The sequence below is a fragment of the Clostridia bacterium genome (assembly GCA_017410375.1).
In the GTDB taxonomy this organism is placed as follows: domain Bacteria; phylum Bacillota; class Clostridia; order RGIG6154; family RGIG6154; genus RGIG6154.
In genome coordinates this window covers 1-57,671 of the sequence record JAFQQW010000001.1, presented here as the reverse complement: position 1 = coordinate 57,671, position 57,671 = coordinate 1, and the positions used below count along the sequence as shown (strand labels likewise).

Below are 57,671 nucleotides of genomic sequence, written 5' to 3'. Positions count from 1 at the left end.
TGAATAACCGTGGAACAAAAGAATTGCCGGTATTTTGCCTGTTATATTTTTCGGTCTTATATGTTTAGCATAAACTCTTGCACCGTTAACACCGGTAAAATACATATCGTAGCATTCGGCTCCGGGAAATTCAAATTCCTTTTTTATAAATTCAACCTTGGGATTTACCGCTTTCATTTCTTTTATGGCATTATCCCAATATTCATCAAAATCAACAGGTTTCGGATTTGTTCCTTCATATTTTTCCAATTCTTTAATTGGCATATCAATAAGTGGCATTTTTCTTTCCTCCTACAATTCTTCTTTAAATAAATTTCTATTATTATATTCTGCATACCCAATATATTCACGGTCAGCTGTTCTTCCGTTATACCAAAGCATCCATTTTTTATCTTTTTCATTCCATACAACTGTCGGCTTATAACATGCATCCGAATCCCACATACCTTTTTCAGGAACAATTAATGGATTTAATTTCGACCTTTCCCACCCGGTTATTCCATTTTTTGATTTTGCAACACAAATCTGTGCTGTATCAATATCCTTGTAGCCTATGTAGAACATTACATAACCCATGCCCTCTGTTTTAACAACATGGCAACCACCTATTCTGTTTTGCTCATATTCATTTTCAGGGTCACATACAAAAATAGGATTACATTTTGCTTTTTTCCATTCTATTCCGTTAGTGCTTGTTGCATAGGCATTAACATTAGGCTCATACGTCTCACCTGCCGAATACCACATTTTATATAATCCGTCATCATAGATTACACAGGGATTCATAACCGATTCCTTTTCCCAATTATACTCCGCAATCATGACAGGTTCTTCACTTACACGAATAAAATTTATACCATCATTGCTTACAGCATAACCGATATAGCTCTTTCCTCTTGCCTGACCGGTATACCACATCTTATACACATCATCAACCTTTATAACACAATTTCTGTTTATATCGTCCTCCCAGCCTGTTTTTTCGTTTGAACTCAAAGTAATAACCGGCTCACTCCAGTTAATTCCGTCATCACTGAAGGTAACAGCACATGCTTTCTTTGGCCTCCATGAAAAGTCCATTCTGTATCTTCCGTTGTCCACCCACACATATGCATCAAATGTTGTTCCGGTTGATTTGTCCCCAAAAACCGGATTTTTAATATATTTTTTAAAATTTTCCATAATATTCTCCTTTCCGCCTCACAGCATAAATCTAACTCAAAAAGCCCAAATCAGATTGATACTTAACGAATCAGATATACACCAACCAAAAAACGCTAATTTTCACATTAGTATCTTTATATTTAACCAATCATTCTTATCATCAGACCTTTTCCGCAGTTATATTTATCTCCTGTTTTATCATATATCACAGAATATTTTTTACCTCTTATATGAAGATTTTCAAGTTTGAACCATTCCCAATCTTCCGGAATCATTGGCATTAGCATCAATTCATCTTTTTCATATATAACACCTGCAATACCTGAAATAACAACATCACAGAACGTAGAATGATTATAATCCTTACCACGCTCCGGCATGCCACCTATATCCTTCATCCAGTCAAGATTTTTAAGTATCTCACGACTTGACCATTCATCCTTTAAAGGATGTCTTACCTCATCAATCCAATTTACAATTTTTCCATTTTCAGCAACCCGCTTATGGCTTTTTGCATACTGTTTACAAAGTTTAAAAAATGAATCTTTATACTTTTCTCTGTCACTGCAGTTTACAATCATGTTTCTCATAGCCGTAAGAGTCTGCGCTGTTGCAAATGGCCACACATAACCATTCCAAAGGCATTCATGGTCTACCTCATATAAAAATCTTTTGTTGTTTTTTTCTAAAGTTGCAAGACCAAATTCCGTAGAGAAGAAATTCTCGTCTGTCAGATATTCAAACACACTTTCTCTTTTCTCATACGGGATATTGAACATCCACGGGATATAGCCTATAAGTTCTTTCGGGCTTTTATCCCTCCAGTTTTCTATAATACTCTCAACGGTGCTTCCTTCTGCGTTGTCTTCAAAATGAAATGCTCTGTAAAATCCATCCTGCCAGAGATTTTTGTTTATGGCTTCTTTTAAGAGTTCGTATTTTTTCAGGTATTTTTCCTCTATATCTTTTTTCCCCATACGCCTTGCAAAATTGGCAATTGCCCATGCATCGGCACACATATATGAGTTAAGCGTAGGACGGATGCCCTTTAAACACCTCAAATCTTCAGTAGTTCCACTTACCATATATTCCATAGCATCGTAATTATCATAAGACCAGTACATTCCATTTGGAAGGAGATGTGTTTTTTCCCATTCCTCATAGTATCTGCATATCTTTTCAAGGAAGTCTGCACCCATATTCCATTCACCGTTTACCATACACATCTGATGAACAGCATATATGAGCCATGCACTGTACTGATGCCCCCTCTCCGGGTTATTCAAAAAGAAATTTATGTAATCTTTAAGATACTTCCCTGAATTTTTAAGCCAACGTCCCTCATAAAGATGATGCCCTACAGCGGCATTTATTTCATTATGTTTTCCACTCCACGAAACCTTTGGCAGAAATTCGCTTATAATATATCCATCCTCAGTCTTTTTAAGGTGTTTTCTGTATGTCCACCACCTGAAATAATAAGCTTCTTCAATATCCTCATCCGGACATTCAAAAACAGGAATCTCATCCGAAAGCCACTCATAAGCATGTGCATTATCTATAAGATTTACATACAATTCTTCGTCCTCTCCATTAAATTTATCTACATATTTTTTTATAATATCCATATTTCACCTCGCACAAATAACCATTGACAAATCCTCTCTATTTGTTTATAATTATATCAAATATTCAAGCTATATTCAATTACATATTGTTTCAAAAAATATGCAATTTGTTTTATAGTGTAAGAATTATTATTTGAGGAGTGATTAGCTATGTTGCTTAATGAAAATTGTTTTTTTAAAACAACTTTACCCCACATTGCAACAGAAACTGCAATAAAACTTTATTATTATGTGCAATGGACAGGACATTTTATATGTAAAAGTGATTTTTATATAAAAAGAAACAACCTGCCGAGCTACCTGCTTTTATATACCGTAAATGGTGAAGGCATTCTTAAATATAACGGAAAGCAATATTCTATCACTCCAAAAAGCATCTTTTTTATTGACTGTAAAAAAGCCCACGAATACTTTCCTTCAGGTGAAATTTGGGAGTTTAAATATATCCATTTCATGGGCGAACAAAGCAACAAATATTATAAATATATAACCGAGCTTTATAATTCTAATCTGATGACCGATTTGGCTGAAATTGAAGTATATTTTGACAAAATTTACGACTACATAAAAAAGACAATTCCTGAAGAAAAATGTTCTGATGTAATTTACCGCATACTTACAACGCTCATTTCCCACCACAGCATAAAATATGATAAATCCAGAATTAATGATGTACTTAATTATATATCAGAAAATTATTCAAATACGCTTTCAGCAGATACTCTTGCCGACATTTGTCATCTGAGTCGATGCTATTTTTCCACAGTATTCAAACAAAACACCGGTTTTTCCCCATATGAATACATATTAAATCTGAGGCTTCATGTATCTAAAAATCTTCTCAACAGTACTACAGATTCAATTGAAGAAATAAGCACAAAATGTGGTTTTGCTGATACTTCCTCATACATTCGTGCATTTAAGAAACACGAAGGGATTACACCCTTAGTTTATCGGAAACAAAACAAATAGTCTTTTGCTTGTAGGAGCACCTTTTCCAAAGAGATTAATCTGTAAAAAAAGATTATTTCACAGTGAAATAATCTAGGTGCATTTTGCACCGCCCAAAAAATTGTATCAAAATTGCACATTATCTTCAAAACAAAAAAGCACCCATCTCGGGTGCTTTTTTGTTTTGTTACCTCTCCTGCGTGAACGAACCACCGATAGGTCGGTTCGTCGGAGCAGACGCAAATGCGCGACAGCATTTGCGGACTGTGAAGTCTCGAGTAAACAATTTTTTCGTTGCTGACCGGGTCAGCCGAAAAAATGTGAAACGCAGAGTTTCCCGCGGAAAATATCCGCACATGCCCGAGATACTTCGCTAACGCTCAGAATGACAGGATTGATTGCACCCATCCCGGGTGCATTTTTGTTTTTATTCGTTTTTATAAGCTTATTAATGGTTATCCAAAACTCCTTATCAAAGGAATAATTTAAGGTTTGCTTATGATTTTAACTTCGATTGTTTTATCATTAATGATATCCTCTTCCGTAAAAGCGCAAAACTGAATTTTTCCTTTCTGCTTACAAACCATTCTGCCACCGACAAATAAAAATTGTCTGAAATTATGAAGTGAACCCCATTTTTATTTTTTTGAGTAAAAATCTGAATATTATGCAATGTACTAAAAACGTGCCGAGCCAGGAAAGCGGATAAGAAATAAACAAAGTTTCAATGGTAGGCGCCGCCTTAAACACAGTCAAAACCCATAAAATACGGATACCGCAAACGCCACCCAAGGTCACAATCATACTTTTAAACGAATGTCCCATACCGCGGATTGTGCCGCCCATTACGTTCATAAGTCCGCACAAGCCAAAAGTTACACCACTAATTAAAAGCACTGTTGCACCATACCGGATTGCCTCGGCATCTCCCGGTGTATAGAACCCAATAAAGGTATTTCTACCAAAGTAACTTAAAAGTGCAAGTAAGAACCAGAAAATACATACATAGCTCAGGCAAACCCGAACAATTTTTCCGATTCTGTCATATTTTTTAGCGCCCATGTTATGACTGACATATACCATAGGCGTTGTAAACATAGCATTAAAGACGATATCATAAAAATTTGTGATGTTATTTGCCGCAGTACTACCTGCAATCGCCGCCGCGCCAAAGCTGTTTATCCCCGACTGAATGATAACGGTGGAAAAAGAAAAGGTTGCACTCTGAATGCCTGCAGGCAAACCGATTTTCAAAACATCTATCGCCTGTCTTTTATAAATTTTAAGTTTCTTAAAAATAAGACGTGTATCATCCTCGCTCTTACAAAGGATAATCAGAATTGCAACTGCGTTAATAATCTGTGCAATAACGGTCGCAATGGCAACCCCCTCTGCCTGCATATGCAAGCCAACTACAAACAACAGATTTAACCCCACATTCACAATCCCTGATACAGACACAATGTAAAGTGGTTGTTTGGTTTCGCCTTTGGCGCGAAGAATTGCCGCGCCGATATTGTAAATAAGCATAGGAATTTTGTCCATAAATATAATTTTCATATAAATGGTTGCCTGCGGCATAACTTCTTCGGGCACCCCCGTCATACGGAGCAGGGGCTCTGCAAACAAAATACCCACAAGCGAAATAAAAAGACCGCCAATAATACAAAGAGAAATGGATGTATGTACAATTTTGTGAATATTTTTGGTGTCGTTTGCTCCAATGGCATTGCCGAGAAGCACCGTTACACCCGAAGTAAGTCCCAAAAACAGATTCAGCATCATTGCAGTAAGAGCGGCACTGGTGCCAACACCTGCCAGTGCTTCCTGCCCTGCGAAACGGCCTACAATAATGGTATCCGCCGCATTATAAAGGCTCTGTATAAGTCCGGTTAGCATTATGGGAAAGGCAAATTTAAAAATACTGCCCCAAAGAGGGCCTTGACACATATCCGCTTTTGTTTTGCTTGCCATACACACGCCACCTTTGCCATTTTTGTTCATTATACTCCCCTGCATTCACGCTGTCAAGGGAGAAACAACAAAAAATGCAGTATGCTTTACATTACTGCATTTTTTTGCTTTTTCTAATTCGCAAAATATCTAACCCCAAACTGATTTGCACCGAGAATCTTATTTTTAAGTACAGTACAAGGCGAAATTTACAAAAAATGGTTTTCTGTCGAATTATCCTTATGTGAGGATGTCGAGCAAGGTATTTCTTAATGATTCTTTGCCACAACACAATTTTTATTTGACAGGAACCAATTTAATCGCTGTGTTTCTGCAATTATTGCCACCGCAAGTGTAATTTACCGATGCATTTTTGTTTTATTCATTTTTATAAGCTTATTAATGGTTATCCAAAACTCCTTATCAAAGGAATAATTTAAGGTTTGCTTATGATTTTAACTTCGATTGTTTTATCATTCATGATATCATCTTCCGTAAAAGCGCAAAACAGAATTTCTTTTTCTTTTGTTCTGCCGTGGTCAAACACCAAATAAATTTTACCATCGTAAAAATCCACATCCGGATAGGAAGAAGTTCCTTCATAAATACATTTTTTGTATTTAAACGTTCTGCCGTCATCTTCTGAAAGATATACAGACATATTAATCCGTTTTTCTTTGTTGTCATTATTTACAAGTAAAATTCTACCGGATGGTGTTCTTGCAATGAAAAATCTTGTATTCGGACTTTCTATATCTGTAAGTTTGGCTTCAGACCAGGTTTTGCCCCCATCTTCTGACACGGTTTCTGCAAGATACCCGGTCGTATTTCGTGCAAGCATATGTAAAGAGCCGTCTTTCCGCTCATACACCATGGTTTCATCAAAAGGCGTTTCAATTTTCTTCGCCCCATAGTGTCTTTTAAAGGTTTCTCCTTTATCTTCCGAAATACTGTAACCGTAACAATCGGTAATCTGGTCATAATTGCAATTAAACCATCTGCCGTCAGACAGAACGGTTGTTTTGCAACGAAGAAAACCACTGTCAACATACCGAGGCGTGCTGAAAGTCGGCACTTCGGCATCCGGTTCATCACAAACAGTCAACCATTGTGCGTGATGAAAATCCGCAAAAATATATCCGTCTACCCAATGATAGCACTGTTCATCCGACTTAATGGTGTCATTTTGTACCCAATGCACAAAAAGCTTGCCTTCGGGTGATACAACAAGCTGAATATCAAGCGCATGTACGCAGAGCTCTTTATTGCTTGGAATAATCAAAATCGGCTCCGACCAGGTTTTTCCGTTGTCATCGCTGTAAATCAGCAAATTATAGTTTTCCATATGCGGTTCTCTTGTACCTCCGGCGTACCACCCCATAAAGATTCTGCCCTTTTTCGTAATCGCTATGGTAGGACAACCCTGAAATTGGCGGATAGCTTCGCTATATTTTTCATCTTTACAATTATAAAGCATTTCGCAGGGAATTCGCTTTGACATTTCATTTCCTCCCATCAAGTATAATATCTTAATTTGTTATTTTTAATATAACATTTGTATATATCTATAACATTTTCAAGGCACAGTTCCGACTTTTTAGGTATTTTATCAAGTGTAAATATTGTTTTATTCGCTTCATCTCTTTTGCAAGCACTGCAAAAAAACTTTGCTTCATCTCGCTCTATATACGATATTGAACACACCATATATCCTGTTTGGTGGTAGCAATATATTTCTCGGTTATTTTATCAAGATGTACATCGGATTACAATGCTTAAATTCTTCGCCTATTATCAACTCATCCTTTTGTTTTTGAATATTACCCGAAACCCATTTTCCATTTTTGTCAAGTAGTTTAAATTCTGTAGCCTTTTGCCATTTTGGAGGTAAATGCAAAGTTACATTATCAAGTGTGTCATCACCTAAATTAATCAGTGTAAGCATACCGTAAAATCCGCTTTCTTCGGGATTTATCGCTTCATTTACAATTGTATAAATGTTGGGTTGATTTTTAGCGAACACATAAGAATCGCTGCACCATTTCAGCATTTCATGGAATAAGTGCTGACGGCGGTAATTGATTAAGGAGTGAGATTTGTTTTTCTCAAGTGTCATTCCCATAATCACAATTTTTCCGCCCAGTTCGTTTTGGAAGCGTGTCATAGCAACCGATACGAACTCCTTATGCATCGTATACTCTTCACTGATAATTTCAACCTCAGGGTTTATAATTTTCATTTCAAAAAGCTTGCCGTTTTTACCGCGTGAAAACATATGTGCGGAAGGCATATTTTTTCCTTTGCTGTATGTATCAAAGGGCGGCTTTATGATTTCTCTCGCACCCAAATCATATTGAAGTCGGCCTTGTGCCACATCCTCGCCCATTTCAACACCTAAATATTTGCTGTATCCACGTGCACACAGCACCTTTGCGGCAGAACCGTCCAAAATCAGTCCTTTGGAAAAATATTGCATGATTTCATCATGGCTTTTGTATTTTGCCTGACGGGCATCCCAGAATGCTACATCCGACTCTGTGGTCATAAACGGAATACCAAACAACGATACACTTTCTGTCCAATACGGATTGGAAGGTAAGCCTTCTGCAGTATTCCAGAATGGGTCATATGCAATTTCTACACCTTGCAGTTTGCATTGCTTTGCAATCCGATGCACTTCATTAAAACGTTCACACTCATTTTTAAACATCTTGCCGTATGCCAGTTCCTCATTCATATCGTCCAGCATCTGTGCCGTCTGAAAGGTAGAACCGTCAAACCCAAAGGAATATGCAGCAGACATTATTGCACGCATTTTGTTGGCAGACATATAAAAAGTTGTGTGAGGAAAAGTGTCTGATTCGTGATAAAAAACAAAATTGTCGCCTATGTGTTGTTTAGAATAAAGGGCATGATACAATAGGGTTGGAATATCTTTTGAATCCTCACGGTTGCAATATGCCGTGCCGTGAATTCTGCAAAAAGGCGTGTGGTTTTTCCCTGCCAGTGCCCGTGCAACTTTTTCGGTTGAATCGCCGTCTGCATCGCAAGAACCGGGTTGCATGCTACCTATTGGAATTTCAGGTGATTTTTTGTCCACTTCTCTGCGTACTGCTTCAGAAAGGCTTACTAAAGAGTCACACATAAGCTCACGCCATTTTCTGAACAACTCATAAGATTCCGGTGTTTGTTTTTCAAAGATTTCAACTAGTTCTTCACGTGTAAAACGCTGAGCTGTTTTTTTCGCAAATGCCTCTAAATGACGGTTGCAATAGCAACCGTTCCATCTGCCTCTTGCAGCTGCAGAAACAGAGTAATCATCTTCAAAAAACACAAAAGACGGTTTTGCAATTTCAGCAAATCTCGCGGTTGCCTCTGAAAACATTTTTTGAAAAGCCGGGTCTAACGGACAGGACGCAAATGGTGTTTCGGTTCCGTCCGACATAATCATGCGCCTGCATTTTTCAGATGCACCGGATTTTACAGTCAGTTGATTCCACCATCCGCAATCTATACCATCCTTTAAAAGTTCTTTTTTAATTTCAACAAACATCTCTGCCATTTTTTCATAATGTGAAAGAGTCGGAATTTTTGTCATTCTCCAACCCGTACTGGGAAAAGCCAATGCAAAGCGAGTAATTCCGTATTTTTCTTTTTGAAAGCGAATAGCATCTATTACTTCATTTACATCCGGCCAATCCTGTTCAATCATAATCGGGACAATAATGTCAAGTTTATCGAAATCAAAAGTTTTTATCATATTACACCTCCAGAACGGCGCCTTTTTCGGTAAGCTTTTCTCTTAACTTTTTAACATCAATCGTATGTACATTTTTTCCTGTTTCAGCTGCTACTGCTACCGCAATACCTGTCGCTTCACCCATACACGCACAAATGGGCATAATGCGTACTGCAGAATGTGCAGCGTGCTCTGCAGAAAGGCATCTTCCTGCAACCAGCATATTGTCAAATTCCTTCGGCAATAGTGAGCGGTACGGAATTTGATAATATTCATCCTGCTTAAAGCTGTATGTATAGGTGCCGGTACCGTCGGGACTGTGAATATCTATACCGCGGCGTCCTAATGCGATTGTATCCTCAAAGGAAACCTTCTGCATCAAATCGTCCACTGTCAAAATATATTCTCCTTTAAGCTTACGGCTCTCACGCACCCCTATATGGCTTGCAATAGAAATAATACAACTATCTTTAAAAGCCTTAGAATTTTCCTTTAAAAAGCTCACAATTTCCCATATTTGTTTTCGAGACTCTATTTCTGCAAGACTCACCTCAAAAGGTTCAACAGGACTGTGCTTTACTATTCTTGTTGTATTAAAATGTACAATACCTTCCCCAACTCCTAAAAATACAAGAATATTTTCTCTTGGATTTGAAATTCTGCCTTCTTCGCGAGCTTGTTTATATTTTTCCTGCAGCATTTCTTTATCCTGGTTGAACTGTTCGATATCAACATTACTCATTCTGAAACAGGTAGTCATAGGCTGACTCAAGCCGTCTGCTTCTCTTCCAAGCTGAAAATCACAACCTGCCATGGCAATCAATTCTCCGTCACCCGAAGCGTCTATAAAGTAATCAGCCTCAATCTCCATAACACCTGATTTTGTTGCAACAAATACACTTTTAAGCAATCGCCCTTCTTTTTTCACATCAAAAACAGTTGCGTGAAACAGTACATCAACCCCTGCTTCTGTTATCATATCATCAAAAACAAACTTATAACATTCCCAGGAAGTATCGTTATACTTTTCTTTACGTTGTGTCATTTCCTCAAAAATACCGCGCGATAGCTGTACTTTATTTGGGCCGTAATTGTTCGCCATAAAAGGATATACCAAACTGTTTGACATCGCACCGCCTAAAGAACCGAATTTTTCAACCAGGAGAACCTTCATGCCTTCGCGTGCCGCACTTACTGCTGCCGCAATTCCTGATATTCCACCGCCTACTACAATCAAATTATATTTTTTCATGTTACAAATTATCCTTTGCTTCTGTCGAAAATTTCTGTATCGGCTAAAGGACCTGTTGAACTTTTACGTGGTCCTTCATGCCAGATGTTATCGTTCATCATATAGTTTTCCGCCTCTTGAATCAAATTCAGCGAGCCATCATGGAACATACCACCATATTCGGTGTTTAAGAATGTTTTCAATTTTAGAAAATTCTATTATTTGTAATCATTCGTTCCGGATTAAGTTTCAAAATTATTCTTTATCATCTATATCCTGTCCTTCAAGCTTTACGCCACGCATAAAGACAAGCGGAATATCCGAAATTTCAGTCATCACTTTCATTATTTGACAGGAACCAATTTTATAGCTGTGTTTCTGCAGTTTTGGCCGGTACAAGTGTAATTTACCGACGCATTTTTGTCCCCGGTAAGCTCATGCTCACCCAAAAGAATCCAGCCAAATTCTGCCGATTCACCGTCCTTAATCTTTAACGCCATAGAGCCGGCTAAAGCATCCTTGCCATCCTGGGTTAAAATCATGTCCATCTGTCCGATGTTGTTCTTATGAGGCATGCGCCACATATAAATCTTATACTTGCCTTTGGGTACCTCTGCTAAGGGGTATGTAGATTTGAGTCCTGCCACATTTGTCCACAAATGTTCCTTTGTACCGTCATAGTTCTTAAAAGAGGTAGAGGTTTTCCATTCGCCTTCGGTTACGCCCGGGATGATGATTTCACCCTCATAGGTGGTGTTATCTACTGGCTGTTCTGCAACCGTAACTGCGGGAACAACATTTTCTTCTTTCTCTTCGGTTTCATCTTCTACTTCTACGGGTGTACCAAAAACGGTGTAATTGGGGTCATTGACCTTATCGGGACGCTGCCAGATACGTACATAATCTACAACCTGTGCAGTTTTGTCAATGCTGTCCGGAATTGAGCCTGCCCAGTTAAGTACTGCAGAAGAAAGCATTGGGTAGGTCGGCCAAGATGCATTTTCGTTAACTTTTTCCGCAACCACTTTACCATCTAAATAATAAATCAGCTTATCTTCGTTCCACTCAAGGGCATAGGTGTGGAAATCTACGGACAAATCATATACAGAGCTTTCTTTTTCCGAATATGTTTTCTTGGTGCCGTCCTCATAGTATCTGTGATAGTTGGTGTTCATGATATTGGGATAATGTCCCTCGTTTACATCCAGCTCGTATCTGTATCCGGTATTGGGCAATTTTGTGCTGCCGGTTGTCATCCAGAAGGAGTTGTTAATACCGGAGCATTCTGCTATTTTATACCGTGCTTCCCAATAACCGTAGCTTTGCGAGAACACTTCGGGACGTACCCAAACCGAGCCTGCGGTCCATTCTTTGCCGCCTCTTTGTTCTCTTCTGACTTCAAGATTCAAATTGCCGTCTTTTACAACTGCGTTTTCGGGCCATCTGGACGAAAGGAGCGATGCGGGCGACTGTGCCGCAGATTTCCAGATACTCCAATCCATTTCGGTGCCGTTAAATTCATCATTAAATGTAAGCACCCATTCTTCGTCTGTCGGCGGTCCTGCCCAGACAAACATCTGCATAAAACGCTTTAAGATAACCGCGCCCTGTGCTCTTGTTGCATTGTCGAGTGCTGAAACGGTTGTGTCGGAGGTACCTTTGATAATACCTGTCTGAATCAAGTATTTGAGTGCATCGGTTGCCCAATCCGAAACCGAATCGGTATCGGTAAAGTTTTCCCAACCGTTAGGCAAGTCAGAAAGCCATTCGTCATTCTTTCCGATTTGCTTGATTGCATTATAAGTGAAAAGTGCCATTTCCTGACGGGTAATGGGTTGTTCGGGTTTAAAACCGTCCTCTGTCGGAAGACCGTTAAGCAAACCTTTTGCCTTTGCAGTTGCAACATAAGGTGCGTACCAGGCATCCTGCGCAACATCTGCATAGGATTCGCCTGCAACCGCTTCATAACCCATTGCTCTGTCCAAAATGGTGATGTATTCAGCTCTTGTGATTTGTGCTTCGGGGTCAAAAACGCCTCCTGCTACGCCCGAAACCAATCCTTCATTTGCCATATATTCCACATCATAGTTTGCCCAATGCCCTACCATGTCGTCAAATTTATCCAAAGGCACCATTGCAACCAATTTTGTGTAGGCATCTTCCAAAGGTGTTACATAAACGGTCTGCCACAAGCCACCTGTTTCACTGTTTAACACTTCAAACATAATGGTAGATGCTCTTGTGTTGCCTTTAACATCTGCAGTCGGCATGGTTACAAGCTTAACAAATTCTTCTTCAGGCTTACCTGCAAAATCAAAAGAGCCTAAAGTTACCCATTGATTTTCGGTATAGCTTGCAGGATTCAAATGAATTTCGTCCACTTTGCCGTTGTGATGCACTTCATATTTAACATCCGACACCTGATTTACGTGCCAGTAAAGCATATAAACCGAAATACGAACATCACCTACGGTGTTCAACTGCGGTTTGTATGTAACACTTGCTTCAGTTTCGCCTGCCGCAATCCAAAGGGATGCAGGAGCTTTGGTCATAGGACCGGGAACCGCCTGCGAAAACTTCCAACCGCCTTCTATTGTACATTCGCCCGAAGGTGTTACCGTAATCTGTTCGGTAAGCGAAGCACCGTCGGGTGCTGCGGTTTTTGGTTCTTCCTTTACTTCTTCTTTTACTTCTTCCTTTTTGGGCTCTGCAACCGGTTTGCTTTCGGTTACCGGTTTATCGGTGGGCACTAAACGGATTTTAGTTGCACGCACGTTGCCTTTTTGACACATAAGGGTTACATTCTGGTCGCCCTCTACCGCAAAATCGTACACGCCAAGGTTTACCCAACCGCTTTCCATCGGCTCGCCGTTTTGCTTGATGATAACCGACGCACCGTCTGTCTTTCCGTTGTGATTCACCGCAAAGTTTGCTGTTACACCATCGTTTTTATGGGCAATCAGCCAGTAATCCACTTCATAATTACCTGCCTTTATGCCTTCAATCTTAAAGGTTGCGGTGTTACCGGTAGTTGCTGTCCATTGATGCTTTAAGCCTGTGTGAGTAGAGCTTTTCCATTCGCCGGTAAGCTCGTAAGTTTCAATTGCAATTTCACCACTCTTGCTATCGGTGCTTGACACCTGCTCTGCCGCAAAAACGGGCACACAGGACAAAGTAAAAACAAAAGTAAGCAACAGTGCTAACAGTTTTTTCATGATTCATCCTCCTTTATTTGTTTTGAAAACTGTTCTAACAATTTAAGTGTATCACATCCACAAATATTTGTAAATTTCCTGCACTGACCAAAATCTCTCCAAAAATGCTCCACGTTTCATTTTAGTTTTAACTCTGTTGGCGTGCAACCGTACTCACGCCGTATGGCTTTCCAAAGTGCATTCGGATTGCTGTATCCGCATTTTTCTGCCGCTTCTGCTACACTCATACCTTTTTGGAGAACATCCTCTGCCTCGGCAAGTCTTAATCTTCTTATATATTTCATAGGCGAAATACCAATAGTGCGTGTAAACAAATGAATAAAATAACCCTCTGTGACATGTAATTCCTGCGCCAGAGATTTGACAGTTACTTCAAAAAGATTATTTATGATAATTTCCAATGCACGGTTTATAGTAACATTTCTGATAAAGGGTAATTCCGTATTATCTTCAAGAATAGTCAGAATTGTTTTCAGCAGATTACGCTCCGCTTCACGACTTAATCCTCCACTATAAACATGTGCGCAGTTACGATACCCTACATAATGCTGTGCCTGATTGACAAATTCAAAAAAATGATTCAGCCCACAAAAAGTGCCCGGCAGTTCTATAAAGCTGTTGCGCTGTAAAAGGGGTGTACATGAAAAATCAAAGCAGGTAAAATCAAAGTCATTGGCTTCCATCAGATTAAATTTGCTGCTTTGTGGCATGAAATAAAGATTACCTGCTGTTAAGGCGTAGGTTTTGCCTTCAAGCTGAATCACTGCATTCCCGGCGTTCACATAATACATGCGGCAAACAAACAACGCATTCGCCTTTCCCCAGCTCTCGTTTGTAATTTTTCGTTCGCAGTGATAGATATTCAACACATGTATCATAAGCTCTCTCCTTTTTCATCTTCGCATCTTCATTTTAGCATAGTTTTTCCCATTTGTAAACTACTGCAATGCATTTCCACCTATCCAAAATTGCTTTTTAATTTTTATCCGATTTCTCATCCTGCTTTAAAGGTATGCCAAACAAAAAAACGCCTACATAGAATTTCATTTTCCTTTTCGATAGTTTACACCTCAAATTACAATTATTAAAAGATTATTTCACAGTGAAATAATCTGGGTGCATTTTGCACCGCCCCAAAAATTGTATCAAAATCACACGTTATCTTCAAAACAAAAAAGCACCCATTTCGGGTGCCTTTTTGTTTTGTCGCCTCCGCGCGGAAGAAGAACACGCACAGCGTGTTCGTTTAGACAGCCAAGGAACGAAGTAAGTTGAACCGCCGTCTCTCGAATGCGCAAACTTTTTGGTTTGTGTCAAGGACACTCCAAAAAGTGCGAAATGCAGAGTTAAATGAGACTCCAAAATTTATTTTGGTTAGTCGAAGTTATGCAAATGACAGCTTGCTGTCATTGTATTCCCGCGGAGAGTTGTTCTCACCTATTCATATCTGCTATACTTATGAGATTCTTCACTTCGTTCAGAATGACAGAAAAAGCCGTCTATACGGGTTCTTTCTTAATAGAATGCTTTACAATCTGATTTGGCAAATACATAAATAGGCTGAATCGTCTCAAAAGGTCTGCCGGTGAACGAAACTTTCGCATAAATTTTATTTTCTGCATTTACTGTTTCGCCCACAGTTACTTTTATAGTGGTTTCACCCAATCTTTCCTGTTCGGATGCCCAATGTTGCACATAAACCGACGCTTCTGTTTTATCTGCCGTCCAACCTTCGGGCAATTGCAGCTGTACACGCATCTGTTTATAATCCGCTCTGCGGTTTTGTACTTTAAATGTGATATTTACCGACTCACCCGGCGCAATTTCAGCTTTATCCAGTTCCGCAAACACCAATGCGTGCACCATATCGGGAAAATAAACGGCATACCCCGATATGGGCAACGGCAAAGTTGCACGATAAGGTGTATACTTATATTCTTCGCACTCGGTTTCTCCATCGGTATATTCCATATAAATGCCGTAAGCCATTAAGCAGGACGGCACTTGCTTGTATACTCTGTCTGTCAATTCGGTTACACTTTCACAACGGCGCAAAAACGAATGGTCAATGGCAACCGATACAATGGAATCGCCAATATATTCCGCCCAATCTTCGGGCACGCAATCCATACCACTCATAATCCCCATAATGGAACCGATGGTTGCGCCGGTACAATCGGTATCATCACCGCAATTAATGGCATACAGCATAGATTTTTTATAGTCACCTTCGCCATAAAGCAAACCTAAAATCACAAAGCCCACATTGGCAGGTGCCATAAACCAGCCCAAATCTTCGCAAAGTTTTACAAGAGCATTTCGTGTGTCTGTCCAGTTTTCTTTTCGGTCATACATATCACAAACCAAATTTACAGCCTGTGCCATTCTGCAATCGGACGGAATAAAGGATAAGCCGACCTCTAACAATTTCCGAATATCCTTTTCGAAAAACGCCGCACTTTCCAAAGCCGCTACAAACATTGCGGCATAAGTACCTTCGCCCATTCCGTGGTCCACACACGCATCGTGATACGCATACTGTGCGGCAAGCTCTGGGAATCCGGGAAACAGACACGCCCAGATTTCTGTGCGAATCCACGCGCCGTTGGAATGCTTCCAAAAATCGTTTTTATATTCTCCCGAGTAGGGCGGAAGCAAGCCCATCTTCATATTTGCCATGCCGACACCGTACTCATTCCAAAGACCTGTTACATAATCCAGCCAATAGTTGCCGAGTACGTGTGGCGTCGTGTTTCGGATGCCGAAATCTTCTACTGCGGTAAGCCAGATTAACTGCAAATCCAAATCATCATTGGGAAGCGGAGCGCCTTTGGGTGTCGTATAACCTGTAATATCTAAAATATCGGTTTTGCGTTCAAAGGGCGCACCCATTGTGCCGCCGATGTTTTTACCCGTCCAGCAGGCACGGACTTTATCTAAATACATTTCTCTGTTCAGCTTCATATAATCTCCCCCTTTGTTTCACTATACCATTTTCAAAAAATTATTTCAACGCATTCTCCGCATCCTACAAAAATAAACCAACAATGTAAAAAATGACCACAAAAAGCCGTGACATAGGTCACGGCTTTTAAATCAGAATAATTCGGTATAAGTTTCTCTGTCCAAAGGTGTGCGGACACTGCCCGAGGTTTCGTCACATACATAATAAATGTCGTCCACCTCTTGCATTGCTTTAATACATTCCTCCGAACCCTTAACATAAAAATCATTGTGCATCAGTGCGTAGTCGATAACTGCTCTTAAATAAAACAGACGGAATTTGCGTGATTTTGTAATGTTTTCGGGCAGGATTTTATTGTATTTTTGGAAAGTGTTGTACACAAATTCCACATCGCTCGTATCGTGAATCACGCAACGGCGCGGAGGCGGTAAGGTGGGGTCATACGTTCTTGCAAGACCTGTTTCGGTTTTAATAACCGCCTGATACAATTCTTCATCTTCGCAACAAAATTCTGTTTTCACATAATCTCTTATCGCATCATAGGGATTTTCATATCGTCCCGAATATGCCGAAAGAATGATGAACTTGTTGGCATCTTCATAGATGCCCTCGGAATAAGCAATACCACCACTGAAAATGTGTTCGCTCTTTTCTTTTACTTTTTTCATATAGCCGGTAAGCAAGCTTGCACCAAATCCGCCCCAGGGTTTACAGCTGTACATACTGATTTCGGAAAACTCCATAAAATTCACTTTACCAACCATACCGCTTTCCTCCAGACAAGGCACAAGCTGTCCGTTCGGGAAATATGCCGCATAAAACGGAACATCTTTCAAAAGTTCGGAACCGAGAAGCGGTACAAAACCTTCCCATTCACCGTCGATAAATTCATTGAATTTCCACATACCGAGGGTTGCTTTTGCGTTGGGCATAACCTCTTTGAGCATTTCTTTAAAGGCAGGATATATTTTAAGATATCCGTTTATTCCCCACGGCTCACATTCGGGACAGGTACAACCGCCCTGGTCATAAGGACCGCAACCGACATACCGAATGTCAAGGTCTTTAAACGGCTCTAAAGCCTGACGTTTTTCTTTTAAAATTTCTTCAAGACCGCCCGGTTTGGAAGGACAGATTTCTCTGTGATAATGGAAAATATCTCTTTTATATTTGCCCTGTTTCCACCAATCGGCACGCAAATGCTCGGGCGAAGAATTAAAGCCTTCGTTGGAAAGGCCTGCAAGCATACCATACATACCGATGGTGTTTGCATATTTTAAAATTTGTCTCAAACGTTGAATCATTGCCTGCGCATCGGCATCTTCCACCGCATTGTAGTGGTGCATATCAAACCACACACGCACACAGTTACAACCGTAAAGGGCAATGTCCTCCAACACCTCGTAAACTTTTTCGATAGGTGCCATATGATAAAAATTATGAAAATGGGATGCAAAATAAATACATCTTACCTTTTTCTTGGGTGTAAAATCAATCTGTTTTCCGCAAGGTGCAGGCACAAAATCGCCTCTGCCGTCAAACTTGCTTTCTGTTAAAAGCACGCCAAATGCCGCAAAAACAGCACATTTATCCGCCGCACGCACCATTGCACCGTTTTCCGAAAAATCAATGATGTATCTTTCATCTTTAAGTGCTTCATCTACCGAAACGCTTATGCTATACGCATCAGTATCATCCGAAAGCGCACAGCCTCTGCGTTTCAAAACTCTGTCTGCACATTTTTTAAGTATATCAAAGCAAGTTTCACACACATTGTTGTTTACAATCCAAAACTTTTTCATAATACCCCTCCTGCTTAAACAGCTTCTTTATAATTATTATAAAGGAAACAATTCCATAAGTATATATAAATAATACGCAAAAACTATCGAAAAATACTCCTGTTTTTCATCTTCCTCCCTAATACAAAATTAAATGTTTTCACATAATCCCTTGACATCCTTTTCTTCCTATATTAAAATAGAGATATGAAAATCAATGAAGTAATTTTGGTCGAGGGCAAGTATGACAAAATCAAACTGGACTCTGTCATAGACGGTACCGTTATTGCAGTAAACGGGTTTCGGATTTTCAAAGACAAAGAAATGCGTTTACTAATCAAGCGATATGCCGAAGAAAGGGGCATTATCATTCTGACCGACTCGGATTCCGGTGGATTTTTAATCCGTAAGCATCTTTTGCAGATGGTGCCGCCCGATCGCATTAAAAATGCGTACATTCCCGAAATTGCCGGTAAGGAAAAGCGAAAAGCACAGCCGGGCAAAGCAGGACTTTTAGGGGTGGAGGGCGTGCCTGCCGATGTGATTCTGACCGCCTTAAAACGCGCCGGCTGCACCGAACGCAAAGCAGGAGACGAAATCACGAAAGCCGATTTGTTTGCCGCAGGCCTATCGGGCACACCCGATGCCACACAAAAACGGCAAGCCCTTTTAAAAGAACTACATTTGCCACACTCCCTGTCTCCCACCGCATTCTTAGGTGCATTAAACACTTTTATGACCAGACAGGAATTTTTTGACCGACTAAAAAAATAATCTTTTTGCAGATTTTATTTTATTAACAGAAAAGGAGCCATTAAATGTTGCAGAAAAAAACTTTTTTAAATATGGAAATCACTTCGCCCGTTTTTGGATGCGACAGTGTGGGACTTCGCTTATCGGATGAGGTTTCTTATCAGTTGTTAGATTATTATGTAGAAAAGGGCGGTAATTTTTTAGACACCGCACGCCTATACTGCGCCGAAAAGAGCGAAGGCTTTATCGCCCGCTATTTAAAGGACAGAAATTTAAAAGGCAAAATGTTTGTTGCCACCAAGGCAGGGCATCCGCCTCTTTCGGACATGCACAAAGGTCGTCTTTCTAAAGAAGAGCTTTCCTTTGATATAAATACCAGCTTAAAAGAACTTCAGACCGATTGCATCGACCTGCTTTATCTGCATCGGGACGATACCGCTCTTCCGGTCGGCGAAATTGTAGAAACCTTAAACAGTTTTATAAAGGAAGGAAAAATCCGTCACTGGGGCGCATCCAACTGGACAGGAAAACGCATCAAAGAGGCAAACGAGTATGCCGCAGCACACGGATTAGAGCCGATTGTGGCAAGCTCTATCCTTTACAACATCGCAAAACACAACGGACACCCTGACGACACTTTAGTTTTGATGAACGAAACAGAATTTGCCTTTTACAAGGAATCCCAAATTCCGGTTTTCGCCTATTCCTCGCAGGCAAAAGGCTTTTTTAACAAGTTTCTGCAGGGCACCATTCCGCCCGGCACCCAAAGGGAGTATCTGAACGAAGAGAACAAAAATCTTGCAAACGAGCTTGCCGACCTTTCCAAAGAGACCGGCAAAACGGTGATGCAGCTGTCATTGGAACGCTTAGAGCAACAAAGTCCGTTCCCCCTCTTTCCCATCGTCGGCGCATCCAACATCGAACAATTAAAAGAAATATTTTAACGAAAGAAAAATCGCATTTCTGCGATTTTTCTTTTTATATGCATTTAGTGCGCGTCATTTCTTGTTGTTTGTCCCGTGATTTTACTTCGGAATGTCACATATTGCGAACCATCCATTCCATCCGCAATCACAAATTTCCCGTTCGCATCAATCAGCATAAAAGGTACATCCATCGCGTTGTTAAGCATTTCAAAAACAAGATGGCGCTTTACTTGTAAGCTTAATGCATAATCCAAGCCATTTGTTATGCCGAGCTGACCGGCAACCTTTGCATACCCATACGGGTATCCACCCATCTGTTCTGCTTCAGATGCATATCCCATGGCAGAAACAATCATTTTAAGTGCCTCTCCATAGGTAACCTCTCTTTCCGGCTCAAAATTACCATTGTCGCATCCTTCAACAATACCGCTCCGAAAAGCAGTAGTTACATATTCACAAAACCAATCCTCCTCTGTTACATCTCCAAATAGTGCCACCGATGTATCAGTCGGTTCAATATTCAGCATTTTGCAAAGTACTTTTGAAAATTCCGCTCTGGTAATAAAACTATACGGTCTCATATTTCCGTCCGGATCTCCCGAAATAATACCATAATTTCGCAGTTGTTCCATACCAGTATGCATTGCATAATCTGTGTACATTACTACCATCTCGGTATTACCTTTCTCTTTTACATACAATGTGTTTTCTGAAGTAGTGGCAAGAGCCACACTTTGTAACACCATGCTTGTAACAACAATACCCACTGCAATTTTTCCTATTTTCTTCACGCCAATTCCTCCTCGTCGATATTCTAAAGACTTATTTTCCCTAACAACCACATTATACATCTTTATTTTCCGTTTGTCAAGAAAAATATATCTTTTTATTCCGTATTTTTGCAACAACATAGCGTTATACTATATATGGAGGTGTATGAAATGGATTATATTGAATGGTTTTATAAAAGGATTACCGAACTGCGATTGCAGAAAAATGTGTCGGCAAGGGATATGAGCTTGTCTTTGGGTCAAAGCGAGAGTTATATAAACAAAATCGAAAACCGACGCACACTTCCATCTCTCACGGGTTTCTTTTACATCTGCGAATTTTTCGGCATAACGCCTGCAGAATTTTTCAACACCCACGACCAATCCCCGCAAAAAACAAAAGAACTTTTAACAGAAATAGAACAGCTAACACCGAAGCAATCCGACCACATACTTGCACTCGTAAAAGATTTAACAGAAAAAAAGAGTTAAGGCAATTGCCTTAACTCTTTTTTAATTTTCAAGATTGTGTTCCAATACACCGTGAATTTCGGTGTTTTCTTTTTTGGGTTGGATATCCAGCACTTCAATCACATTGTCCTTTCCCTTCAGCAATCCGCCCGGGACATACAAGGTGTACTGGGGTCCGATGCTCCGGAATCTACCGATATTAAAGCCGTTAACCCACACAAAGCCGTGCCCGAAAGCTTTCATATCAAGGAACGTATCCACACCCGCTTTTGCATCAAAGGTTGCTTTGTAGAACAAGGGGTCATTTTCGGTGATTTTATCCGCAGAAAAAGACTGATACCGCACCTTTGAAATATCATCCATAGGCAACGCGCGCATTTTCCAATGATAAAGCTTTGCATCGGCAAGCTTTACATAACGGGTAATGCCTTTTTTGTCATTGTCTAAATCCACACCGCCATTGATGCGGCCCAGCGACTCAACCAGAATATTTAAAGTCCCCGTTCTGTTGTCCGCATCCCAGTATATCGTCTCATTTTCCCGTTCTCTTTCCACGGCACCCAAATAGGTTTCCCCGTCATAAACGGTTGCACGGTCACGTATCCCCTCAAAATGCAGAGGCGGCTTCCATCCGCTGTTCCAGCCCTGCACCTCAGTGCTGTATAAGGTAAAGCCGTGCATTTGCTTGATATATTCCATGGTTTCGGGAGCAACCGTTTCCGCTTCAGCAGTGGTGAGTACATCCAAATTGTCAAACAGTCGTGCCATGTGGCTAAAGGGAATGGTCAGCGCCTGTGTTTCATATGCAAAGGGCAGAGCACGGTCGTTTCGTTGCGGTTTGCCGAGGTGCTTATCCAGTTCCGCACGGCAAAGATAGTATTTTTCGGTGGGCAAGCCGTTTTCCGAAACCAATGCATCTTCATCGTAGCTTGTAACATGGGAAATGTATCTGATTGGCGTTTCGGGGCGCGGTGTGAAAGACTTTCCGCGCAAAGCACCCGGAAAGAATCCGAAATTCGTACCGCCCGAAAACATATAAAAATTCACAAATCCGCGCTTTAAGCACTCGGCATACGACTGTGCTGTGGGCACGGGATCTCTTTTCTGATACGGCTCGCCCCAGTAAATGGCACGGCCTGACCAAAGCTCACCCACAAAATACGGAAAATCAGGATAATCCTTTTCGGTAAAGTCTGCAAAACGCGTGCCTTCGCCCGGGTTAGAGCGGAAGTTTGAGCCGATAAACACACCCGGCAGGCTTCCCATATGCAACTGTGTAGGCGATCCGTCGGTGGTATAAAAAGGCACATCTACCCCAAGCTCTGTCAGTAAATCCTTTAAGTATTCCATATAGGTCAAATCATAGCCACTGCCACCGTATTCGTTTTCCAGAGCAACCATAATAATCGGGCCACCGTTGGTAAACAGGTACGGACGCACCTTTTCCATCAGTACCTTATAGTAGTCCTTTATATGTAAAAGATAGGTTGGCTCGGCACATCTGATTCTGACCTTTTCGTCAAACAAAAGCCAGGACGGCAATCCACCGAAATCACACTCCGAGCAGATATACGGTGCAGGTCGAAGCAGAATTTTAAATCCAAAATCCGCTGCCATCTTCAAAAATGCAGGTAAATCCAGCATTCCTGAAAAATCGTAAATCCCTTTTTGAGGCTCATGCAGATTCCAGGGTACATATAGCTGAATGGCAGTCAGTCCGAACTCTTTTGCAAGCATAAGATGTCTGTGCCATGCAGACGGATGAATGCGGAAATAATGTACGTCCCCTGATGCCAAATAAAAAGGCTCACCGTTTAAATAAAAACCATCCTTTTTGATTTCAACCCTTTGCTTTTGCATAACAAATCACCTCTTTATTCATTATATTGTTTATACCTTTTCTTGTCAAGGGATAAACTAAAAAGCTGACTTACAAAGTAAGTCAGCTTTTATTTGAACTATCTTTTTGGACCGTCCTGCCTTTTCTTGCCATTTTAAATTTGGCATATTCAAAACATTCTTTTTAAAAATCTATATTTAATTTTCTCGCATGCATTTGGATTCTTTATACCGATTTGCCTTTACTTCTCTGTCGTTTGTCCTGACACATCCGACACCAAAAGGCTTTTCTCCTTCTTTTCCTATTGCTTACATGACCTTCATCTTTTCGCTCCGCGTATTTCGCATCTTCTCGCATCATGGCGAACCGAACTCATTTTAAGCTTTTACAATCGGTATTCTACTTTGTATGCTTCCGCCTTACTTTTTTCTGTTTTCGGTTTCGGTATTCAGGCGTTCACGTCGGCGGTATCCTTTGCATTCCACAAAGACGCAAACATTTCCGAAACTGAAATTTGTTCTTCACTCTTCATTGGACCCACCGCCTTTCTTCTTCGTTGTATAGTATTCGTCGTTTCCTCTTCATTTCCTTTTAAAAATTTAAAAAATTTTTATTTTTCAAGATATTTTTTTAAATTTTCTAAATTTTTAGTTGCCACTTCCCGACCCTCGTTATAGATTTGCTTTATTTTTTCGGGGTCGCTGTCGGTTCTGCCCCATGCCTTTGTATCCTCGGGTGCCAGCACAAAAATCTCGCCTTTGCGCTCTAAATCCAACACTCTTTGGTGTGCCAGATTATAAATCTCTGTGCGTTTTTTTACGGTATCGGCAAATTTCGGATACTTGCTGTACATAAGTGCCGCCAACCCTAACGCCTTTTCTTCCTCTTTCACATATGAACGCTCACGGGTCAGAATCACAACCGCCTTTTCACAGCCGTCCTTTAATGCTTTTTCTACGGGAATGGGGTCTGCAATACCGCCGTCCATGTATTTTTTGCCGTTCACCTCAATGGGCGGAAACAGAATCGGAAGCGCACAGCTGGCAAGAATGCTTTTATTTTCCTTATCCTCGGGCGAAACAGAAAGATATTCCGCCTTTCCGCTCTCTAAGGAGGTTACTACTGCATACACATCCTCACCAAATGCCTTTAATGCCTCGTAATCATACAAAAGATGCTTGTTGGGCAGCTCGTTAAACACAAAATCCATATTATATAAGCTTCTGTTTTTAGGATTCAACAGATGCTTTTTACCCATATATCGCGGGTCCTGCATAAACTCGGTGCCAATGCGATACCCTCTGCCGATTTGCTTCGAGGCATACGAAACACCGTTGGCAATCCCTGCAGAAGCACCAATTAAGTAATTGAGCCAGATTTCCTGCTCCATTAAAACGTCCATGGCACCCACCGAGAAATAGCCGCGGCTTGCGCCACCCTCTAACACTAACGCTTTTTTCATTTTAAACTCCTTCTTTATTTATATAATGTAATAACCGCAAAATCGTACGGTGAAAATCTCTTATAAGAGAGTCCCACTCTTTTTCGGTATACTTTCTGTTGTTTACCGGGATACAAACTCTGTACATGGTTATCCCCTCCATTACAATTTTACCATATTATTCTGCTGTTTTCAATTCCTCCTATACAATTTCATATTTTTGTAACACTTTTTTAATTTGTTTGTAATCACTTTTTGGTATAATCATAATGAGGTATTTCGAGCAATGATAAAACAACGCAGAAATGCGTTCATATAAATACTGAACCAACAAAATTGAACCAACTGAACCAACAAATTTGAACCAACGACAAAGAACCAACAAAAAACAAATTTGAGGAGGAAGCAATTTTGAACACAGAAGTAATCTTAAACATCTTAAAGCTGCTTGGTGGCTTGGGTATGTTCCTGTTCGGTATGAATGTAATGGGCGACGGCCTGGAAAAACGAGGTGGTGGCAGTTTAAAATCCATTTTGGAAAACTTAACCTCCAATCGTTTAAAAGGCGTTGCACTCGGTGCTTTGGTTACCGCAGTAATCCAAAGCTCGTCCGCCACAACCGTTATGGTTGTCGGCTTTGTAAACTCCGGTTTGATGTCTCTTTCACAGTCTATCGGAGTAATCATGGGTGCCAACATCGGTACCACCATAACCGCCTGGCTTTTAAGCTTGTCCGGCATTGAAGGTGACGGCTTTTTAATGCAGATGTTAAAACCCGAAAATTTCTCATTGATTTTCGCAACCATCGGCATCGTACTTTCTTTCAGCAAAAAAGAAAAGCACAAAGATGTAGGTAACATTTTGCTGGGCTTTACCGTTTTGATGTACGGTATGAAAATGATGTCCGGCGCCGTAGCACCTTTAAAGGAAAGCGAAACCTTTACCCAAATCTTAGTTATGTTCTCCAACCCGCTCCTGGGTGTGCTGACCGGTGCATTGCTTACAGCAATCATCCAGTCCTCGTCGGCTTCGGTCGGTATTTTGCAGGCACTCTGCTCTACAGGTGCTGTATACTACTCCAATGCAATCCCGATTATCATGGGTCAGAACATTGGTACCTGTATCACAGCAATTATTTCCGCAATCGGTGCAAACCGTAATGCAAAACGTGTTTCTGTTGTGCATTTAAGCTTTAACATCATCGGCACCGTCGCATTTCTGGTACTGTTCTATACCATTCATAACCTTGTCGGCTTCGCATTTTACGATGATGTCATGAATCCTGCCGACATTGCGACCGTGCACACCATCTTCAACCTATTCACAACCCTGCTCCTGATTCCTTTCACAAAGCAGCTGGAAAAGCTGGCATACTTTGTTATCAAGGACAAGGATACTGCAAACGAAATCCAGCTCTTAGACGAACGTTTACTGGAAACACCTGCAGTTGCTGTTCAGCAATCTAAAATTGTAACCCTAAAGATGATGCATATTGCTACAGAATCCTTAAGCAAGGCGTTAGACCTGCTTGGCTCTAAATTTACAGATGCCGCAGCAGAAGAAATCGAAGCCTTAGAAAATGAAGTGGACACTTTTGAAGACAAGCTTGGCACTTACTTGGTTAAACTGAGCCGCCACAGCTTAAACTATGAAGACAGCCACCAGATTTCGAGCTTACTGCACACCATCGGCGACTTTGAGCGCATGAGCGACCATGCTGTAAACTTAGTAGACTCCGCAAGAGAAATTCATGAAAAGAAAGTGGAATTTTCTGAAGAAGGTCGCAGGGAAATTCAGACCATGGCAAATGCAATCCGGGAAATCATCGGATTGACCGCAACCGCTTTCGAACACAACGACCTTGCAGTTGCCGCACAGATTGAACCTTTAGAACAGGTTATTGACGGCTTGAAATATAAGCTGAAAAAAGGTCATATTGCGCGTCTGCAGCAAAACGACTGCACCATTGAAACCGGCTTTGTGTTCAACGATTTGATTACCAACTTTGAACGCATTGCAGACCACTGCTCCAACATTGCAGTTTGCATGATTGAAGTGGAAAACGATTCCTTCGGCACCCACGAATATCTGCACAAATTACATCATAAAGAACATTTCGAAGAAAAATTCAAAGAATTCGAAGCAAAATACAGTCTGTAAATTTAAGCGGCCCGCCCATCCGGGCGGGCCAAATTTTTAAATCCGAATATTCCAAAGAAATTCACTTTGTTTACATAAAAATCAACCCATACAGGAGGCGTTATATGGATATTTTTAGCGTGTTAACACTCATCGGCGGTCTTGCTCTGTTTTTATACGGCATGGACGAAATGGGCAACGGCTTAAAAAAGCTTTCAGGCGGCCAGTTAGAATCCATCTTGGCAAAGCTGACTTCCAACAAGTATAAAGGCTTTCTTTTAGGCTTTTTTGTAACAGCCATTATTCAGAGTTCTTCTGCAACCACCGTTATGCTGGTTGGTTTCGTAAACTCGGGAATTATGACTTTGTCCCAGTCCATCGGTATTATTTTCGGTGCCAACGTCGGCACAACCGTTACCGCATGGTTGGTGAGCTTAACCAACATCGGTGAAGGTGCAACCACCATCATCAAACTGTTCAAGCCCTCATCCTTTACCCCCATCATGGGCATCGTCGCTGTATTTATGATGATGATGTCCAAAAAGGACAAGCATAGAAACATCGGTCTGATCATGATTGGTTTTACCGTTTTAATGTTCGGTATGGACATTATGAGCGACTCGATGAGCGGTCTTGGCAAGGAACAATGGTTTAAAGACCTGATGGTTACCTTCAGCAATCCCATTTTAGGCGTTCTTATCGGTACCGCACTTACGGCAATCATCCAGTCCTCATCGGCTTCGGTTGGTATTTTGCAGGCATTGTCCCTGACCGGTGCGATTCCGTTTGCGGTAGCATTCCCCATTGTACTCGGCCAGAACATCGGTACCACCATTACCCCGATTATTTCCGCAATCAACGGCAACACCAATGCAAAGCGCGTCGCAACAGCTTGTCTCTACATTAAAATTGTCGGTGTAATAGTATTTTTGGTACTTTTTTATCTGATTGCAATGTTTGTTCCCTTCGGCTTTATGGAAAAAGACTACATGGCAAACCCGTTAAACATCGCCATTTTCCACACTGTATTTAATATTATCTCTTCTGTTTTATTGCTTCCCTTCAGCAAAATGTTCGAGGTGTTTGCAATCAAAACCTTCAAAGAAAAGGCAAAAGCAGAAGAAGACAATACATTCTCCATCCTGGACGTTCGCTTTTTGTCCACCCCGTCCTTTGCAATTGCAAAGTGCCGTGATCTGATTATGGACATGATTGTGCTGACCAAGGACGGTTTTTCGGATGCATTACAACTAATGAACAACTATAACGAAAAGCAGGACACCGTAATCCGCGAAAAAGAAAATTTAGTTGACCGTTACGAGGATGAACTGAGCAGTTATCTTGTAAGACTTTCCGAACAAAAGCTTTCGGTAGAGCATAGCCGTGAGGTTGCAAAGCTTCTGCATGTGGTAGGTGACATCGAACGTATTTCCGACCACTCCGTTAATTTAGTGGCGGTGGCAAAAGAAATGCATGAAAAGAAAATCGAATTTTCCGAAGAAGCAAACCGCGAAATCACCATTCTGGCAACCGCTGTAACCGATATCATCGAAATGACCAGCATTGCGCTGATTGAAAACGACCTTTCTCTTGCAGCCCGCATTGAGCCTTTGGAACAGATTATCGACAAGCTCCAGTACAAGATGAAGAGCAATCACATCAAGCGTCTGCAGGACAGCAACTGCACCATCGAGCTGGGCTTTATCTTCTCGGATTTCATCACCAACTGTGAAAGAGCCTCCGACCATTGCTCCAACATCGCAGCCTGCCTGCTGGAAATCGAAAATGACTCTTTTGGCTCGCACGAATACATTCACAACATTCATCACGAAGAAGCTTTCGAAGAGCTTTACAAAGAATATAAAGCAAAATACAGCTTGAAAACGCAGGAATAAAGAGGATTTTATGACAGATTCTACATTACATCAGGGGCGTCCCGAAAATGTAAGCGGACGTCTTGATACCGAAATACATGTATATGATTTTCTGGACAAACTCGGCATACCTTACACGCAATTAGACCACGCGCAGGCAGACACCATGGAAGCCTGCCGTGCAGTCGATGCGGCACTTGAAGTTACTATGTGCAAAAACTTATTTTTGTGCAACCGACAGAAAACCAACTTTTATTTATTGCTTATGCCGGGAGACAAGCCCTTTAAAACCAAGGAAATTTCCGCACAAATCGGCAGTGCGCGTCTATCCTTTGCAGATGCAGAGGCGATGGAGAAATACCTTTCCATTCAACCGGGTGCAGTAAGTGTTATGGGGCTGATGAACGACAAGGACAACCATGTGGTGCTTTTAATTGACGAAGATATTTTAAAAGACGAATACCTCGGCTGTCATCCTTGTGTAAACACCGCAAGCCTGAAAATCAAAACGGCAGATATCTTAGAAAAATTCCTGCCTGCTGTTAAGCACACCTATCAAACCGTAAAATTAATTGGTGAATAAAAAAGGAGCAACGCGTTTGCGTTGCTTCTTTTATTTATTCACGCACTCAGGGCGTTCCTTGTGCTTCGGATTGGAAGTAAGCATATCCTCGGTAAGATGCGCAGTACTAAAAAATTCACCGCACACAAAATTACCGTCTTTATCTGTTTCTACATAGGAAAGGGCACAATTTAGGCCATGGTCTCCCAGATAATCGCCCAGCACATCCCCGTCATCGGGAAAGCCCAAGCCATATTTTTGGTTCAAATAGTATACCGAGCCAAACACAGACGCACCGTGTCCGACCAAAAGCACCTCTTGTTCCCCGCTTTGTAAAAGCGACTCCCAAAAATCAGACACACGCTTTATAACCGCTTCTCTGGTATCTTTAAAATTGTTCCACCAAGGATACGAAAGGGTGGCATCCTCTGCTACCACCGGAAACTCTGTTTTAAGTTGCTCTAAGGTCATTCCCTCAAATTCCTGTGCACCCTCGTCGGTTTTCAGAATTTCCCGAAGCGCCTGCTCCGGCAAAATGGGCACACCGCACGCCTTTGCTGCCGCATCTGCAGTCATCATAGTACGCCGATAAGGCGAGGAAAAAATCTTACCCTTAAAGCCTTTTTCTTTTAAAGCATTCGCCAAACACACAGCCTGCTTCTGTCCCAATTCGCTCAGCGGGATATCAAACATCGGGAAATCCGCACTCCCGAAAAATTCCGTGGGACACACCTGCCCGTGGCGCGTTATGTAAATTTTCATAATTTGTCTCCCCTCACGTTTTTATCTATTGTACCACAAAAAGAGACGAAAGTAAACTCCTTTTTAAAACTCCGTGAGACTTCCGAAGGTATAGCCCATTTCTTTCCACTTACTCAGCAGTTCATCTAAAATTTCCGCATTGGTTTGGGAGGTAGAATGCAAAAGCACAATCGCACCGTTATGCATTCTCGGAATCAGCTTGGAAAACGCAAAGTCTGAAGTGGGCTGATTGTCCACAATCCAGTCCACATATGCCAGCGACCAGAAAAAGGTTTTATAACCGAGCTTTTTTGCCATCTTCAGATTGTCTGTGCTGAACTTTCCCTGGGGTGGTCGGTAGATTTTCTGCATCTCCTTACCTGTAATCGCCTTATACTTTTCCTCCAGTCCCAAAAGCTCCTTTTTAAAGCTTTCTTCATCCGAAATGGCGGACATATCCGGATGACTTAAGGTGTGATTGCCCACCAGGTGTCCCTCTTCTGCCATGCGTTTGACCAGCTCAGGCGACGTATCCATATAATTGCCTACCAGAAAAAAAGTTGCAGGCACCTCATGCTTTTTTAAAACATCCAGTATGCGCGCGGTATAGCCGTTTTCATAGCCCGCATCAAAGGTCAGGTACACCTTCTTTTTGGTTGTATCCCCCACATAGTAGGCATCGTATTTTTCCAATTCCGCAGGCGTGGAATTGCCTGTAGGCGGACTGCCGTTTTCACCGTATCCCAGTCCCCAATCGGTTTTAGAAGTCATAACCGCACCGCCTGCAAGCATCATATATGCACCGCAAAAAGCACTCATCAGTACCGCGATTCCAAAACAAAGCGCTAAAATCTGTTTTTTCTTAAACACAAAAATCATGCTTTCACCTCTCTTATACATATTGCTTTTTTTCGCAAAATATGCTATACTAACAGATAAGTGAGGTAAAAAATATGGTATTACTCAGTGCATCCCACATCTCAAAAGCATTCGGCACCGAACAGATATTGGAAAACGTATCTTTCAATGTAGAGGAAGGCGATAAAATCGGCATCCTTGGCATGAACGGCGCCGGAAAGTCTACGCTTTTTAAAATCCTGACCGAGGATTACACCTGCGACGAAGGGGAAATTTATAAAGCAAGACAGTTAAAAATCAGTTATATGGAGCAGTTCGCCCGGGTGGAATCGGAAAGAAACGCCTATGACGAGGTGCTTTTTGGTGCGTTTTCACATCTTCTGGATTTAGAAGCTGAGCTTGCCGTTTTACAAAAAGAGCTGGAAAATGACCATTCTCCCGAAAAAATCGCCCGCTATGACCGCTTAAACAACCAATTCATCGCAGAGGACGGCTTAATTTATAAAAATCTGACCGTTACGGCTCTGCAGGGCTTAGGCTTTTCGGAGGAAGAAATGCGTCTGCCCATGACTGCATTAAGCGGCGGACAGCGCACTCGCGCTTGTCTGGCACGCATGCTTCTGGAAAAGGCAGACATTTTACTTTTAGATGAGCCCACAAACCACTTAGACATCTCTGCCATTACCTGGCTGGAAAATTTCCTCTGCAATTACAAGGGAACGGTTATGCTCATCACCCATGACCGCTACTTCTTAGACAAAACCACCAACCGTATCTTTGACATTTCCCACCATAAGCTTCGGGAATATCGGGGCAATTATTCCAAATACCGCGCAGAAAAAGAATTGCAGGAAGCCTCCATCGCCAAAGAATATGCGCTAAAAACCAAAGAAATCGCCCGACTTGAGGGCATTATCACCCAGCAAAAGCAATGGAATCGGGAACGCAACATCAAAACAGCCGAAAGCAAGCAAAAGGTTATTGACCGCATCAAAGAAGGTCTGATTACCCCGGAGGAAATTGAAAAAAGCATAAAATTCCGCTTTACCATCCGCGAGGGTTGCGGAAATGATGTGCTGGATGTGATTGACCTTGCCAAAGGCTTTGACGGCGTTCCGCTGTTTCAGAATTTAAATATGGAAATCAAAAAGGGAGAAACCGTGTTTCTGCTTGGCGCAAACGGATGTGGAAAATCCACCCTGTTTCATCTGCTTACGGGAAAGCTCAAGCCCGACCGCGGACATATCAAGCGCGGAAGCCGGGTCGAGATTGCCTATTACGACCAGCACCAGGCAGATTTAGACCCCGAAAAAACCATTTTCGACGAAATTTCCGACGCACAGCCCACCTTAGACAACACCACCATCCGCTGTGCATTGGCAGCGTTTCTGTTCACGGGTGAGGACGTTTTTAAGCCCATAAGCACCTTAAGCGGTGGCGAACGGGCGCGGGTTTCCTTAACCAAGCTTATGCTGTCCAAAGCAAACTTTTTGCTTTTGGACGAGCCGACAAACCATTTGGACATTCCCTCAAAGGAAGCTTTGGAAAAAGCCCTCGCGGGATATGACGGCACACTGTTTGTTATTTCGCATGACCGTTATTTTATCCAAAAGCTTGCCACACGCATCACAGAGCTTACCCCTGATGGTTTAAAAAGCTATGGCGGAAACTATGAATACTATCTGGAACAAACCGCCAAAACCATTTCGGCAGAGCCTGAGAAAAAGGTTAAGAGCGGCGGTGAACAGTACCGCTTAAACAAAGAACTGGAAAGTCAAAAGCGCAAGCTTGCCACAAAAGTCAAACGTGCAGAAGAACAGATTGCCGATTTAGAGCAACAAATCGAGGCGCTGGAAAATCAAATCGCTGACCCTTCCCTTTCCACCGACTACGGCAAGCTTAACGAGCTGACCGAACAGCTGAACCAAAAAAGCTGTGCTTTAGAAGATGCCATGCTCGAATGGGAAGAAAGTTTGAATGCTTTAAACGAAATATCTTGACAGATGCAGTCAAAAATTGTATAATAGGTATATATTGAAAAAATTAGGAGGCATAAGATTATGTTAGTATCCGCAAGCGAAATGCTTAAAAAAGCAAAAGAAGGCAAATATGCAGTAGGTCAGTTCAACATTAACAACTTAGAATGGACCAAAGCAATTCTGCTCACAGCACAGGAAATGAATTCTCCCGTAATCCTCGGTGTTTCTGAGGGGGCCGGCAAATACATGTGTGGCTACACCACCGTTGTTGGCATGGTTAAAGGTATGATTGAAGAATTAAATATTACTGTTCCGGTAGCACTTCACTTAGACCATGGCTCCTATGAGGGTGCAAAAAAGGTTATCGAAGCAGGCTTCTCTTCCGTAATGTTTGACGGTTCTCATTACGGTATCGAAGAAAACATTGAAAAGACCAAAGAAATCATCGCACTTGCAAACGCAAAGGGCATGTCTGTTGAAGCAGAAGTTGGCTCTATCGGTGGCGAAGAAGACGGCGTTGTAGGTGCAGGCGAAGTGGCAGACCCCGACGAATGCAAGCTGATTGCAGACCTCGGTGTTGATATGCTCGCAGCAGGTATCGGTAACATCCACGGCAAGTACCCCGCAAACTGGGCAGGTCTGGATTTCGATGCTCTGGCAAAAATTCAGGAAAAGACCGGTATCATGCCTTTGGTACTCCACGGTGGTACAGGCATCCCCGCTGACATGATTCAGAAAGCAATTTCTCTCGGTGTTTCCAAAATCAATGTAAACACCGAATGCCAGCTCTCTTTCCAGGAAGCTACCAGAAAGTACATCGAAGAAGGCAAGGATTTACAGGGCAAAGGCTTTGACCCCAGAAAATTACTTGCACCCGGCTTTGAAGCAATCAAGGCTACCGTTAAAGAAAAGATGGAACTGTTCGGTTCTGTAAACAAAGCGTAAATACGATTTAAGCGGTTGCCGACAGGCAACCGCTTTTTAAAGGAGAAAAAATGAATATATTCATTCTTGTTATGGCATGGAACGCCATTGTTTTTCTGATGTACGGCATTGACAAATGGCGTGCAAAAAATAATGTCTGGCGCATTTCCGAGGCTATGCTTTTAACAGTTGCATTCTTAGGTGGCGCAGCAGGTGCCGCCTCGGGCATGATTGCCTTCCACCACAAGGTTTCAAAGGCACGATTCCGTTGGCTTGTCCCGATTGCACTGTTTTTAAACCTCGCCGCGGCATTATTTTTATTATTTACTTGACAAATACACAAAGATTTGGTATAATAGGTGCAAATAATACAGAAGGAGAACAATCATGGATTCTGACGCCGGCGACTGTAACGCAGCACCGTATCTGAATAGTTTTGAATAGTGAAGGCATATCCGTAAGTTATCATACTTAACGGCTGTGTCTTTTTGTTGTTTTCTTTTCATTTAAATCAAAAGGAGTAGAATTTAAACAATGGATTATTTCCCACAAATCTTAGCAATGGCCATATGCATTATTCTGTCCGCCTACTTTTCGGCAACAGAAACGGCGTTTTCATCCTTAAACAAAACCCGTATCAAGACCTTGGCGGAAAAGGGAGAAAAACGTGCAATTTTAACGGAAAAGCTTTCGGATAAATACGAAAAGCTTCTTTCTACCATTTTGGTCGGCAACAACATTGTAAACATCGCCGTAGCATCCATCGGCACCTTGCTTTTCACCGCTATTTTAAGCGGCAACGCAGATTTGGGTGCAACCGTATCAACCATTGTCGTTACCGTTGTCGTGTTGATTTTCGGTGAAATCACCCCGAAAACAGCTGCAAAAAACAATCCCGAAGCTTTCGCAATGTTCTCGGCACCCATCATTAATTTCTTCATGATTATACTCACCCCCATCAGCGCAATTTTCTCAGGCATCGGCAAGCTGATGTCCAAGCTTTTTAAAGCAGATGACAATCAGAAAATGAGCCAGGAAGAGCTTTTGATGTTTGTATCCGAGGTTGAAGAAGAGGGAAGTATTGACGAAGATGGTGGTGACCTTTTACGAAACGCCATTGAATTTTCCGAGCGCAAGGCAGAAGACATTCTTACTCACCGTGTAGATTTGGAAGCGCTCCCCATTGACAGCAGCAAAGAGGATTTTGCAAAAAAATTCTCTGAAACCAAATATTCCAGACTTTTGGTATACGAAGAAAGCATCGACAACATTGTAGGTGTACTGCACCAGAAGGATTTCTATATCGACGGAAAAATTACGCCTCAACCCTTGTCCGAAATCATTTCCGAGCCGGTATTTATCCCCGAATCCGAAAAAATCAACCGCCTGCTTAAGCTTTTGCAGACCGAAAAATCCCACATTGCAGTTGTTCTGGACGAATACGGCGGAACCTTAGGCATTGTCACTATGGAAGACATCTTAGAGGAACTCGTAGGCGAAATCTGGGACGAACATGACGAGGTAGTAGACCCCTTTAAGGAAACCGAACCGGACACCTTTGAGGTTATCGGCTCTGTGGATATCGACGATTTCTTTGACTACTTTGAAATCAAGGCTGAAGAAGAAAGCGAAAGCATTTCTTTAAGCGGTTGGGTAACCGAACAGCTGGACAAATTGCCTGACGAAGGTGATATGTTTACCTATAAAAACTTAGAAATCACCGTTCTTGCCACTGACTCGCACTGTGCAGAAACCCTGCGCGTAGTCCGTCTCCCTGAGCCTGAGGAAGATGAACAACAAGAAGAAGAAAAATAATGAATAAAAAGGAGCTGTAAATTTATTACAGCTCCTTTTTTGGGGATAGGAAAAAATGTTTGGAATGGACAAACTGAGCCCAAACCGCGCTATATCGCGGTTTGGGGTTACCCGAAGGCGTACAAAGGTACGTCGAGAGGCGAAGTTTGTTCATAGCAAAAACGCATTTATCAAAAGAAAACACGCAAAACTTTGCGTGTTTTCTTCATTTGGTGTCGTTCTTGTAAGTTTGCACAAACTTTGTTCGCCTTTATACTCGCGTTTTTGCGATCCGGACTTTTTTTACATTCCCTTTTTTCATTTCTTGAACATAAAGAATACTGCCGCCAGAATACATAAAAAAGCAAACAGATAATTCCATGTAAACTTCTCTTTCAGATACAGCACCGAAAATACTGCAAAAACCGAAAGGGAAATAACCTCCTGAATAACCTTTAACTGTGCAGTTGTAAAGTAATTACTTCCTAACCGGTTTGCGGGTACCTGAAATATGTATTCAAAAAATGCCACGCCCCAGCTGATTAAAATGGTCAGCCAAAGGGCTGTGCTTTTGGTTTTTAGATGTCCGTACCAGGCAAAGGTCATGAACACATTGGAAATGACCAACAGCCCAATCGGGAAAAATCTTGCCATCTCTTTTCTCCTCCTTAATTTTGCTTGCGTACCAGGCTGTATTCGTCGCCGTCCCGAAAATATGGACAGCTCTTTGCGTTTGATGCGCACAATCTTTCCCATGCATCCTGGTCAATGTCTGCTGTGCAGAAATATTCTTCCTGCAAATCATCATACTCATAATATGCACACGATTCACATTGCATTGCTATCCCTCGTTTCTAAAGCATGAAAATCCCCCGAACGGTTTAAAACCGTCCGGGGTTTTAATTTTTTGTTGTTCTTAGAACTTTTTACGCATGAAAGACGGGAGACCCAAATCATCTTCATCGGAAGACGCAGGTGTTACATCACGCTGCATTTCACGTTCGTTCTTTAAGGTTGCAAACAAACCGCCCTGTGCAGGAGTCTCTGCAGCAACGGGGCTGACAGGTTCTGCCTTTGCTTTGCCGAAGGAGAAACCGTTCTTGGTATCAAAACCGGTTGCGATAACAGTAATGTTGATATCATCGCCCATGCGGTCATCAATGGTTGCACCAAAGATGATGTTTGCAGAAGGATCTGCATACTGCTGAATCAGTTCTGCTGCCTGACGAACTTCCAGAATGCCAAGGTTCGCACCGCTGATATTGATGATAACGCCTCTTGCACCATCGATGGAAGTTTCCAAAATGGGGCTCTTGATTGCAAGCATTGCTGCTTCTTCTGCACGGTTGTCGCCCTTTGCAATACCGATACCCATATGTGCATAACCGGAGTTTGCCATAACAGACTTAACATCTGCAAAGTCAAGGTTAATGAAGCCCTGACCTGTAATGATATCGGAAATACTCTGGATACCCTGTCTTAAAATATCATCTGCTACAATGAAAGCATCCAGCAAAGAAGTGTTTTTCTGTGCTACTTCAAACAATTTATCATTCGGGATTGTAATCAATGTATCTACTGCTTCTTTGAGGTTTTCAATACCTGCCAAAGCATTTGCTGTACGGATTTTGCCTTCAAAGCTGAACGGCTTTGTAACAACACCAACGGTTAAGATGCCCATTTCACGAGCAAGTCTTGCAACGATAGGCGCAGAACCTGTACCCGTGCCACCGCCCATACCTGCGGTTACAAAAATCATATCAGCACCCTTTAATGCCTGTGCGATTTCTTCATAGCTTTCTTCAGCAGCCTTTCTGCCTACTTCAGGATTTGCACCGGCGCCAAGACCTTTTGTGATTTTTTCACCAATCTGAATTTTAACATCTGCCTTGGAATTTGCCAGTGCCTGCTTGTCCGTGTTTACAGCAATAAATTCAACACCTGTAAAACCGGCATCAATCATTGTGTTCAGGGCATTGTTACCGCCACCGCCACAACCAACTACTTTTATCTGTGCACCGTTATTTCCGTCAACAATAAAATCCATTGCCATCTCTTTTTCCTCCTTAAATACACTTATATAAATATTATATTACAAAGTTTGAAAATTGTAAATAACAAATTTCAAATTTTTTTCAAAATATTTAACTTTTTCGCGTTTTTTTTGCAAAATTATGACTCTTTCGGGGTAAAAATAGCTTTCCCCTCCACCGTAAGCGTAATTGTACCAGCCTCTGAGGGGCCGAGTTCTTCCACCGCAACCTGTAGCATACGCATCTTGTAATCCAGCTGGTAGCCGTCCCCGAAATGTATCTCTTTGTTACCGCCGAGTACACACTTAATCTGATTCGGATCCTTGATATCAATCTCTGTTGTCTGAGCTGCCAGCTCATATTCCGCAAGCTTCTCATATAATGCTGTATATGCATTCGCCTTTGCCACATTCCGCTCCTTAAGGCTGTCTCCGATTTTTAAGGTTTTAACCGAAATACCGGTTACAGCCGGCAGCTTTTTGGGCTTCTTTCCCTGTTGTTCCAACAGATAACCTTCCTCGTCCAGTAACACAACCGCGTTGCCGAACGCAACATAAGACACAGGCACCCGCTCTGTCAGCGTTACCTGTATTGTACTTGGAATTTTCCGCTTGATAACAGCCTTTTTCACATACGGATGCTGTTCCAGTTTTTCTTCGCCCTTCCTGATGCTTAGTTGATAGATGTTCTCAGTCGACTTATATTCAATCGCCTGCTTTACCTCACCCGCAGTAACCTGCTTTGGCTTACCGCCATCTGCGGAACGGACAACCAGATGCTTTGCATCAAACAAAGGGGTAAGCATGAGAATAAACAGGGTAACAGCAATCAGAGCCAGAACGGCTATGACTTTTGCAACCCTGCTGTTTTTGCGTATTTGAATAATCTTTTTCTTCTTACGTTTTTTAACAGCCATATTCTCCTTCACGCACAATATCCGCGTTTAAACTTGTAAGTGCCCTTTCTATATGCTCATATCCCCGGTCCAGAAATTCTGTTCCGGTCATTTTTGTTACACCTTCTGCACAAAGTCCCGCTAATACCAGTGCACCTGCACCGCGCAGTTCTTTGGCTTCCACCTGTGCGCCGTAAAGCTTCGGCACGCCTTTTATAATTGCCTTTTCCCCGACAACCGAAATATCTGCACCCATTTTTATAAGCTCAGGTATGTGTCGGAAACGGTTTTCAAATATGTGTTCAACAACTTCTGTTGTCCCCTGTGCCACCGCCATACATGCCGTAAGCGGTGCCTGCGCATCTGTTGGAAACCCGGGGAACACCTGCGTTTCCACTTTTTTCAGTGCCAGCGGTCTGTCCTGGGCTTTCAGGCAAATCTCCTGCCCGACATGACATATTGCACACCCCATCTGTCGGAGTAAACCGATTTCGGTGCGTACATCAGACGGACAAATACCCGTCAGGCATATATCACCGCCCGTCGCCGCAGCAGCCATCAGATAGGTTGCACACACAATCCGGTCGCCCGCTACGGTATACGTTGTCCCGTGCAACGAACGGACACCCTCAATCACAATTGTATCCGTCCCTGCTCCCGACACTCTGCCGCCCATGGCATTTATAAATTTCTGCAGTTCCAGTATTTCCGGCTCTTTTGCCGTGTTATGCACCGTAACTGTACCCTTGCCGAGCACCGATGCCATAACGGCGTTCTCTGTAGCTCCTACGCTGGGAAATTTCAAATACACGTCCTGCGCCTTTTTACCGCCGAATGTGCAATCCAGCCGTCCCTCTTCTTCAAAGACGGATGCACCCAAAGCAGAAAGCGCATCAATATGTATATCTATGGGGCGATTCCCGATTTCGCAACCACCCGGTGTATAAACAACCGCTTTCCCCATACGAGCCAGAATTGCACCCAGAAACATTACCGAGGAACGCATTTTGTGCATAAGCGGTTTGCAGATTTCAAAATTACGGATGTCTCTTGTATCCACATTTAAAAGCCGTCCCACCCGATGTGCTTTTCCGCCCAACTCCCGTATAATTTCCAGGGCATCCTCCACATCTGAAATATCGGGACAATTATAAATGGTACACTGACCGTCACACAGCACGCAAGCGGCAAGCATTGGCAAAATTGCATTTTTAGAGCCTTGCACACAAAGACGACCCTTAAGCTTTCTGCCACCGCGAACAATAATCTTCCCCATCTGAAAATCCCCCTTATATTACAAGAATATGCGGGATTTTTTAAAGTGTTACCGATCGCCTGCCACAGCCTTACCCTGACAAGAAATGTTCAGCAGTACGCCCATTTCTGCCATTGTGAAAATCAACGCAGTACCACCCGAGGAGAAGAACGGGAGCGGCATACCGGTTACCGGGATGGTACCGGTTACAACTGCGATATTAATTACAACCTGCAATGCCATTAAGGCAGTAATGCCCACAGCCAGAAGTGTGCCCAGCAAATCCGGTGCACGTTGTGCGATGCAGATGCCACGCCAGATCAGCACGGCAAAAAGTGCAATCAGGCAAACCGCACCCACAAAGCCCAGCTCTTCGCAAAGCACTGCAAAGATAAAGTCATTATAAGGCTCGGGAAGCCATAAAAACTTCTGACGGCTCTGTCCGAGACCAAGACCGAACATACCGCCCGAACCGATGGCAAGCAACGACTGAATAATCTGCCAGCCTTCGCCCTGCGGATTGGCAAAGGGATCCAGCCAACTTGCAATACGGGCACTTCTGTAACCGAAAGAAACCAACCACACACCCAACGTCAGAACCGGCGCCGCAATGGCAACCAGATATCCCCAGTTCATGCCTGCAACAAACAGCATCACCATACCAACCGCAAAAATTAAAATGGTACAGCTGAAATGCGGTTCAAGCATGAGCAGAACCACAAATATCGCCAAAAAGCCCAGATACGGTACAAAATCCTGCACGAAATATTTCACAAAGGTTTTGGGATCCTTGGGTTTGTTCCATTTTTGTTTTTTCGCAGACAGCTTACATGCAAACCATAAAATCACGGTAAATTTCGCAAGCTCGGAGGGCTGGAAGGAAACACCCAGATTAATCCAGCGTTTACCGCCGTTATATTCCGGGAACAACAACACCAGACCCAGCAATGCGAGTGTCACCCAAAAAAACAAAGGTAATTTCTGCGCCAACTTATGATAGTCATAACGCATGGCAATCAGCATACCCACAAAACCGACAATGGCAACGGTAAGCTGTTTTCGGAAATAGTAATAGCTGTCCCCCATATTCTGATTGGCAGAGGGAGCTGAAGCCGAGAAACACATAACCAGACCGAAGCAAAGCAAAACCAAAATCACATTAAACAATATCGCATCCGGCTGTCCTTTATTTTTCTTTTTTTCTTTTTCACCGTTAAAAACACGGAATTTTGTTTTTTTCAAATTGTTATGTGCCTCCCTTCAAAGTTTTATGCCAAAAAGGCAACTATGCAACAAAGCAAAGTAATAAGCGAAAATACAATCACAATCTTGTTTTCTTTCCAGCCCTTCTTCTCAAAGTGATGATGAATGGGTGTCATTAAAAATACACGTTTGCCGGTCTTTTTAAAGTAGGCAACCTGAATCATAACCGAAAAAGCCTCAATCAGATAAATCAGACCAACCAACAGCAAAAGCAGTTCACAGCGCATCAGCACGGCAGAAACCGAAACAACACCGCCTAAAAACAGCGAGCCGGTATCGCCCATAAACACTTTTGCGGGATTAAAATTATAGAACAGGAATGCAAAAACACCACCGGCTACCGATGCACAAAGCACCGCAACACCGGTATTTCCTGCTTTACCCGCACTCAGCATAAAGAACAGCGCAACCAACAGTGTTACACTGCCCGCCAAACCGTCCACACCGTCTGTTAAATTTACTGCGTTGACAAAACCGACTATAAAGAAGGTCGCAAACAGAAAATAGAACCAGGAAAGCTGAATGGAAATGTCGGTAAACGGGATGTGAAGCTTTGTGTCAATCATACCCAAAAGATATGCCGCAATCAAAAAGCCGACCGAAGCCACAACCTGCAGAATCAGCTTTTCCACTTCAGTAAGTCCGAGGTTTCTTTTCAGGACAACCTTGATGAAATCATCCACAAAGCCGATGATGCCGAAAGCAACTACTGCAATCACACCTAAAATCGCTTTGGGGTCAAATTTCGAAAAAACCAACGTTGCCGCAACTGCCGCCACCAGAAACCCGATACCGCCCATGGTGGGTGTTCCGTTTTTCTTCTGATGCCAGCTCGGTCCGATTTCGCGGATGGTCTGCCCGAATTTCAGGCGTTTTAAAACAGGAATCAAAACCGGTGTCAAAATCACCGAGATTAAAAACGCCACACCAAATGCCATTAAAGCAGGTTCCATGCCGGAAAAAACCACCTTCAGTACCTCAAGGCCCATATTCCAAATCATACTCACACTCATCTGTTTCTCCGTTTCCGATCTTTTTTAAGATCCACTATTTCTGCGGTTTAAAACCGAATCAAATGCTCAACAACCGTCTCCAGCTTCATACCGCGGGACGCCTTAACCAACACAATGTCTCCTGTACGCACAATGGAATCTAAATATTCTATAACCTGCTCATTTGTTTCAAAATTGCGTGTATTTTCTTCCTTCATGCCTTTACGGATTGCGCCTTGCACAATATTTAAGCTGTCTTTTCCGACAGTCACCAGAATATCCACATTGTTTTCCACCACATAGCCGCCCACCAGCTCATGAGATGCAGATGCAAAATCACCCATTTCAAGCATATCACCAAGCACAGCAACTTTTCGTCTGTTTTTGTCAATCTGATTTAAAATTTTAAGACCTGCCTGCACCGATGACGGGCTTGCATTGTAGCAGTCATTGATGACCGTTACACCATTAACCTCCAAAATGTTCTGACGCATTTTCCCGGGTTCAAAGGTTGCAACCGCTTCAGCATATTCCGAAGCAGAAACACCATAGCAAACACCCACAAGATAAGCAGCCATCGCGTTTTTTACATTATGCTCCCCAAACACCGGAATACATACCCGAACGGATACATCCCCGTGTACCAGTGTAAACGCAGTCCCCGAGGAATCGTATGCAATATCTACCGCACGCACATCGCATTCCTCATTCACAATACCGTAAGAAAAGGAATTGAAAGCGTTAAAACGCATGCGCTCACTCCAGAGCATATCATCGTCCCCGCAATAAATCACGTTTCCGCCGGGGCGGATATGAGAAAGCATTTCCAGCTTTGCCTTGCAGATGTTTTCCCTCGACCCGAGTTTTTCAATGTGGGACATACCGATATTGGTAAACACCCCGGTATCCGGCTTTACCATAGATGCCAGCGCATCAATTTCACCAAAGCCCGACATACCCATTTCGGTTACGCCAATCTCATTATCCCTCTCCAGTCGCAAAAGCGTCAGCGGGAGACCAATCTGATTGTTGAAATTGCCTTTGGTTTTCAAAAGATTGTATTTAGAGTCCAGTACCCAGGCAATCATATCCTTTGTGGTGGTTTTTCCCACACTGCCGGTCACACCCACGAACGGAATTTTGAAACGGCTTCTGTAAAAGGTTGCAATGTCACCTAAAGCCTTCAAAGTATCTTCAACAATGATTTTTGCACAGCTAACTTCCACATCTTTTGACACAACCACCGCAACAGCTCCCTGCTCAGCAGCACTCTGCACGAAATTGTGTCCGTCGAAATTCACACCCGAAAGTGCAACGAAAAGCATGCCTGCCCCAATCACTCTGGAATCCGTATTCACATCTATAATTGCAGTTTCCGGTGTTCCCCCGGACAATTTCCCTTTGGTAGCGCGGACAATATCCGCCAAGGTCAGCATTTCCATCTTTATTCTCCTCTACTCATTTTGTCCCGAATCTCTGTTAAAATTTCGGTTTCATCGAAATGTACTTTTTCTTTTCCGATAACCTGATAATCCTCATGACCCTTACCTGCAAGAACAATCACATCGTCCTTTTTTGCAATTTGGAGTGCATGCACAATTGCCTCCCGTCTGTCTGCAAATACACAGTAGTTATCGCTCTTAATACCCTTTACCACATCTTCAATAATCAGATCGGGGTCTTCTGTACGGGGATTATCCGAAGTTACAATCGCATAATCTGCAAGTGTGGTTGCAATGTCGCCCATAATGGGACGCTTGGTTGCGTCACGGTCACCACCACAGCCAAACAGCGCAATCACTCTGCCCTTTGCAAAGCCCTTGGCGGTTTTTAAAATATTTTCCAGACCGTCCGGAGTATGTGCATAGTCAATCAATACCGTAAAGTCGAAACCGAGGTCCACCACTTCAGCACGTCCCTTTACGCCCTTTGCATGTTTTAATGCCTCTGCAATAAAGGGAAGCTCTAAGCCAAGACTTGCGGTCGCGCCGATTGCACTTAATGCATTATATACCGAGAATTTTCCCGGAATGCCCAGAACAAAAGGAACTTCTCCGATATTAAACGTAACATTCTCCTGATTTAAGCATATATGGGTTGCATGAAGCGCAGACTCTTTTTCGACAGAGTAGCCGGTATACGCGCAGCTGCCGCCGAGCATTACAGAAGACCATTTGTCATCCATGTTCACCACGCCTTTTTTACAGCGGGAGAACAAAATAGCTTTTGCCTCTGCATAATTCTCCATGGTTTTGTGGAAATCCAGATGATCCTGCGTAAGATTTGTAAATACACCCACATCAAAATCACAGCCGTATACCCGGTCTAAATACAGCGCGTGGGAGGAAACCTCCATCACAACCGTATCCACCTTTGCCTCCGCCATTCTCGCAAACAAAGCCTGCAATTCAAAAGAATCCGGGGTGGTTCTGGACGTTTCAATAATTTCGTCACCAATCATGTTCTGATTGGTTCCGATCAAACCAACCTTTTGTCCCGCATATTCTAAAATCTGCTTGATTAAAAAGGTGGTTGTGGTTTTTCCGTTGGTACCCGTGATACCGATTAAAGTAAACTTTTCCGAGGGCTTGCCGTGGAATAAATTACATGCGTGTGCCAATGCTCTTCTGGAGTCCTTTACATAAATAACCGGGCAGGAAACAGAGATTTCGTCCTGTGCCAATATTGCCGCAGCACCTTTTTCCTCCGCCATTTTAGCATACTTATGACCGTCTGTTTCATACCCCTTTACGCATACAAACAAACAGCCCTCCGTAACCTTACGGGAGTCCGACTCGATATGTGTAACCTCAACGCTTCCGTCTCCCTGATACGCAATGCCTTCCAGAATTTTTTCTATTTTCAATCTGCACACCCTCTTTCGTTTATTCTACATCCAAGTGTCTGATTTCTACATAAACAACTGTACCCTTTTGTACCTGTGTACCTGCTGCAGGCTCCTGGCTGACTACAACCGAATCACCCTGACCTGTAATGTTGCCGGTAAGTTTCATATTTAATCCGCTGCCTACAATCGCAAGATTTGCCTGCTCAGGTGTCATACCGCTTACATTAGGCACCACGATGCTTTCAGCAGGTTCCTCTTCGGTATACAGTACAATTGTTGAGCCTTCGGGCAGTCTTGCCGTACTGCTGGGTACTTGTGTCTTAACCTTGTCACCGCTACCCTTGACCGAATAGGTAAAGCCTGCCTCCTGCACCACAGAAATGGCTTCAGAAACCGATTTACCAACTACATCCGGCACACTTACATCCACATTCTTCGCTTCTTCCACATTCAGGCGTGGTTCTACGTTCAGATAACGCAGAACGTCATTCATAATGTGTCCTACAACAGGTGCCGCGATGGTACCGCCGTAATACTGACCGCCCATGGGTTCATCCAGCATAACGAGTACCGCAATCTGCGGATCGTCCGCAGGCGCAAACCCGCCGAAGGAAGCGATGTATTTACCCTGATTTCGGGGTGTTTTTTCAGATGTTCCCGTTTTACCTGCTACGCGGAAACCCTGCACATAAGCATTTTTACCCGAGCCTTCGGATACTACCGACTCTAAATAGGTGCAAAGCTTACCTGCCGTTTCTTCCGAGATAATCTGTTTTACAAATTCAGGCTCAATTTGCTGAACCACTCTTCCGTCGCCGTCGGTTAAAGCTTTAACCATATGCGGCTTCATATATTTTCCGCCGTTTGCCACGGCAGCAATTGCCGAAATCATCTGCACGGGAGTCACCTGGAAGCCCTGCCCGAACGAAGAGGTCGCAATTTCTGCAATCCCCATGTTTTTACGGGAGAAAAACAGGCCTTCTGCCTCACCGGGCAAATCAATGCCTGTCGGATGCACCAGGTTAAATCCGTTTACATATTTAATGAAATTGTCTGCACCTATCCGGTCACCGATTTCCATAAACGCCGGGTTGCATGAGTTTTTAATGGCATCCGCAAAGGTCTGCGTGCCGTGTCCGTTGGTTTTCCAGCAATGAATGTTATGTGTTGCCACACGCCGAACACCGGAGCATGTGAACATATCATTGTCCCGTATAAGATTTTCCTCCAGCGCAATAGCTGCCGTGAAGATTTTGAACACAGAGCCGGGCTCATACATATCACTCACAGCCTTGTTACGCCACATTTTTTGCAATGCTTCGGAGGTTTTTACATTTCTTTCTTCGTCCTCTTCAATGGCTTCCAGATCATTTTTTATATCTGCATCCACCAACGTGAAGGGCTGATTCAGATTAAAGTCGGGCTTGGTAGTCATGGCAAGAATTTCACCTGTTTTTACATCCATGACGATTGCTGCCGCACCGTTTGCCAGCTGATTGTCTGCTACCGCCGCCTCCAGATGGCTTTCCGCATAATGCTGAATAACCTCGTCTAAGGTCAGTACTACATTGTAGCCATCCTCCGAGGTGTAGAATTTCTCATAATCAAAGGGCATATTACCGCCCACTGCGTTGCGTGCCGAAACAATTCGCCCGGAAATACCCTTAAGCTCGTCATCATACGCCAGCTCAATTCCCGCAAGTCCCTGATTGTCGGTACCTGTAAAGCCGATAACGTGAGAAGCAAAATTGTTGTACGGATAATAACGCTTAGAGTCTTCCACCAAATCAATCCCTGCAATAACCTCATCTGCAATCAGCTTTTCAATCTCCTGATACTGGTCGATTTCAACCTTTCGCTTGATAAATTCATAGGTAGAATTTCTTGCCAGAATTTCCGCAACGTCCTCGTATTCCATTTCTAAAATCCGTGACAAATGCACCGCCACAATATTTTCCAGACGGTCCTTGCGGATTGCATTTGGATTTGCACTTATGGTTTTTACCGATGCGCTGACCGCCAGAGCCTTCATGTTACGGTCATAAATGGTACCGCGCTTGGGATTTACAATTTTATCACTGGTTTGCTGCTGTATCGCCTTTGCTTCAAGCGTATCGCCCTCCACAAACTGAATCCAGCCTGTGCGCAAAACCAAAACTGCACAGCAAGCGATTACAATATACAAAAACACTAACATTCTGGTTCGAACTTGTTTACCGGCTGTCTTCATGTTACACTCCTTTTCCGGACGCAAAAAACACCCTGTTTTTCCGTCTCTAAAAATTACAGATAAATAGGGAAAAAAAGGTACATGCTCTATGTACCCTTCCATCATTCACTTCGTTAATATATAGTAAACTTTTATGCTAAGTATTCCCAGATGCCGCTAAAGAAATCTCCGATTCTCTGCCACATTCCGTCCTGCCCTGCTTCTGCAACAACCACCTTGTCCGGATAGCTCAGCGATACGCTGATAACCTGATGGCTCTGCGGAAAGTCCATGCTAAGCTCGCTTTTGGCTACCGATTCCACATAATTTAAGTCTGTGGTGCGGTCTAAAGCAATTCTTGCCATGTCTGTTCTTGCAGATACTTCCTTAAGCTGTCCCGCAAGCTTTTCATTGTTAGAATTAATCTCATTCATTGCCGTAAAACGGAAAACCATAAGGAATACCACCGCAATGAAAACAATCCCCAGAATGCTGTTGATATTGATTTTACTTTTTTCCCTTACTCTTGTACGGGTACGGCTGTCGGTTCTTGCACCCACCGTTTCTTGCGGTACGGGAATTGAATACGGCTTTGCGACCGTACTTGTTGCAGAATAATATTCGTACTGGCTTGCGTATCTTGTAGACATGTAAGCATTCCTTTCTTTATTTATAATTTTTCTATCGCTCTGAGCTTTGCGCAGGAAGAGCGACTGTTGTATTCCAATTCTTCTTCGGATGCGGTTATGGGTTTTTTAAACACCAGTTTGCCTTTCGGTTTATTTCCGCAAACGCAAATGGGAAAATCCGGCGGGCAGGTACAGCCTTTGCAAAAATCGTTAAACGCAGTTTTTACAATTCTATCCTCCAATGAATGGAAAGTGATAATTGCCAGTCTTCCGCCCGGCTCTAATAAGTCAAAAAAATCATTTACAGCATCCCGTAAAATGCCCAGTTCGTTGTTTACCTCAATACGGATTGCCTGAAATACCCGCTTTGCAGGATGTCCGCCTTCTCTGCGGTTCTTGGCAGGAATACCGAGCTTGATAAGCTCTACCAACTGAAAAGTCGTTTCCACCGGTGCCGTTTCCCTTGCCTGCACGATTTTCTGCGCAATCTGCGATGCAAACTTTTCTTCACCATAATCCCGGAACACTTTTGTAAGCTGTTCCTTTGAATAGGTGTTAACCACATCATAAGCCGTCATACCACCGCTTTGGTCCATACGCATGTCAAGCTTTGCGTCATGGTTATAGGAAAACCCTCTGTCACCGTTGTCCAACTGATAGCTGGAAACACCAAGATCCAAAAGTCCGCCGTTGATGGACGAAAATCCGCATTCCGCCACCAACCGCTTCACATCACAGAAGTTTCCCTTCTTTAAATATGTACGGTCAGAAAAAACTGATAGCCGCTTTCCTGCTGCTGTCAGTGCCTCATCATCTCTGTCAATGCCAATCAGCTTTGCCTCTTTGGTGCGACTGAGGATCTGGAAGGAGTGTCCCGCTCCTCCCAGAGTCCCGTCCACATATATCCCAACTTGGTTTAAGGCTAGCGCCTCTAAACTCTCTTCAAGCAAAACCGATACATGCTTAAATTCCATATTATAAGCCAAATTCCGAAAGAGAACCGATTAAATCTTCCAGATTGATATCGTCATCCTCCGGCTGATATACATTCCAGTTTTCCTTCGCCCAGATTTCAATATAAGCGGACTGGCCGATGATTACTGTTTCCTTTATCAGGTTTGCATGCTTTAAAAGATTGGGAGGAATGATGATTCTGCCCTGCTTGTCCACTTCGCACTCGGAAGAGTTCGCCAAAATCACACGGCGAATCTTTCTGGCGTTTTCGTTACTCTCGGGCAAGCTGTCAAAACGGGACTTGTATTTTTCCCATTCTTCCTGGCTGTAACCACGGATACATCCGTCAAAACCCACGGTCAGGTAGAACTTGTCGCCAATATCTTCCCTGAACTTTGCAGGCATAATGACACGTTTTTTCGCATCCATATTATGCTCATAGGTACCTATCAGCAACTTTTCCACCACCTTTCCGTAAAGTTATGCACATTATCCGCGAGTTATCCGCCACTTTTTCCCACTTCGTGGCATTTTCCTCCACTTTGACTATATTGTAAACCATTTTTCTGAAATAATCAAGCCTTTTTTGAAAAAAAATCAGATTTTTTTAAAAATTTTTCCATTTCTATATAAAACAAGGGTAATTTTTTGAAAAAAAGGGTGACAAACACGCGTTTTTATGTTATAATATCTTTGGGTACAGTCTTGTTTTTTCAGACTGTGCCGAAAATTTTAGTTCAGAAAGGAATTACGCACCATGAAAAAAATACTTTTCGTTACATCCGAAGTATATCCGTTTATCAAAACCGGCGGTCTGGGCGACGTGGCATATGCACTCCCGAAAGAATTGACTCGCAAAGGCTATGAAACACGCGTAATTTGTCCTTTATACAAGGATATCCCCCAAAGTTATAAAGATAACATGGAAAAAGTGTGCGATTTCTCGGTTCCGGTTGGCTGGAGAAGCCAGTACTGCGGTTTGTACCGTACCGAGCTTGACGGCACTGTTTTTTACTTTTTAGATAATGAATTTTATTTCCTGCGCGGCGGCGCCTACGGTTACTATGATGACGGCGAACGCTTTGCTTTCTTTAACCGCGGTGTTCTGGAAGCCATTTTGAAAATGGATGATTTTGATCCCGACATCCTGCACATCAACGACTGGCACACCGGTATGATTCCGCTTCTTATGAAGCATTTCTACTACGGCACAAAGGCATATTGCAAAACCTTACTTACCATTCACAACCTAAAATTCCAGGGTATTTATCCCAAGCAGACCTTAACCGAGCTTTTAGGTTTAGATGACGGTTACTTTACCGAAGACAAGGTAAAATACTACGACTGCATTTCGTTTATGAAGGCAGCGATTGTCTTTTCCGATTATGTGACCACCGTAAGCCCCACCTATGCCTTAGAAATCCAGAACGATTTCTTCGGGGAAGGCTTGAACGGTGTTTTAAGTGCGCACAACTATAAACTGCGCGGCGTATTAAACGGTTTGGATTATGAAATCAACGACCCCAAAACCGACAGCAAGATTTTTGCAAACTACACCTGGTCCAAGCCCGAAAATAAAGTCATTAACAAAACCGAGCTTCAAAAAGAGCTGGGTCTTGCTGTAGACCCCGACATGCCCATGATTGGTATTGTCAGCCGTATGACTGCACAAAAAGGCTTTGATCTGGTTATCGCCATGATTGAAGAGATGATGGCAGAAAAGGTTCAGCTTGTGCTTTTGGGCACCGGTGACAGCAAGTATGAGGATGTGTTCCGCTACTATGCACTCCGCTACCCCGAAAGAGTTTCTGCAAACCTCAAATTCTCCGACGAGCTGGCAAGAAAAATCTATGCAGGCAGTGATATTTTCTTAATGCCCTCCCTGTTTGAACCCTGCGGTTTGGGACAGCTGATTGCCCTGCGCTACGGTTCTGTACCGCTGGTACGTGAAACAGGCGGCTTAAAAGACACCATCCAGCCCTACGACGAATATAAAAATAAGGGCAACGGTTTCTCCTTTACCAACTTTAACGCCCATGACATGATGAATGTTATCCGTTATGCTTTAAAGGTGTATCAGGATAAGGATGCATGGCGTAAGCTGTTAAAACGCGGTATGCGTTCCAACTACAGCTGGGAAATCGCGGCTCAGAATTATATGGAAATTTACGATCAATTAGAAAGCGAGTGAACAATTTAAAATGTTGAACAAAACCAAGGATCAGATTAAAAAGGACTTTACCAAAAAGCTGATTACGCGCTACGGTAAAGACATCACCCAGGCAAGCCCTTTGCACATCTATGAAGCAGCAGGACGTCTGGTCCGTGATTATATTGCCCACTACTGGCACGACACCCGTACACAGTATGTGGACGAAGGTGTAAAGCAGGTACACTATTTCTCTATGGAATTCCTGCTCGGTAAATTATTAGACTCTAACCTCATCAACCTCGGCATCAAGGACCAGTTTAAAGAAGCTATGGCAGAACTGGGCATTGATTTGGGCGAACTGGAGGACATGGAAATCGAGCCGGGTCTCGGTAACGGTGGCTTAGGCAGACTTGCCGCATGCTTCCTGGATTCCATGAGCTCTACCGGTATCCCCGCATACGGTCAGGGTATCCGTTACAAATACGGTCTTTTCAAACAGAAAATCCAAAACGGTTATCAGATTGAAGAATCGGATAACTGGTTAAAGCATGAAAACATCTGGGAAATGCGCCGTGAAGACGAAGCGGTTACCGTTAAATTCGGCGGCCGTGTAGAAGTGGAAGTGGACAAAAACGGTCAGATTCAGGTACAGCACAAGGATTATGATGAAATCTTAGCTGTTCCGTATGATACCCCCATCGTGGGCTATGACTGCCGTAACGTAAACTCATTGCGTCTCTGGGACGCTAAGGTTGTAGGCGAAGACGTAAACTTTGGCGAATTCAATCAGGGCGACTACATGAAGTCGGTTGAAAAGAAGTTTAACACCGAACTGATTTCCAACATGCTCTACCCCAACGACTCTACCCAGAGCGGTAAAACCCTGCGTTTAAAGCAGGAATACTTCTTTGTAAGCGCAGGTCTGCAGAGCATGCTCCGCAAGCATAAAAGCTTAGGCTATGCGGTAGAAGATTTCCACAAATACCATGCAGTGCACATCAACGACACCCATCCCTCACTGGCTGTAGCAGAATTGATGCGTCTTTTGATGGATGAAGAAAATATTCCCTGGGCAAAGGCGTGGGACATCACCACAAAGACCATGGCATACACCAACCACACCATTATGGCAGAAGCGCTTGAGAAGATTGACATCAACTTAATGAAAGAATTACTCCCCAGAGTATTCATGATTATTGAAGAAATCAACCGTCGTTTCAACGAAGAATTGCAGGAAAAATATCCGGATAATTACGACAAGCACCAGAAAATGGCAATTATGTGGGACGGTAAAATCCGCATGGCAAACCTTGCGATTGTAGGCTCGCACTCGGTAAACGGTGTTGCAGCTCTGCACACCGAAATCTTAAAAAATCAGGAATTGAAAGATTTCCACCAGCATTATCCGGGCAAATTCAATAACAAAACCAACGGTATCACCCACCGTCGCTGGTTGCTTTCTGCAAACACAGAGCTTGCAAAGCTGATTTGCGAAGCCATTGGCGATAAGTGGATCAAAAAACCCGAAGAGTTGGAAGCGTTACTTCCTTTTGCAGATGACAAAACCTTCCGGGAAGAATTTGCAGGCATCAAGCATCGCAAAAAAATCGAAATGGATGCGTTTACCAAGAAAAATTACGGTATTGAACTGGATACCCACAGCTTGTTCTGCACCCAGGTTAAGAGACTGCACGCTTACAAGCGCCAGACCTTAAACATTCTCTACATCATGCACCTTTATAACGAGCTTTTGGAAAATCCCGATATGGATGTACCGCCCCGCACCTTTATCTTCGGTGCAAAAGCCTTTTCGTCCTATCGCCTTGCCAAATCGGTTATCAAGCTGATTAACTCGGTAGCGGACAAAGTAAACAACGACCCGAGAATCGGGGGCAAATTAAAGGTTGTGTTCGTGCCCAACTACAACGTAGACGCGGCACAGCGCATCATCCCCGCTTCCAACGTGAGCATGCAGATTTCCACCGCCTCTAAGGAAGCATCGGGCACCAGTAACATGAAGTTCATGATGAACGGTGCCATCACCCTTGCTACCATGGACGGTGCAAATGTAGAAATTTACGATGCGGTTGGTAAAGAAAACATCGTAACCTTCGGTCTTTCTTCGGAAGAGGTTATCAACTACTATAAAAACGGTGGCTACATGTCCTCCGAGATTTATAACACCGACCCGAGAGTTCACAAGGTTTTAGATCAGCTCCGAAGTGATATGTATTCCTCCAGCTGGGGTGAATATGACGAAATTTACAACCACCTGGTAACCTGGAATGACGAATTTTTCGTTCTGAAGGATTTCGATGCCTTTGTGAAAGCAAATGACGAAATCAACAGACGCTATAAAGATCGTGACAGTTGGAATAAATCCGCAGTTATCAACATCGCAAAATCCGGTCGTTTCTCCAGTGACAACACCATTTTGCGTTACGCAGAAGAAATCTGGGGCATTGACCCGTATTTCGTTGTCTGAGTTTTATACTTTTTGCCCCCATGTCTGCACACAGGCATGGGGACTTTGACATTATTTGTGTGCAGAAAGGTTTAAATGCCGTGATACAGTTTGACGCTTGGAATTCAAAACACAAGTCCCCTTTTGGTGCCGTAGCCTGCGGTACTGCTGTTTCTTTTTCCATCCTTGCTGAGGAATGCGACCGGGTGTATTTATGCACCCAAAACATGGGCGATCTGGAAATGGAGCAGGCGGGCGATTGGTTTCATATCACCCTGACACCCAAAGAGGCAGGTCTTATCTTTTATCATTTCCGCTTGCACAGTATTTACGGACCAACCTTTTACTGTGGCAGAGGGGACGGTGGGAGCAGCTACTGCACCGATGATATGCCGAATTCCTGGCAGCTTACGGTGTATCAGAAAACCCCTAAAATTCCCGACTGGTATAAAAAAGGTATTGTATATCAGATTTTCCCTGACCGTTTTCATGTAGGTGGAGAGGTCATCCGAGCCAAAAAAGATGTTTACTACCGCGACTGGTCAGAAATGCCCGCATACATCCGCGGGGAAGATAACGACATCAAAACCTGGGATTTTTACGGTGGAAATTTAAAGGGCATTACCCAAAAGCTTCCCTATTTAAAAGATTTAGGGGTTAGCTGTATTTACTTAAACCCGATTTTCGAGTCCGCCTCCAACCATCGCTACTCCACCGCAGATTACAAAAAAATCGACAACATATTAGGCAGCGAGCATGACTTTATGCAACTGGTGCAGGAAGCAGACAAAAACGGCATCAAGCTGATTTTAGACGGGGTCTTTAACCATGTGGGTGCAGACAGCATCTACTTTAACCGCTTCAAAAATTACGGAGACGGTGGTGCTTTCCAATCCAAGGACTCGCCATATTTCCCCTGGTTCCGCTTTACAGACTATCCGGAAGAATACGAGTGTTGGTGGGGCGTGACCGACCTGCCCGATTTGGAAGAAAATAACGAAGATTTGCGAAAATTCCTGCTCACAGACCAAGACAGTGTTATCCGCAAATGGACAAAATGCGGCATCGGTGGTTGGCGTTTAGATGTGGCAGACGAGCTGCCCGACGATTTTCTGGCACTTCTTTTTAAAACCGTAAAGGAAGAAAACCCCGAAGCGATTGTACTGGGCGAGGTGTGGGAGGATGCTTCCAACAAGGTTGCCTACGACACCTTAAGAAAATATTTCACCCACCGCGAGTTAGACTGCGTTATGAATTATCCGTTCAGGGACTCTATGTTCGACTTTTTCCGTGGCGATATCAACGCCTATGATTTGAAAAACCGTTTCATGACCCAGATGGAAAACTACCCCGAATCAGCTTTCCTGTGTAATTTAAACCTGTTAGGTACGCATGATACCGAGCGCATCCGCACCATGACAGATGAAATTGCACCCGACCACAGCTTTAAACTGCTTACACAGCTTGTGGCATTGCAGTTTACCTTCCCGGGTGTACCCTCGGTTTATTACGGGGACGAAGCCGGTGTAACCGGCGGTAAAGACCCCGATAACCGCAAGCCTTACCCCTGGGGGAAGGAAGACCAAAGCACTTTTAATCTGTATAGAAAATACATGCGTCAGCGTGCAGACAGCGACCTTTTGAAATCGGGCAAAACCGAATTCATTGCCCTCTCAGAGGATGTATTCGGTGTAAAACGCTATATAAATGAAAAAACACATACCCTTTATGTAAACCGCAGTGATGTGACACAAATCGATGTGCCTGCCCACGGCTTGAAGGAGGAAATTGTATGAAGGATAAAAAAGACAAGAACGAACCCAAAAATGTAAAAGCAGGATGGGGTGCTTTCTGGATATTCGTGTTTGTCATCGGCGTGTATCTGTTGCTGGATTGGCTGGTGCTCACCCCGTTTATCAACTGGATTAAAGGTTAACAAAAAAGAGACAAAAATTGATATTTTTGTCTCTTTTTTTAGTTGAAAAACAAATTCAGATATGATACTATTATAAAAAAGGGGGAGATACTCTTGAAAAAACTGATTATTCACCCGGACGAAATCACAAATGTCTGGATTGACCGTTTACATCAGAATAATATAGAAGTTTTAGGTATACATTCCGAGGGTGGTACCAAGGCACATGAGCATTTAGAGGCTATGCTTGACCTTTGTAAAACCGCAGAATACCGTAAAAATATTGACCGCGCACGGGAATTGGGTTTGAAAATCCACTATGAACTGCATGTAGCAAGCTATCTTTTGCCCCGTGATTTGTTTGACACCCACCCCACCTGGTTTCGCATGGACGAAAACGGCAACCGCGTAAAGGAATTTAATTTCTGTGTAACCAACGCCGATGCCATGGACTATGTGGCAAACCGCGCCGCAGAGCTTGCAGACAAGCTGTACGGCACAGACGATTGCTTTTATTTGTGGTTAGATGACGGCATTAAAAATTACTGCCAATGCGAAAACTGCAAAAAGCTCTCTCCGTCCGACCATCAGCTGATGACCATGAACGCCATTTTAAAAAAGCTTAAAGCAACCCGTCCCAATGCTAAAATTGCATATCTTGCGTATTGCGATACCATTACACCGCCAAAGCATACCATACCCGAAAAGGGTGTGTTCGTGGAATACGCCCCCTATAAGCGCGACTTTACAAAGCCTGCAAAGGATATGCCTGAAGAAGAAATTGTAAATGTAAAAAAGCTTCTGGACTTTTTCGGATACGAGGAGGCAACAGTCTTAGAATACTGGTACGACAATTCCCTTTATTCTGAATACAAAAAACCGCCCAAGCTTTTAAAACCGCACAATGACCATGTAAAGGTGGATATTCCCTTTTACAAGGATTTAGGCTTTACGCACATTTCCTCTTTTGCATGCTTCTTAGGCCCCGACTACGAGGAACTCTACGGCGCCCCCGACATTTCTGCCTTTGTATAAAAAACAAGCTATTGCGACTTGCAATAGCTTGTTTTTTATACTTCCTCGGTTATAGCAATAGGTACATAGTCTTGATTCCAGACATATACCTTTACGTTTTTTACCGCATCGGTGTCAAAGATTGCTTTGCCGTCCGCCGAAACGGTTTTGACCCCAATCAACCTGCCCGATTGGTCGTATGCCAGCACCTGAACCGCCTTTGCAGACGGAAATTCTTTAACAAGTACCTTCGTCTTTCCTGCGACCTGATACACCGCACAATCCGTATCCCCTAAAAAAATCAGCTCTGCGCTCTCCGGTAGTCCGATAATGGGTCTGTAGCTTGTAAAACCCACCTTAACCGGTGTAAACCACTCCTTTTTTGTACCGTTAAAGAAAATCGCTTTTAAGTTCGGGCAATCCGCATCAAATAAGAATTCCGCTCTTAAAATACTGTTCCCAAAGGTTACATATTCAAGAGCAGTACACCCCGAAAACGCATAAAGTCCAATCGCCTCCACCGAATCGGGTATCACAATTTCCTTCAAAGCTCTGCAATCTGCAAAAGCAAGATTTCCGATACCTGTCAGTCCCTCGGGAAGCTCTATTTCCTCCAACTTTTCAAAGCCCATAAACGCAAAGTTATCAATAAAGGTTATTCCTTCCTGCACAACAACCTTTAAAACAGAATCCGCTAACCCTTCCCAGGGTGCCCGCGCCTGCTCTTCCGAATAATGCATCACACCCGTACCGCTGATGGTTAAAACACCCGTATCATCCAAACTCCATTCTATATTCTCGGGACACACTCCGCTTTTAACTGTCTCCGCCGCCCATACAGACCCCGAAAACAGCATGACAAAAGCCAGTCCCGCACCAATTAGAAACAAAAGCTTTTTCATACACACACCTCCTGTTTTTCAAGTATAAAATCAGTGAACAAATTAGATGCCAAACTTTTTAGCTAAATTTTGCACTACTGTGCAAAGCTAAATTATCTCATTTCATTCGATAGCTAAATAACACTATCAAGAGTAGCTAAATTAAATTCGCCATTAGCGTGCGAAGCACATTTAGCTGTCGCAGACAATTTAGCTGAATAGATTTAACTCTGTTAAATCTATTCTACCACAAATCCCCTTTTTACGCAATAGACTTACACCTCGCAAAAAGTATTTCCTGAAGAAGACTTTTTTGCGAAAAGAGGCGACGCAACGAAATAAAAATCCACCGGCATAGCCGGTGGTATTTCATTTTCGGGCATAGCCCTACCCGATACTGGCTGCGCACAAGTGCGCTTTTTATTGGCCTGCCAGCCATGCAACGATTACTTGCTACCCATAAATGGG

47 protein-coding genes (1 of these 47 running past the window's edge) are annotated in these 57,671 nt (G+C 42.9%); 16 read left to right on the top strand and 31 right to left on the bottom strand.

The genetic code is table 11. The features are described 5' to 3' along the window. The 3 genes from IJE10_00235 to IJE10_00225 all read right to left on the bottom strand — a co-directional run. Window positions 1-279 carry the 5' end (the start) of an alpha/beta fold hydrolase gene (locus tag IJE10_00235; GenBank protein MBQ2966534.1) on the bottom strand. 678 nt of this gene lie to the left of the window's left edge, so the window shows 279 of its 957 coding nt (coding positions 1-279); its start codon is at window positions 277-279; the stop codon falls past the left edge of the window. A 12-nt stretch (window positions 280-291) separates the two neighbouring features. Next, on the bottom strand, window positions 292-1,182 hold the full coding sequence (locus tag IJE10_00230) for a hypothetical protein (protein ID MBQ2966533.1): 891 nt from the start codon (window positions 1,180-1,182) through the stop codon (window positions 292-294). A gap of 122 nt (window positions 1,183-1,304) precedes the next feature. Further along, a complete protein-coding gene (locus IJE10_00225) occupies window positions 1,305-2,792 on the bottom strand; it encodes a hypothetical protein (protein MBQ2966532.1) in 1,488 nt (495 codons plus the stop codon). Window positions 2,793-2,942: 150 nt separating this feature from the next. On the opposite strand from IJE10_00225, the gene IJE10_00220 reads away from it, so the two are divergent. Then, entirely contained in the window at window positions 2,943-3,764 is an 822-nt protein-coding gene (locus IJE10_00220; protein MBQ2966531.1) for a helix-turn-helix transcriptional regulator, read from the top strand. A 597-nt stretch (window positions 3,765-4,361) separates the two neighbouring features. On the opposite strand, the gene IJE10_00215 is transcribed toward IJE10_00220, so the two are convergent. From IJE10_00215 to IJE10_00175, 9 genes are all read right to left on the bottom strand, one after another. Continuing rightward, complete coding sequence (locus tag IJE10_00215; protein ID MBQ2966530.1) at window positions 4,362-5,717, bottom strand: MATE family efflux transporter; 1,356 nt, start codon at window positions 5,715-5,717, stop codon at window positions 4,362-4,364. A gap of 415 nt (window positions 5,718-6,132) precedes the next feature. Then, the gene (locus tag IJE10_00210) at window positions 6,133-7,197 is read right to left on the bottom strand and encodes an exo-alpha-sialidase (protein ID MBQ2966529.1); all 1,065 of its coding nucleotides are present in this window, start codon (window positions 7,195-7,197) and stop codon (window positions 6,133-6,135) included. A gap of 240 nt (window positions 7,198-7,437) precedes the next feature. Beyond that, a complete protein-coding gene (locus IJE10_00205; protein MBQ2966528.1) occupies window positions 7,438-9,456 on the bottom strand; it encodes a hypothetical protein in 2,019 nt (672 codons plus the stop codon). 1 nt (window position 9,457) lies between these two features. Then, window positions 9,458-10,687 carry an FAD-dependent oxidoreductase gene (locus IJE10_00200; protein ID MBQ2966527.1) on the bottom strand — a complete coding sequence of 410 codons (1,230 nt, stop codon included), beginning with the start codon at window positions 10,685-10,687 and terminating at the stop codon, window positions 9,458-9,460. An 8-nt stretch (window positions 10,688-10,695) separates the two neighbouring features. Continuing rightward, on the bottom strand, window positions 10,696-10,869 hold the full coding sequence (locus tag IJE10_00195; protein MBQ2966526.1) for a hypothetical protein: 174 nt from the start codon (window positions 10,867-10,869) through the stop codon (window positions 10,696-10,698). A 141-nt stretch (window positions 10,870-11,010) separates the two neighbouring features. After that, complete coding sequence (locus IJE10_00190; GenBank protein ID MBQ2966525.1) at window positions 11,011-13,881, bottom strand: S-layer homology domain-containing protein; 2,871 nt, start codon at window positions 13,879-13,881, stop codon at window positions 11,011-11,013. A 116-nt stretch (window positions 13,882-13,997) separates the two neighbouring features. Continuing rightward, the gene (locus IJE10_00185) at window positions 13,998-14,759 is read right to left on the bottom strand and encodes a helix-turn-helix transcriptional regulator (GenBank protein MBQ2966524.1); all 762 of its coding nucleotides are present in this window, start codon (window positions 14,757-14,759) and stop codon (window positions 13,998-14,000) included. A gap of 637 nt (window positions 14,760-15,396) precedes the next feature. Further along, window positions 15,397-16,845 carry an ADP-ribosylglycohydrolase family protein gene (locus tag IJE10_00180; protein MBQ2966523.1) on the bottom strand — a complete coding sequence of 483 codons (1,449 nt, stop codon included), beginning with the start codon at window positions 16,843-16,845 and terminating at the stop codon, window positions 15,397-15,399. Window positions 16,846-16,977: 132 nt separating this feature from the next. Beyond that, the gene (locus IJE10_00175) at window positions 16,978-18,648 is read right to left on the bottom strand and encodes a hypothetical protein (GenBank protein MBQ2966522.1); all 1,671 of its coding nucleotides are present in this window, start codon (window positions 18,646-18,648) and stop codon (window positions 16,978-16,980) included. Window positions 18,649-18,834: 186 nt separating this feature from the next. Here IJE10_00175 and IJE10_00170 point away from each other — a divergent pair, with 186 nt between their 5' ends. Together IJE10_00170 and IJE10_00165 are read left to right on the top strand one after the other, a co-directional pair. Then, complete coding sequence (locus tag IJE10_00170) at window positions 18,835-19,401, top strand: DUF4093 domain-containing protein (GenBank protein MBQ2966521.1); 567 nt, start codon at window positions 18,835-18,837, stop codon at window positions 19,399-19,401. Between the two features lie 44 nt (window positions 19,402-19,445). Beyond that, window positions 19,446-20,324 (top strand): aldo/keto reductase, encoded by an 879-nt coding sequence (locus tag IJE10_00165; GenBank protein MBQ2966520.1) that lies wholly within the window; start codon window positions 19,446-19,448, stop codon window positions 20,322-20,324. A gap of 44 nt (window positions 20,325-20,368) precedes the next feature. Here IJE10_00165 and IJE10_00160 read toward each other — a convergent pair whose 3' ends face one another. Then, window positions 20,369-21,097 carry an S-layer homology domain-containing protein gene (locus tag IJE10_00160; protein ID MBQ2966519.1) on the bottom strand — a complete coding sequence of 243 codons (729 nt, stop codon included), beginning with the start codon at window positions 21,095-21,097 and terminating at the stop codon, window positions 20,369-20,371. Between the two features lie 150 nt (window positions 21,098-21,247). Between IJE10_00160 and IJE10_00155 the strand changes: the two genes are divergently transcribed. Then, on the top strand, window positions 21,248-21,568 hold the full coding sequence (locus IJE10_00155) for a helix-turn-helix transcriptional regulator (GenBank protein MBQ2966518.1): 321 nt from the start codon (window positions 21,248-21,250) through the stop codon (window positions 21,566-21,568). Window positions 21,569-21,589: 21 nt separating this feature from the next. Here the strand turns inward: IJE10_00155 and IJE10_00150 are convergent, their stop codons facing one another. After that, complete coding sequence (locus IJE10_00150) at window positions 21,590-23,407, bottom strand: beta-galactosidase (protein ID MBQ2966517.1); 1,818 nt, start codon at window positions 23,405-23,407, stop codon at window positions 21,590-21,592. A 590-nt stretch (window positions 23,408-23,997) separates the two neighbouring features. Next, window positions 23,998-24,849 (bottom strand): patatin family protein, encoded by an 852-nt coding sequence (locus tag IJE10_00145; GenBank protein ID MBQ2966516.1) that lies wholly within the window; start codon window positions 24,847-24,849, stop codon window positions 23,998-24,000. A 441-nt stretch (window positions 24,850-25,290) separates the two neighbouring features. Between IJE10_00145 and IJE10_00140 the strand changes: the two genes are divergently transcribed. The 3 genes from IJE10_00140 to IJE10_00130 all read left to right on the top strand — a co-directional run bounded on the left by IJE10_00140 (window position 25,291) and on the right by IJE10_00130 (window position 29,424). Beyond that, a complete protein-coding gene (locus IJE10_00140) occupies window positions 25,291-26,988 on the top strand; it encodes a Na/Pi cotransporter family protein (GenBank protein MBQ2966515.1) in 1,698 nt (565 codons plus the stop codon). 104 nt (window positions 26,989-27,092) lie between these two features. Continuing rightward, window positions 27,093-28,862, top strand: a complete 1,770-nt coding sequence (locus IJE10_00135) for a Na/Pi cotransporter family protein (protein MBQ2966514.1) — start codon at window positions 27,093-27,095, stop codon at window positions 28,860-28,862. Window positions 28,863-28,872: 10 nt separating this feature from the next. Beyond that, window positions 28,873-29,424 carry a prolyl-tRNA synthetase associated domain-containing protein gene (locus tag IJE10_00130; protein ID MBQ2966513.1) on the top strand — a complete coding sequence of 184 codons (552 nt, stop codon included), beginning with the start codon at window positions 28,873-28,875 and terminating at the stop codon, window positions 29,422-29,424. 30 nt (window positions 29,425-29,454) lie between these two features. On the opposite strand, the gene IJE10_00125 is transcribed toward IJE10_00130, so the two are convergent. Beyond that, window positions 29,455-30,165 (bottom strand): histidine phosphatase family protein, encoded by a 711-nt coding sequence (locus IJE10_00125; protein MBQ2966512.1) that lies wholly within the window; start codon window positions 30,163-30,165, stop codon window positions 29,455-29,457. A gap of 63 nt (window positions 30,166-30,228) precedes the next feature. Next, a complete protein-coding gene (gene pdaA, locus IJE10_00120; protein MBQ2966511.1) occupies window positions 30,229-31,023 on the bottom strand; it encodes a delta-lactam-biosynthetic de-N-acetylase in 795 nt (264 codons plus the stop codon). Between the two features lie 74 nt (window positions 31,024-31,097). On the opposite strand from pdaA, the gene IJE10_00115 reads away from it, so the two are divergent. The 4 genes from IJE10_00115 (at window position 31,098) to IJE10_00100 (ending at window position 35,720) form a co-directional block, all read left to right on the top strand. Further along, window positions 31,098-33,002 carry an ABC-F family ATP-binding cassette domain-containing protein gene (locus tag IJE10_00115; protein ID MBQ2966510.1) on the top strand — a complete coding sequence of 635 codons (1,905 nt, stop codon included), beginning with the start codon at window positions 31,098-31,100 and terminating at the stop codon, window positions 33,000-33,002. 60 nt (window positions 33,003-33,062) lie between these two features. Further along, window positions 33,063-33,926 (top strand): class II fructose-1,6-bisphosphate aldolase, encoded by an 864-nt coding sequence (fba, locus tag IJE10_00110; protein MBQ2966509.1) that lies wholly within the window; start codon window positions 33,063-33,065, stop codon window positions 33,924-33,926. A gap of 50 nt (window positions 33,927-33,976) precedes the next feature. After that, window positions 33,977-34,237, top strand: coding sequence for a DUF1294 domain-containing protein (locus IJE10_00105; protein ID MBQ2966508.1), 261 nt, complete (start codon window positions 33,977-33,979; stop codon window positions 34,235-34,237). Window positions 34,238-34,439: 202 nt separating this feature from the next. Further along, window positions 34,440-35,720, top strand: a complete 1,281-nt coding sequence (locus tag IJE10_00100; GenBank protein MBQ2966507.1) for an HlyC/CorC family transporter — start codon at window positions 34,440-34,442, stop codon at window positions 35,718-35,720. Window positions 35,721-36,017: 297 nt separating this feature from the next. Here IJE10_00100 and IJE10_00095 read toward each other — a convergent pair whose 3' ends face one another. From IJE10_00095 to mraZ, 13 genes are all read right to left on the bottom strand, one after another. Beyond that, on the bottom strand, window positions 36,018-36,353 hold the full coding sequence (locus tag IJE10_00095) for a DMT family protein (GenBank protein MBQ2966506.1): 336 nt from the start codon (window positions 36,351-36,353) through the stop codon (window positions 36,018-36,020). 14 nt (window positions 36,354-36,367) lie between these two features. Then, a complete protein-coding gene (locus IJE10_00090) occupies window positions 36,368-36,538 on the bottom strand; it encodes a hypothetical protein (protein ID MBQ2966505.1) in 171 nt (56 codons plus the stop codon). A gap of 77 nt (window positions 36,539-36,615) precedes the next feature. Next, window positions 36,616-37,746, bottom strand: coding sequence for a cell division protein FtsZ (gene ftsZ, locus IJE10_00085; GenBank protein MBQ2966504.1), 1,131 nt, complete (start codon window positions 37,744-37,746; stop codon window positions 36,616-36,618). 125 nt (window positions 37,747-37,871) lie between these two features. Next, window positions 37,872-38,648 (bottom strand): FtsQ-type POTRA domain-containing protein, encoded by a 777-nt coding sequence (locus IJE10_00080; GenBank protein MBQ2966503.1) that lies wholly within the window; start codon window positions 38,646-38,648, stop codon window positions 37,872-37,874. Further along, the gene (murA, locus tag IJE10_00075; protein MBQ2966502.1) at window positions 38,638-39,903 is read right to left on the bottom strand and encodes a UDP-N-acetylglucosamine 1-carboxyvinyltransferase; all 1,266 of its coding nucleotides are present in this window, start codon (window positions 39,901-39,903) and stop codon (window positions 38,638-38,640) included. Before murA ends, IJE10_00080 begins: the two co-directional genes overlap by 11 nt. A gap of 48 nt (window positions 39,904-39,951) precedes the next feature. Beyond that, window positions 39,952-41,124, bottom strand: coding sequence for a putative lipid II flippase FtsW (ftsW, locus tag IJE10_00070; protein ID MBQ2966501.1), 1,173 nt, complete (start codon window positions 41,122-41,124; stop codon window positions 39,952-39,954). A 26-nt stretch (window positions 41,125-41,150) separates the two neighbouring features. After that, window positions 41,151-42,098, bottom strand: coding sequence for a phospho-N-acetylmuramoyl-pentapeptide-transferase (locus tag IJE10_00065; GenBank protein ID MBQ2966500.1), 948 nt, complete (start codon window positions 42,096-42,098; stop codon window positions 41,151-41,153). Window positions 42,099-42,205: 107 nt separating this feature from the next. Further along, window positions 42,206-43,579: a UDP-N-acetylmuramoyl-tripeptide--D-alanyl-D-alanine ligase gene (locus IJE10_00060; protein ID MBQ2966499.1), complete on the bottom strand. Its 1,374-nt coding sequence runs from the start codon at window positions 43,577-43,579 to the stop codon at window positions 42,206-42,208. A gap of 2 nt (window positions 43,580-43,581) precedes the next feature. After that, window positions 43,582-45,003 (bottom strand): UDP-N-acetylmuramoyl-L-alanyl-D-glutamate--2,6-diaminopimelate ligase, encoded by a 1,422-nt coding sequence (locus tag IJE10_00055; protein ID MBQ2966498.1) that lies wholly within the window; start codon window positions 45,001-45,003, stop codon window positions 43,582-43,584. A gap of 19 nt (window positions 45,004-45,022) precedes the next feature. Next, window positions 45,023-47,215 (bottom strand): PASTA domain-containing protein, encoded by a 2,193-nt coding sequence (locus tag IJE10_00050; protein ID MBQ2966497.1) that lies wholly within the window; start codon window positions 47,213-47,215, stop codon window positions 45,023-45,025. Window positions 47,216-47,346: 131 nt separating this feature from the next. Next, complete coding sequence (locus tag IJE10_00045; GenBank protein ID MBQ2966496.1) at window positions 47,347-47,844, bottom strand: hypothetical protein; 498 nt, start codon at window positions 47,842-47,844, stop codon at window positions 47,347-47,349. A 20-nt stretch (window positions 47,845-47,864) separates the two neighbouring features. After that, window positions 47,865-48,797, bottom strand: a complete 933-nt coding sequence (rsmH, locus tag IJE10_00040; GenBank protein ID MBQ2966495.1) for a 16S rRNA (cytosine(1402)-N(4))-methyltransferase RsmH — start codon at window positions 48,795-48,797, stop codon at window positions 47,865-47,867. A gap of 1 nt (window position 48,798) precedes the next feature. After that, on the bottom strand, window positions 48,799-49,233 hold the full coding sequence (mraZ, locus tag IJE10_00035; protein MBQ2966494.1) for a division/cell wall cluster transcriptional repressor MraZ: 435 nt from the start codon (window positions 49,231-49,233) through the stop codon (window positions 48,799-48,801). A 301-nt stretch (window positions 49,234-49,534) separates the two neighbouring features. Between mraZ and glgA the strand changes: the two genes are divergently transcribed. From glgA to IJE10_00010, 5 genes are all read left to right on the top strand, one after another. After that, window positions 49,535-50,968 (top strand): glycogen synthase GlgA, encoded by a 1,434-nt coding sequence (gene glgA / locus IJE10_00030; GenBank protein ID MBQ2966493.1) that lies wholly within the window; start codon window positions 49,535-49,537, stop codon window positions 50,966-50,968. A gap of 13 nt (window positions 50,969-50,981) precedes the next feature. Next, window positions 50,982-53,414 carry a glycogen/starch/alpha-glucan phosphorylase gene (locus IJE10_00025; protein ID MBQ2966492.1) on the top strand — a complete coding sequence of 811 codons (2,433 nt, stop codon included), beginning with the start codon at window positions 50,982-50,984 and terminating at the stop codon, window positions 53,412-53,414. Window positions 53,415-53,494: 80 nt separating this feature from the next. Continuing rightward, window positions 53,495-55,189, top strand: a complete 1,695-nt coding sequence (locus tag IJE10_00020) for a glycoside hydrolase family 13 protein (GenBank protein ID MBQ2966491.1) — start codon at window positions 53,495-53,497, stop codon at window positions 55,187-55,189. Next, window positions 55,186-55,329 carry a hypothetical protein gene (locus IJE10_00015; GenBank protein ID MBQ2966490.1) on the top strand — a complete coding sequence of 48 codons (144 nt, stop codon included), beginning with the start codon at window positions 55,186-55,188 and terminating at the stop codon, window positions 55,327-55,329. The genes IJE10_00020 and IJE10_00015 overlap by 4 nt, the downstream gene beginning before the upstream one ends. A 93-nt stretch (window positions 55,330-55,422) precedes the next feature. After that, window positions 55,423-56,343, top strand: coding sequence for a DUF4838 domain-containing protein (locus IJE10_00010; protein ID MBQ2966489.1), 921 nt, complete (start codon window positions 55,423-55,425; stop codon window positions 56,341-56,343). A gap of 35 nt (window positions 56,344-56,378) precedes the next feature. Here the strand turns inward: IJE10_00010 and IJE10_00005 are convergent, their stop codons facing one another. Next, window positions 56,379-57,224 (bottom strand): leucine-rich repeat domain-containing protein, encoded by an 846-nt coding sequence (locus IJE10_00005; protein MBQ2966488.1) that lies wholly within the window; start codon window positions 57,222-57,224, stop codon window positions 56,379-56,381. Between the last annotated feature and the right edge of the window lie 447 nt (window positions 57,225-57,671).

Excerpts from the sequence above, each read along its gene's own strand:
- IJE10_00045 (MBQ2966496.1), bottom strand. The coding sequence starts at position 47,844 with ATGTCTACAAGATACGCAAGCCAGTACGAATATTATTCTGCAACAAGT.
- IJE10_00180 (MBQ2966523.1), bottom strand. The coding sequence starts at position 16,845 with ATGAAGCTGAACAGAGAAATGTATTTAGATAAAGTCCGTGCCTGCTGG.
- IJE10_00015 (MBQ2966490.1), top strand. The coding sequence starts at position 55,186 with ATGAAGGATAAAAAAGACAAGAACGAACCCAAAAATGTAAAAGCAGGA.
- IJE10_00080 (MBQ2966503.1), bottom strand. The coding sequence starts at position 38,648 with ATGGCTGTTAAAAAACGTAAGAAGAAAAAGATTATTCAAATACGCAAA.
- IJE10_00090 (MBQ2966505.1), bottom strand. The coding sequence starts at position 36,538 with ATGCAATGTGAATCGTGTGCATATTATGAGTATGATGATTTGCAGGAA.
- ftsZ (MBQ2966504.1), bottom strand. The coding sequence starts at position 37,746 with ATGGATTTTATTGTTGACGGAAATAACGGTGCACAGATAAAAGTAGTT.
- pdaA (MBQ2966511.1), bottom strand. The coding sequence starts at position 31,023 with ATGATTTTTGTGTTTAAGAAAAAACAGATTTTAGCGCTTTGTTTTGGA.
- IJE10_00005 (MBQ2966488.1), bottom strand. The coding sequence starts at position 57,224 with ATGAAAAAGCTTTTGTTTCTAATTGGTGCGGGACTGGCTTTTGTCATG.
- IJE10_00050 (MBQ2966497.1), bottom strand. The coding sequence starts at position 47,215 with ATGAAGACAGCCGGTAAACAAGTTCGAACCAGAATGTTAGTGTTTTTG.
- IJE10_00130 (MBQ2966513.1), top strand. The coding sequence starts at position 28,873 with ATGACAGATTCTACATTACATCAGGGGCGTCCCGAAAATGTAAGCGGA.
- IJE10_00165 (MBQ2966520.1), top strand. The coding sequence starts at position 19,446 with ATGTTGCAGAAAAAAACTTTTTTAAATATGGAAATCACTTCGCCCGTT.
- IJE10_00170 (MBQ2966521.1), top strand. The coding sequence starts at position 18,835 with ATGAAAATCAATGAAGTAATTTTGGTCGAGGGCAAGTATGACAAAATC.
- IJE10_00115 (MBQ2966510.1), top strand. The coding sequence starts at position 31,098 with ATGGTATTACTCAGTGCATCCCACATCTCAAAAGCATTCGGCACCGAA.
- IJE10_00225 (MBQ2966532.1), bottom strand. The coding sequence starts at position 2,792 with ATGGATATTATAAAAAAATATGTAGATAAATTTAATGGAGAGGACGAA.
- IJE10_00185 (MBQ2966524.1), bottom strand. The coding sequence starts at position 14,759 with ATGATACATGTGTTGAATATCTATCACTGCGAACGAAAAATTACAAAC.
- IJE10_00100 (MBQ2966507.1), top strand. The coding sequence starts at position 34,440 with ATGGATTATTTCCCACAAATCTTAGCAATGGCCATATGCATTATTCTG.
- IJE10_00175 (MBQ2966522.1), bottom strand. The coding sequence starts at position 18,648 with ATGAAAAAGTTTTGGATTGTAAACAACAATGTGTGTGAAACTTGCTTT.
- IJE10_00105 (MBQ2966508.1), top strand. The coding sequence starts at position 33,977 with ATGAATATATTCATTCTTGTTATGGCATGGAACGCCATTGTTTTTCTG.
- fba (MBQ2966509.1), top strand. The coding sequence starts at position 33,063 with ATGTTAGTATCCGCAAGCGAAATGCTTAAAAAAGCAAAAGAAGGCAAA.
- glgA (MBQ2966493.1), top strand. The coding sequence starts at position 49,535 with ATGAAAAAAATACTTTTCGTTACATCCGAAGTATATCCGTTTATCAAA.
- IJE10_00135 (MBQ2966514.1), top strand. The coding sequence starts at position 27,093 with ATGGATATTTTTAGCGTGTTAACACTCATCGGCGGTCTTGCTCTGTTT.
- IJE10_00230 (MBQ2966533.1), bottom strand. The coding sequence starts at position 1,182 with ATGGAAAATTTTAAAAAATATATTAAAAATCCGGTTTTTGGGGACAAA.
- IJE10_00190 (MBQ2966525.1), bottom strand. The coding sequence starts at position 13,881 with ATGAAAAAACTGTTAGCACTGTTGCTTACTTTTGTTTTTACTTTGTCC.
- IJE10_00220 (MBQ2966531.1), top strand. The coding sequence starts at position 2,943 with ATGTTGCTTAATGAAAATTGTTTTTTTAAAACAACTTTACCCCACATT.
- IJE10_00205 (MBQ2966528.1), bottom strand. The coding sequence starts at position 9,456 with ATGATAAAAACTTTTGATTTCGATAAACTTGACATTATTGTCCCGATT.
- IJE10_00215 (MBQ2966530.1), bottom strand. The coding sequence starts at position 5,717 with ATGGCAAGCAAAACAAAAGCGGATATGTGTCAAGGCCCTCTTTGGGGC.
- IJE10_00210 (MBQ2966529.1), bottom strand. The coding sequence starts at position 7,197 with ATGTCAAAGCGAATTCCCTGCGAAATGCTTTATAATTGTAAAGATGAA.
- IJE10_00065 (MBQ2966500.1), bottom strand. The coding sequence starts at position 42,098 with ATGGAACCTGCTTTAATGGCATTTGGTGTGGCGTTTTTAATCTCGGTG.
- IJE10_00095 (MBQ2966506.1), bottom strand. The coding sequence starts at position 36,353 with ATGGCAAGATTTTTCCCGATTGGGCTGTTGGTCATTTCCAATGTGTTC.
- IJE10_00060 (MBQ2966499.1), bottom strand. The coding sequence starts at position 43,579 with ATGGAAATGCTGACCTTGGCGGATATTGTCCGCGCTACCAAAGGGAAA.
- IJE10_00125 (MBQ2966512.1), bottom strand. The coding sequence starts at position 30,165 with ATGAAAATTTACATAACGCGCCACGGGCAGGTGTGTCCCACGGAATTT.
- IJE10_00145 (MBQ2966516.1), bottom strand. The coding sequence starts at position 24,849 with ATGAAAAAAGCGTTAGTGTTAGAGGGTGGCGCAAGCCGCGGCTATTTC.
- IJE10_00155 (MBQ2966518.1), top strand. The coding sequence starts at position 21,248 with ATGGATTATATTGAATGGTTTTATAAAAGGATTACCGAACTGCGATTG.
- IJE10_00150 (MBQ2966517.1), bottom strand. The coding sequence starts at position 23,407 with ATGCAAAAGCAAAGGGTTGAAATCAAAAAGGATGGTTTTTATTTAAAC.
- IJE10_00200 (MBQ2966527.1), bottom strand. The coding sequence starts at position 10,687 with ATGAAAAAATATAATTTGATTGTAGTAGGCGGTGGAATATCAGGAATT.
- rsmH (MBQ2966495.1), bottom strand. The coding sequence starts at position 48,797 with ATGGAATTTAAGCATGTATCGGTTTTGCTTGAAGAGAGTTTAGAGGCG.
- murA (MBQ2966502.1), bottom strand. The coding sequence starts at position 39,903 with ATGGGGAAGATTATTGTTCGCGGTGGCAGAAAGCTTAAGGGTCGTCTT.
- IJE10_00140 (MBQ2966515.1), top strand. The coding sequence starts at position 25,291 with ATGTTCCTGTTCGGTATGAATGTAATGGGCGACGGCCTGGAAAAACGA.